Source organism: Vibrio cholerae ATCC 14035, assembly GCF_000621645.1.
Taxonomy (GTDB): domain Bacteria; phylum Pseudomonadota; class Gammaproteobacteria; order Enterobacterales; family Vibrionaceae; genus Vibrio; species Vibrio cholerae.
The window spans coordinates 55,997-113,667 of sequence record NZ_JHXR01000001.1 but is presented as its reverse complement, the minus strand read 5'-3'; the positions used below and the strand labels follow the sequence as shown (position 1 = coordinate 113,667).

Below are 57,671 nucleotides of genomic sequence, written 5' to 3'. Positions count from 1 at the left end.
TCTCAATCGATGGGCCTTTGCCTTTGCCATGCAGTTGATCAAGTAGCTTTTCAAACTCATCGTCCGTGATATCACCGTTGAGATCAGAATTGGTTACTGATGCGGCTTTCGCTGGCGCAGAAGCGGGAGCTTGCGGAGACTGAGCTCCCGGAGCCTTGCCTTTACCATGCAGTTCATCAAGCAACTTTTCGAACTCATCTTCGTTGATATCGTCAATAGAGCCTTTATCAATCACACCACTGGATGCGCTTGCTGTAACCTCCGTCTCGACGTTGGGCACTGCCTCTTCAACAACGTCTTCAACGACTTCTTCGATAATCTCTTCAACCAGTTCTTCTTCTGGCTCATCGAAGTGCGCTTCTGCAGCCTCATCCTCGTCTTCTGAGGCTGGCTTACTTAAACGGTGCAATTCATCGAGTAATTCAGGGTCGGCAGGTTGCAGTGGTTCACGCTCTTGTACAGCACGAAATTGTTCATTAACAGTATCCAATGCTTTAAGCATGGTATCCATCAAGCTAGGAGAAACGTGTCGCTGACCATTTCGTAAAATGTCGAACACGTTTTCTGCACCGTGGCAGGTCTCCACTAGCTCGGATAACGCCAAGAAACCAGCACCGCCTTTTACGGTATGAAAACCACGGAATATGGCGTTCAACAGATCTCGGTCTTCTGGATTGTTTTCCAGTTCAACGAGCTGCTCGGAAAGCAACTCCAATATTTCGCCGGCTTCTACCAGAAAGTCCTGCAGGATGTCTTCGTCTAATTCGTAGCTCATACGTTACCCCTAAAATCCAAGACTCGATAACAGATCGTCAACTTCGTCTTGAGATGAGACAGCATCAATTCGTTCATGAGGATTGAGAATCGGCCCCTCTGGTTCTATTGATGCCACTGTCGCCTTGTCTGCTTTTTGTTCTTTTTGCGCTGCGCCAAAAACCGTCAGTATTTCGACTAAACGTTTTTCAACCTCATTGACCAGATTAATCACACGTTTGATGATTTGTCCTGTCAGGTCTTGAAAGTCTTGAGCCATCAGGATCTCAGTCAATTCACCACGCAATTCACTGCTGTCGCCTTCTACTTGCGAGAGCAAGTCATCAATCCGGTGGCATAGTGACTTGAAGTGCATCAGTTCAATCCGACCATTCATCAAGCCATTCCATTCAGGGCGAATCAGCAGCAAGCTTTCATGTAGTTTGTCGGCTATCGGCATACACCGATCCACTGCATCCATGGTTTTGTTCGCTGCGACTTCCGTTTTCTGTATAACGTAATGCAGTCTTTCCCGTGCGTCTGGAATTTCATCCGTCGCGATTTCACTGAAGCGCTCATCAATCTGAAAGTTTTTCAGCGCTTCGTGTAAGTCTCGCGTCAGCATCCCTATCTCTTTAAACATAGGGTTATTGGCAGACTCGTAGACATAGGTGAAAAGGCGATTAGCGTCGTCTTGACGTCCTTGTTCCAAAAGTTGCACGAGTTCTTTAGCCTGTTCTAATGAAATCATCCTGAATCAGCCTTTTGCGCGTGTGAATAGAGCACCTTTTGCCGCAGCAAAAGCCTTATAAACGCTCAAAAATTTTGTCTAATTTTTCTTTAAGCGTAGCAGCGGTAAATGGTTTTACGATGTAACCATTCACGCCTGCTTGAGCGGCTTCGATGATTTGCTCACGTTTGGCTTCTGCTGTGATCATTAGTACAGGCAGGTGCTTCAGTTCTTCGTCGGCACGGATATTTTTAAGCAAGTCAATACCTTGCATACCGGGCATATTCCAGTCTGTGACTACAAAGTCAAAATCACCTTTCTTGAGCATAGGCAATGCCGTTAGGCCATCGTCCGCTTCCTGCGTGTTATTGAACCCCAGATCTCGAAGTAGGTTTTTAACGATTCGGCGCATTGTTGAAAAGTCATCAACAATAAGGATCTTCATGTTTTTATTCAAAATTGCCTCCACTGAGTTTGAGATCAGTGATATTTAGTCATTCCGAGTCCAAGAACTTAACTTTGTTCTTAGCCGCTGCATAGATTGGCTGAGTATCTGGCTGACGCGAGATTCACTAACTCCAAGTACCTCACCAATTTCTTTTAAGTTTAGCTCTTCATCATAATAGAGCGAAAGTACCAAAGCTTCACGCTCCGGGAGCGATTTTATTGATTCAACGAGTGCTTTACGGAAAGATTCTTCAGCGACACCGTGAAAAGGCGAGTTATCTTCCCCCTCTTCAAACGGTGAAATCGCGTCGTCAGAAACACCGAGATCCTCTATCCCAACAATACGTGAACAGTTAATGTCCATCAGCACGCTGTGATACTGCTCTAGTGACATGTTTAAAAACTTCGCCACTTCAGCATCCGTTGGATCGCGATTGAGTTCTCCCTCGAGCACTGCAATCGCTTGACTGATTTCCCGATTATGTTTGTGCACAGATCGCGGAACCCAGTCACCACGTCGGATATCGTCGAGCATAGCCCCACGAATCCGAATTCCGGCATAGGTTTCAAAGCTCGCGCCTTTACTTCCATCATAATTTTTTTGTGCCTCAAGCAAACCAACCATGCCAGCTTGAATGAGGTCTTCGATCAGAACACTGGGCGGAAGACGACCAATCAAATGATGAGCGATACGCTTAACCAATACAGAGTACTTCTCAAGAAATAGCTGCTGGCTATTAAGATTTCCGTATTGATCGTATGTAAGCGCTTTATTCACCGAAAGGTTCCCCTACTGTTTCTGACCGATTAAGTAAGCGTTCAACGAAAAACTCCAAATGTCCACTTGGTGTTCTCGGTATCGGCCAAGTCAACGCTTTGTTTGCCAATGAGCTTATCGCCAATGCGGCTGGTGAGCGTGGATACGCATCCACCACGATTTTTTGTCGCTTCACCGCTTGGCGTACATTGTCGTCGAGTGGGATGCAGGCGACAAGTTCTAAGCTCACATTTAAAAACCGTTCTGTCACTAATGTTAATTTAGCAAATAATTCACGGCCTTCACGATAACTTCTCACCATATTAGCAACAATTTTAAATCGTTGAACTTGATGTTCTTTGCTCAGTAGCTTGATCAGGGCATACGCATCCGTGATTGAGGTCGGTTCATCACACACCACAACCACTACATCTTGCGCTGCGCGTGAGAAGCTCACCACCATATCTGAGATACCTGCCGCGGTGTCGATGAGCAAAATATCCATCTCATCTTCTAACGTGCCAAATGCACGAATCAGTCCCACGTGCTGAGCATGAGAGAGCTCGGTCATGGATTGCGTTCCGGACGTAGCGGGAATGATGCGAATACCATGTGGGCCTTCCACAATAGCATCTTTGAGCTCGCACTCTCCGGCTAAAACATGGCCTAGGTTACGTTTAGGGCGAATGCCGAGCATTACGTCAACATTAGCGAGGCCCAAGTCGGCGTCAAGTACCATGACTTTTTTGCCCTGTTTTGCCATACAGATAGCCATGCCTAAGGTGACATTCGATTTCCCTACACCACCTTTACCCCCAGTGACCGAAATTACTTTGGTCACTGACGGTTGGGTTAAGCGACGTAGGCCGCTTGCTTGGTCATATATCATTTTGTTTGTCATACCTGTCCGCCGCCTAGAATCTCTCTGAATCACTGGTCCAGTAATGAGGTTCATCTTCAGTCGACTTCTCTAGCAATTCGTTTGCCTTTGCGACCATGTATTTGGGTTGCGCGATTACGATATCTTCGGGCACTCGTTGTCCATTCGCGATGTAAGCGACGGGCAACGCATTTTGTACAACCACACTGACGAATTCGCCTAGGCTCAAACATTCGTCGAGTTTGGTCATAATGCATCCAGAAAGCGGTATCCTTCTGAAATGCTCAATGGTTTCTTGTAATACTTTGCGCTGCGCGGTCGCAGGCAAAACAAGGTAACTATGGATAGTCTCTCCGCTCTCTTGCATCAAGGTATCCAGCTGTTCTGACAACCGAACATCGCGTTGTCCCATCCCTGCGGTATCGACTAAAATCAGGCGACGATTACGCAGCTGATAGATTACATCGGCTAACTCGTTGGAATCTTTAGCAACTCTTACAGGACATCCCATAATTCTGCCATAAATCGACAATTGCTCATGGGCGCCAATACGGTAAGTGTCTGTGGTCACCAATGCGACGTTGTCAGAGCCGTATTCCATCGCTGCACGAGCCGCCAATTTAGCCACGGTTGTGGTTTTCCCTACCCCCGTTGGCCCAAGTAAGGCAACCACGCCACCACGCTTTAGGATGTCGTGTTTGACGACTGGAATTTGGTCGGAGACTAAACCTAACAATGCTTTCCATGCTTTGGGAGGAGGCGTTTCCTCTGGGATATAGCAAGCCAATTGGTCCGCCATTTCCAAAGAGACACCCATGCGCTCTAAGCGTTTGATCAACATGGCACGCAGAGGCTCACGACGCTCGACTTCTTGCCACATTAATCCGGAAACTTGATGCTCAAGCAAACGGCGAATCGAGGTCATCTCTTCACGCATCGATTCTAATTCACTGACGGCGACCATCGGCTCTTCAGGCACTTTTCGATCATAACGAGTCGGATCGAGTCTAGGCTTACGGCGTGCATCGGCATCTTCTTGCAGCAACTTACCGAGCGGAGAGTCAGGACGTTGACGCTCTGAACTACTCTGACTACGTTGTGTCTGATTACGTTGTGGCGCACGATTTTCTGACTGGCGCTTGAGCAGCGCAGAGAGCGAATCTTCGTTTTCCGCACGATGCTCTTGCTCATCTGCCGAGCTGTATTGCTTGAGCATATTAGCAAAGCGTTGAGTCATAGAACGGCCAGAGTCGGCGCTCGATTGCAAACTGACACGGTCATCCGCCAGCTCTCTGCTCTTGGTCGGAGCGACCGAGGGTGAGACTTGGTTATAACCATGTCTAGGCTGCGAGTTGTAACGCTTGGCTGGTGCGGGCGCAGTATCGCCATCAACCGCTGCCACAATTTCGACCCCACCCGCGACTTTTTTATTCGACATGATCACAGCATCCACGCCCAGCTCTTCTTTGACCTGAAGCAGCGCAGTTTTCATATCCTTGGCAAAAAATCGTTTTATTTTCAAAGCAGATTTCCGTCTTTAAAAAACGTGCGGACGATTAATTACCCACGGCCTGCACAATTCGAATTTGTTTCTCATCGGGGATCTCCTGATAGGAGAGCACGCGAAGGTTGGGAATGGTGTTTTTCACAAACTTCGCTAGCGTTGAACGCAATACGCCAGATGTCAGCAATACTGCGGGTTCCCCTTTCAACTCCTGCTCTTGAGTGGCGTGGCTTAGCGCCATTTGCAGTCTTTCCGCCAGTCCCGGCTCAATACCTGCTGATTCACCACCCGAAGCTTGCATAGTTTGATGCAAAATTTGTTCCAGCTCCGGAATTAAGGTAATTACAGGCAATTCAGGCTCTACCCCATTGATTTCTTGGACAATAAGTCGTTTGAGTGAGATGCGCACCGCTGCAGTTAAAATGTCGGGTTCTTGACTCTTACTCGCGTATTCCGAAAGGGTTTGCACTATGGTGCGAATATCGCGGATCGGGATCGCTTCATGCAGCAAATTCTGTAGAACTTTGACCACGACCCCCAGCGAAAGCTGATCTGGTACAAAGTTTTCCACCAGTTTGGGCGCGGAGCGCGAGAGCATTTCCAGCAGATTCTGAACTTCTTCATGGCCAATCAGCTGTGCCGCATTGTTGGTGAGCAGTTGACTAAGATGAGTGGCGAGCACAGTGGAAGAATCGACCACGGTATAGCCCAAAGCCTGCGCATGCTCACGCTGATCTTCCCGTATCCACACTGCATCCAGACCAAAAGCCGGGTCGCGAGTGCGCTCACCATCAATCATGCCGTACACTTGTCCCGGGTTAATCGCCAACTCTTGATCTGGCCGAATTTCTGCTTCACCCACGGCTACGCCCATCAAGGTGATGCGGTAACTATTGGGCGTTAATTCTAGGTTGTCACGAATATGTACCGGTGGAATAAGGAAACCAAAGTCCTGCGACAGTTTTTTACGCACCCCTTTAACGCGTTCAAGCAGCTCGCCACCTTGATCTTTATCCACCAAGGGGATCAAGCGATAACCCACTTCCAAACCAATCACGTCAACCGGCTGTACATCATCCCATGACAGTTCACGTTGGGTCGGGGTTTCCACATCGCTCTTGGCGGGCAGATTTTTATTCTCCGCTTTGGTTTTCTGTTTACGGTGCAGCCAATACGCCGCACCACTGGCCAGTAGCGCTAAAAACAGGAAGGCAAAATGTGGCATCCCGGGGACAATCCCCATAACAAACAGGATACCTGCGGTAATGGTGAGAGCTTTCGGGTTATCAAACAGTTGGAAGATAACCTGCTGTCCCATGTCCTCATCGGTATTTTGACGCGTAACCATAATCGCAGCGCCAATCGATAAGAGCAGTGATGGAATTTGAGCAACTAAGCCATCACCGATGGTCAACAGGGTGTAGATTTCGATCGCTTCTTTGAAACCCAAATCATACTGGATCATTCCGATACTCAGGCCACCGATGATGTTGATAAAAAGAATCAAAATACCGGCGATCGCATCACCCTTTACAAATTTTGACGCACCATCCATCGAACCGTAGAAGTCCGCTTCTTTGGTGACTTCAAAACGGCGCACACGTGCTTGTTCTTGGTCAATCAAGCCCGCGTTTAAGTCAGCATCAATCGCCATCTGCTTGCCGGGCAAGGCATCTAAGGTAAAGCGGGCACTAACTTCGGAAATTCGTCCCGCACCTTTGGTTACCACCATAAAGTTGATGATCATCAGGATAAGGAACACCACCAAACCGACCGCGTAATTCCCACCAATCACCACGTTACCAAACGCTTCGATAACGTTACCCGCCGCACCTGGACCTTCATGACCGTACAGCAAAACGACTCGCGTTGACGCAACGTTCAGTGCCAAGCGTAGCAAGGTCGCGATCAGCAGTACCGTTGGAAACGCCGCAAAATCTAATGGCCTACGGGTATAGACGGTGACTAGAAGCACCACTAACGACAGAGCGATGTTGAAAGTGAAGAACAAGTCGAGCAGAAAGGCTGGCATTGGGAGGACAACCATCGCCAATGCGGCCAATACCATGACCGGAGCACCGATCGCAGGCATGCTACGCTGTGGAATTGAAGGCAATTTGTCCGCAAATGGCAGTGTAAATTTCATAAATTTCTGGCTGTCACTGAAGGGTTAATCGGAACATCAAGGCTGCGCCGTAGCGATGCTATAACCAAACGACTTGGAGTTGCAGTTCGGCCGCCGTAGGAAAAACCCCATGAGTATAGACTCACTCTATGCTTGGGTGAACGAGCGTAACCAGCGCAGTTGCAGCTTCAAGTAGAAAACGTATATCGCGTTGATGCAATTTTCAGTCCATTCCCTACGTCAATTTTATGGCAATTTCAGTTAAGGCATCTTGCCTGAAAAAACAAAGCCTTAAAAACAACGAGAGCTGCTGGAGGCTCTCGATATACACGATAAATGATGGGAAATAGGGTTACGGATGCACATTCCATAAAGGCTGTCCATTCTGCGCTATGGGGTCGTAATCGATACAAATCATTCCTGAAGTCGGGAACATGGGTGGAATCATATCGGCCACAAATTCAGATACCAGATACCCCACTAGCGGTAAATGTGAAACCAGCAACAAGGATTCGAGCTGTTCAACCTCAATCAAGGCCGATAGGTAATCAAATACTCGATCCGACTGGCCGTAGGGCGTGATGCCATCGCAAGTTTCCACTCTTTTGGCGGAAAAATGATCCGTGAGCAGTTCCCACGTCTGTTGAGCCCGTAAGTAAGGACTAACCAACACAAGATCGAAACCCTTCACGCCCCGTTGATTGACGCATGCGCGCGCGACAGCTTCGGATTCATGACGGCCTCGGTCGGTTAATGCTCTTTGTGCATCACTAGGGGCAAACTGCTGCGCTTCACCGTGACGCATAATATAAATCTTCATGTACACTACCTACGCTATGCAGTCTCTGGCTGCTTGGTTTTTTGATTATAACAGCAGTCTGAGCAAAGACTTCGACTTCGTTAACAGTCTATTAAAAAGCCAAGCGACAGACTAAACTGACAGGAATAATAATAGTACGATGTGTCAGTTTGGTGTTCTGTGACTCGTCTTTGACCCTACCAATCCGGAGAAATGCTGTGCATATCAGCCCCAATGATACTCATCAGTACCGATATATTACGCTGAGCAATGGCTTACGGACGTTACTCATCCAAAGCCCTGATGTTCAAAAGTGCGCCGCGGCGTTAGCGGTCAACGTCGGGCACTTTGACGATCCTATCGAACGCCAAGGTTTGGCTCACTATCTCGAACACATGCTGTTTTTGGGCACAGAAAAATACCCGAAAGTTGGCGATTTTCAAACTTTTATCAGTCAGCATGGCGGTTCTAATAATGCATGGACTGGCACAGAACATACCTGTTTCTTCTTTGATGTTTTGCCGAACGCTTTTGCTAAAGCGCTTGACCGTTTCAGTCAGTTTTTTATCGCACCGCTGTTTAATGCCGAGGCTTTGGATAAAGAGCGTCAAGCCGTCGACTCAGAATACAAACTGAAAATTAAAGATGAGTCACGCCGTCTCTACCAAGTACAAAAAGAAACCATTAATCCGCAGCACCCGTTTAGCAAGTTCTCAGTCGGCAATCAGCACACCTTAGGCGATCGCGAAAACAGCTCTATTCGAGATGAAATTATTGAGTTTTATCAGTCCCATTATTCAGCCAAGTTGATGACGTTGTCCCTGATTGGCTCGCAAAGTTTTGACGAACTCGAAGCATGGGCTGAGCGTTATTTTGCCGCGATCCCAAACCCGCAACGCGATATCAAACCGCTCCCTCCTTTTGTTGATCGCGAACATACGGGAATTTTGATTCAGATTGAGCCTCTCAAAGAGATTCGTAAGCTGATCCTCGCTTTTCCTATGCCCAGCACTGAAAGCTACTATCAGAAAAAACCGCTCTCTTATTTTGCGCATTTAATTGGCTATGAGGGTGAAGGCAGCTTGCTGGAAGCGTTGAAAGAGAAAGGTTGGATCACTACTCTTTCTGCTGGCGGAGGGGTAAGTGGCAGTAACTACCGCGAGTTTGCCGTCAGTTGTGTGCTGACTCAGGAAGGATTGGATCATGTTGATGAGATTATTCAAAGTCTATTCCAAACGCTGAATTTGATTGCGACTCAAGGCTTACAGGCGTGGCGTTATCAAGAAAAACGGGCTGTACTTGAGTCGGCTTTCCGCTTTCAAGAAACCCAGCGCCCACTGGATATGGTCAGCCATTTGGTGGTCAACATGCAGCATTATGCCCCCGAAGATACGGCTTACGGGGACTATATGATGTCAGGCTACGATGAAGCCTTGTTGCTGCATATTTTAAGTTATCTCACCCCAGAGAACCTGCGTGCCACCTTGATTGCAAAAGGGGGTGAGTACGATAAAAAAGCGCAATGGTACTTTACCCCTTATTCAGTTCGCCCTTTCACTACTGAACAACTGCACAGATTCCGCCAGCCGTTGGATTTACCCATCTCCCTGCCTGAACCCAACCCATTTATCTGTTATGACCTCGACCCGTCAGAGGTCAAGGAGAGCCACACTCTGCCGCAAGTGTTGCAGGACTTACCCGGATTCAAACTTTGGCATCAGCAAGACACCGAATTCAGAGTACCTAAAGGCGTGATTTATGTTGCGATCGACAGCCCGCATGCCGTGGCTAACTGTCGTAATATCGTGATGACCCGTTTGTGTGTGGAGATGTTTTTGGATGCGTTAGCCAAAGAAACATACCAAGCCGAAATAGCGGGGATGGGCTACAACCTCTATGCCCACCAAGGTGGCGTGACGCTCACGTTGTCAGGTTTTAGCCAAAAATTACCGCAATTGATGGAAGTGATTTTACGTAAATTTGCGCAGCGCGATTTCCAGCCGAAGCGCTTTGCCACCATCAAGCAGCAAATGACTCGTAATTGGCGCAATGCCGCCCACGATAAACCCATTTCTCAACTGTTTAATGCGATGACTGGGTTATTGCAACCCAATAACCCACCTTATGCCGAGTTACTAGCCGCGATTGATGATGTACAAGTGGAAGAGTTAGCCCATTTTGTCGACACAATTCTGTCGCAGTTACACGTCGAAATGTTTGTCTATGGTGACTGGCCTGCCGCCGAAGCCCACAAGATGGCGGAAGTGCTCAAAGACGCGCTACGCGTTCAAGGACAAACTTATGAAGAGTCGCTTCGCCCATTGGTTATGCTCGGAAAGAGTGGAACGTTTCAACGTGAAGTACAGTGCCAACAAGATGATTCCGCGATTGTGGTGTATTACCAATCTCATGAAGTCAGCCCACGCAGTATTGCGCTTTACTCGCTGGCCAATCATCTGATGTCGGCCACCTTCTTCCACGAAATTCGCACCAAACAGCAACTCGGTTATATGGTTGGTACGGGCAATATGCCATTAAACCGCCATCCGGGTTTAATCTTATACGTTCAATCACCATCGGCTCCGCCAAGTGAATTGATCCGCTCTATTGATGAGTTTTTAAATGCCTTGTATATGGTTCTGCTTGAACTCAATGAATATCAATGGCATAGCAGTAAACGGGGATTGTGGAACCAAATTTCCGCGCCCGACCCGACACTCCGGATTCGAGCCCAGCGTTTATGGGTTGCGATTGGCAATAAAGATCTCAGTTTCGATCAGCGAGAAAAAGTGCTGGAAGAGCTTAAAAATCTCAGCCGTGCTGACATGATACGCTTCGTTGTCAATGAACTGAAACCACGTACGGCACATCGCTTAATTATGCATACTCAAGGCCGAGCCCATCACGAGGCTCCTGCCTTACAACTCGGCCAAGAAATTGGCTCAGTGGAAGAGTTCCAACTGCGCCCTAAAGCTTATGATGTGGGTTAGGCCCTTTCGGATTCCACAATGGTTTGCAACGGGTGTGGATGCAGCTTAATACACCCCCCTTGCCACTGGAACGCAATGGTTGGGTTCGCCAAACGCTCCCCTTCACCTTGTGGGCTCGACAGTTTCACTTTGATGCCGAGTTCATTAAGCTGATGCCATTTTTCCGCCAGTGAGGGGTAACCGCCTTTCAACTCCTCACAAAAAGCCTCTGCACTCAGAGCTTGTGAAGGGATCACAAATTCTACATGCTCCCAACTCTGCTCAGGATAGGTTTTCCCTTGCGCAGGATACGGCAGTTCAAGACACTCAATTTGCCAATGGCTCACTTGCAGTGGCTGGTTAAAACGAATCACGATGATCGGGCGGCCATTAATCTGCGCACAAGAGATCTCTTCACCATAAGCGAGCCAAGCTTGATGAGCGACTTGCGCCAATTGCGGATCGTTGATTCGCAGCGCAATATGGTCTAGCTGATTGGCTCGCAGATCTAAGCCTAAAAGATCAAGCAACTGCTCAATTTTGGCAATGAATACGTCGAGTTTTTCGAGCAGTTGTTGTGGAGCAAGCCCTGTCGCATAAAGTTGTTGTTGCATCTGTTCGCCTCAAAATGCCAGTTTGGACGCGATACTACCAAGATTGACGGAAAAAGGTGAAAATTTCCTGTGTTTCACCCTAGGTGGTTAGGCTGAATATTGTTATCATGACCGCCAATTAAACCATATTATTGTGATATGCCTCACTTCAAAAATGATGGCATTCCTCCCCTATTTCCTTGAATTGAAGGGTAAACGTGTGAATATCCAAGCACTGATCAATGATCGAGTTTCTCAGGCTATTGAAGCCGCAGGCGCACCAGCAGGCACTCCGGCACTGGTTCGCCAATCAGCAAAAGCACAATTTGGTGACTACCAAGCCAACGGCATTATGGGCGCTGCCAAGCAGTTAGGTACCAATCCTCGAGAATTTGCACAAAAAGTCTTGGATGTTCTCAATCTTGAAGGTATCGCGAGCAAAACCGAAATCGCAGGTCCGGGTTTTATCAATATTTTCTTAAGCGAAGAGTTTTTGGCTGCGCAAGCCGAAGCGGCTCTGGCGGATGCACGCCTTGGCGTGGCACAAGAAGCCCCAAAAAACATCGTGGCTGACTACTCAGCGCCTAACGTTGCCAAAGAGATGCACGTAGGCCATCTGCGTTCAACCATCATCGGTGATGCAGTCGTACGCACTCTGGAATTCTTAGGCCATAAAGTGATCCGAGCTAACCACATCGGTGACTGGGGCACTCAGTTCGGTATGTTGATTGCTAACCTTGAGCGCGTACAAAAAGCATCGGGTGAGGTTTCGATGGAGCTTTCGGATCTTGAAGCTTTCTATCGTGAATCGAAAAAACTGTATGACGAAGATGAGCAGTTTGCAGAAACAGCACGTAACTACGTCGTGAAACTGCAAGGTGGCGACCCATTCTGTCTAGAGATGTGGAAGAAGTTGGTTGACGTGACCATGATTCAAAACCAACGTAACTACGACCGCCTGAATGTCTCCCTCACTCGCGAAAACGTGATGGGCGAAAGCATGTACAACGACATGCTGCCACAAATTGTCAGCGACCTGAAAGCCAAAGGCTTGGCAGTGGAAGATGATGGCGCGCAAGTGGTGTTCTTGGAGGAATTCAAGAATAAAGACGGCGAGCCTATGGGCGTTATCATTCAAAAGCGTGATGGCGGCTTCCTGTACACAACAACGGATATCGCCTGTGCTAAATACCGCTATGAAACACTGGGCGCAGATCGTGTGTTGTACTTCATCGACTCACGTCAACATCAACACTTGATGCAAGCATGGACTATCGTACGCAAAGCGGGTTATATCCCAGAAAACGTCAGCTTAGAGCACCACGCATTCGGCATGATGCTGGGTAAAGATGGTCGCCCATTCAAGACTCGTGCAGGCGGCACTGTACGTTTGGCGGATTTGCTGGATGAAGCACAAGAGCGTGCCAAGGCCCTGATCGAATCGAAAAATCCAGAGTTATCCGCAGAAGAAAAAGCCAACATCGCCAATACGGTTGCGATGGCGGCCGTGAAGTACGCGGATCTTTCTAAACACCGCACTACAGATTATGTGTTCGATTGGGACAACATGCTGGCATTTGAAGGCAATACCGCGCCTTACATGCAGTATGCTTATACTCGTGTTGCTTCTGTTTTTGCGAAAGCGGGTGTGGATATGAATGAGCTAACAGGCCATATCCAAATTACTGAAGAGAAAGAGAAAGCCTTGATCGCCAAACTGCTGCAGTTTGAAGAAGCGGTACAATCGGTCGCGCGTGAAGGTCAACCGCACATCATGTGTAGCTACCTGTTTGAACTGGCTGGCATTTTCTCTAGCTTCTACGAAGCTTGTCCAATTTTGGTCGCAGAGCAAGAAAGCATTAAGCAGAGTCGTTTGAAACTCGCTGCACTGACAGCGAAAACCATCAAGCAAGGTCTTGCTCTACTGGGTATTGACACTCTAGAGAGAATGTAATTGAAGTAGAGAAAAGGTTGGCCAATCGCCAACCTTTTCTTTATCACTTATCTGGCTTCAACCAGTCTTCAACCAAGAATAAAAATCGATTTGGAGGCGTATCTGATGGCGCATTTTGAACTGCATCCCCAATTGCAAAAAGACACCGATGTGATCGGCCATTTCCCGCTCTGTGTTGCTCTGTTACATAAAGATTCTGCCGTGCCTTGGGTTATTTTAGTCCCGCAAAGAGCGGATTTACGTGAACTACACCATCTGCCAATGGATGAGCAGCAGCAGTTTTTAATCGAATCGCAGCTGGTTTGCCAAACTCTGGAAACTCTATTTTCCCCAGACAAACTCAACTTAGGTGCTCTAGGCAATATGGTGCCACAACTGCACATCCATCATATTGCGCGCTTTACCCATGATATGGCATGGCCGGGCCCGGTTTGGGGCAGAACACAAGGCGTGTTTCGTACTCAGCAAGAGCAAGCGGCATTACTGACCCAGTTAAGAGATGCCCTCGCAAAACATGCCCTGTTTACGGCATAGCGTCTGCGTCATCACCGCCAGCTTAGATGAAGCACTGGGCATCAAGCATCGCTGCTAAAAGCAGAGTGGTTTAGGAATGACCATAAAAAAACCGCATTACGCGGCTTTTTTATGAGTCGGTGATACCACAAGCAACTATACCCAAACTACTTGGCGTTGCAGGTAGGCAGCAAGAGAATTCATCCCCACGAGCATAGATACACTATGCGATTGGGATGAACAAACGTTGCCAACACCGCGGCACCTTCAAGTTGGAAGGTTTTACATAGTCACATTCACAGCAAGCGATCCTACCTGATTCATGACGTAGCGCACTCGCACCACCTCATCCTCAGCGTTGATGTACTGTTGACGCGATAGGACACCTTTTTTAATCCATACCGCGAGCATCGCATCGATGCCATCTTCGCTCAGAGCAAAACGTCGCGCGAGCTCTTGTCTCGTAGCGCCATTTTTTGACTCAATCGCCGCTTTGAGTTCATTTAAAATCACGCGACAGATACCTCTATCATCTTTTGCTTACGCCCTGTCTGTTTAAGTGCCCAGTAGGTAGCGAATCCGATGCCCACAATCACACCAATCCAAATTAAGCTATACATTGGGTGCTCAGCAATATGGGTAGCTTGGTAGTAGAGCACCGCAGAACCGTAGGCCAGCCCCATCGTCCATACCGCAATAAAGCGCGCGTAAGCTGCACCAAATTCGCGCACATAAGCGCCCATCGCGGCTACACAAGGGGTATAAAGCAAAATAAAGATCAGATAAGCAAAAGCTACATGAGCATTGGCAAAATAGGTGTGTAAATTACCAAAGATCGAGCCGTCTACTTCTTGCTCTTGCGCAACAGCCTCGGTATCCGTCAAATCCCCGACTTCAATTCCTAGTGGATCGCTGAAACTGAGCCCTGCAAGGTTGTCAGGAATCGTCATTAAGGCTTCTTGCAAACTCGCCAGCAAATCGTATTCCGCAGCCTCTTCTGCATCAGGTGTGCTGGTGTAAAGACTATTTAAGGTCCCCACAACCGCTTCTTTGGCAAAAATACCTGTAATGATGCCAACCGTTGCAGGCCAGTTTTCCTGAGTAACCCCCATCGGTGAAAAAACAGGAGTGACAAATTGAGCTGCTTTAGAAAGCACGGACTTATCACTGTTTTCGTTACCAAATGAACCATCGGTACCGACTGAGTTTAAAAAGCTCAAAATCGTCACAACAACAACAATGGTTTTACCGGCTCCCAATACAAAACGCTTCAGCTTCTGCCATGTTTTGATCACCACGTTTTGTAAGGTTGGGATTTCATAGTCCGGCATATCCATGATTAAGCTCTCGCTGACACCAGGATAGAGGGTCTTTTTCAGTACCAAACCAGTCAATACCGCAGCAACAATCCCTAATAAGTAGAGGGCAAACACCACATTTTGGCCACTTTGCGGGAAAAATGCCGCCGCAAACAACGCATAAACCGGTAAACGAGCACCACAAGACATAAACGGAGCCATGGAGGCCGCCAGCTTACGTTCACGCTCTTGATCCAGCGTGCGCGTTGCCATAATAGAAGGTACGTTACACCCGAAGCCAAGGACCAGCGGGACAAACGCTTTACCGGGCAAACCGATTTTCTGCATCACTTTATCCAGAACAAATGCAGCACGAGACATGTAACCGGAGCTTTCTAATACCGCTAAGAATAAATACAGGCAAGCAATGACAGGAATAAAGGTTGCAACGGTTTGAATACCGCCACCAACACCATCAGCGATTAAGGTCACTAACCAAACGGGGAGATGGTCATCCAGTAAATGGTGTCCGCCATCAACCAACAATGCACCGACGCCAATATCAAAGAAATCGATAAAAGCACTGCCGATGTTGATTGAAAACATGAACATCAGGTACATCACAGCAAAAAAGAACGGGATGCCAACCCACTTATTGAGGATAACGCGATCGGCTTTTTCGGTGAATTTATGGCTCAGTTTACCCTCGGTGCGTCGCACGTGGGTGCACAGCTCATGTAAATAGGTATAACGTACGTTGGCAACGAGAAGATCAATATCAACCTGGCACTCATGTTGACGTTGCTCTACATTTTGGCGCTCCGCCTCTTTTAATCCGTTAATCACTAAACGATCGTTTTCTAAGGCTCGAATCGCCAGCGCGCGCGCAGAAACCGCTTGCTCAGCAAACATTGGTTCTAGCTCATGAATCAATGACTCAAATTCAGCACCGTAGTGAAGTTCAATCTGCTTTAACGCAATCCCTTGTACCAGCAGCTTATGCAATTTTTCTTTAAAGCGGCGAACTTGCTCTTTATTGTTGGCAGAAAGCGCCAACACAGGGCACCCCAAAAACGCTTCTAGTTGTTTGAGGTCGAGATGAACACGTTCGCGCTTAAGCGCATCCATTTTGTTAAGTACGACAATCATTGGACGGCGCAATTCACGCAGTTGCAGCGTCATATATAAGCTGCGCTCAAGGCACGTCGCATCAACCACATTAATGATCACATCCGCAGGATGCGTCAACACTGCACGCGATGCGATCGATTCATCAATACTGTTACTGTCATTACCGCTGTCTAAAGCATAAATTCCGGGCAGATCGGTGAGTGAAAATTCATCGCCTGCATGCACAAAACTACCCGTTTTTTTCTCAACAGTGACCCCCGCCCAGTTACCGACTTGCTGTTTTGCCCCAGTGAGACCATTGAATAAGGTTGTTTTTCCACTATTCGGGTTGCCTACGGTGAGTACTTGATACTTCATTGTGCTCTCTCCACATCAATATTTGCCGCAATATTTTCGCGCAACGCGATCGACACACCGCGTACTTCAACTTGAAGCGGATCACCCATTGGAGCTCGGCGAATTAATACGACTTCGGTATTGGGGAGAACGCCCATCACCATCAGTTTCTTTCTGACCGTATCAGAAAGTCCATCCAATGCGAGGATGATTCCACGCTCGCCTGCTTGCATTTGTGACAATTTCATAGAGGTAACTTTGAAAAGGAAGTGTTAATAAGAAATATTACTATTAATATTAAACGAACTTACCATACGCAGGGTAAGGTTTTCTTGCGCGAAAACAATGTTTGCTTAGGTAATAGTCAACGTCAATTCTGTCAAAAACTTTTCGTCAAAAACGTCAAAGACCAAGTCAGAAAAGTCTCCTGCATAAAATCAACATGATAGAAAAAACGACAAATTACATTTACATATTTAAAATCAACACCTTAAAAACATGATTAAGCTGCTGTCGTTTTTCTATGTAAAGTTGTCGTTAATTTTATAAGTAAAATAAGTCTATAGGATTATAGTGATTTCGTTGAAAGGACATCCCTCCTAGAGACAAGAATTCCAGAGGTGGTATGACCATGTCATACCACTCCGGCAGCAAGCGAAGGTGTCGTTGACACCCGTGGTATAGTCCCCCCGGCTATACCACGATATTTTTTTCCTACTGTTTTACCTCTATTACCATCACTCACTTCAATAGCATTTGTTTCTTGAGCCGATTCAGCGACAAGCTTGTTAGCTTCTGTTTGTCTGAACAAAATTCATCACATTTGTAGCGCACTGTTATCGACTACCGAGCTAAGTTCTCACGGGTACCTTTGCTATTTATTAAAACTGAAGGAGCATTGGTGGGTTCATTTTCTAATCACACAAATCCGCCTATGCTCACTTTGATCAATACCGTTGCTGGCTTACTGCAATACTAGGCGATTTGAGAACAACAAGATGAAATAGAGATGGGCTCTATTAGTTTTCTTGATCTTCGATGAATTGGCTTGGTGATAATCCAAAATGATGTTTGAAACGCTGACTGAAATAAGAGGGATCATTAAATCCGCAATCAAAGGCAACTTGTGCGATTTTCGCCCCACTCAATAAGCTTTGACACGCTTTTTCTAAGCGAACCTCATTTAACGACTCTTTGAAGGTTTTTCCTGTCGCGGCTTTAAAGCGACGCTGTAAACTGCGTTCAGAGACATAAAGCGCCTGCGCTGCAGTGGATGTGGTGAAATTGGGGTCGCTATAATGCAGCTCAATCAGTTTCTCGACTTTGCTTAGCCACTCCTTCTCCACCTCATCGATCCCAACCTTAGCCGCCTGTTCCCCTTCTTCTGGTTTATGAATGGTTTCTAACTCGGGTAAGGTTGCCAATGGCCAAGCTAACTCAATCACATTACGCTCTTTCAACGCGAGCACATGCAATACACCACCACTGCGAATGACTAACTCTTCAAGCGGATAACTACTACCAGATAACGTCACCATGGTTTTGTCTATGTTTTGGATTGGGGCACCAAAATCAGAAAATACGATAACCGCCTGCGCATTTCTCACTTCAAGTTGTATGGTTAATTCTTGATGCTTATACAAACGTTTGATCGCATCCGTTAATACAGCATTAAATAACACATCAAGGTTGAATTGTCGGACTTCCACAAAGCGAGGCTCACCGCTGTAAGTTAGCTTAATCAAGGCTTTACTGTACTCTTCCTGCCAACTCTTCAATGCAGACTCAATCAAAAGATGCAAATCATGATATTTGCTTTCATCCTCATCGCCGCGATGCATAAAATGCAGTTGAGCCAACTCTTGCTTCACCTTGTTGAACGGTGCTTCAAATTCACTCCATGCTCGTACTTTGGCGTAGGAAGATAAGTGCCGCAATGAAGCATCAATATTGTCTAACACGTTACCAAGAATTGTATGGTGGAGCTGCAGTTGCTTTCGAAGTTGGTGGTTGTTGCTCAGCACAATTTTACTTTGATGACGTAACTGACTGGTTTTGAGCTCCACTTGCGCTTTGAGTTTGCGGTTAGCTGCCAATATCATTCTTGTTCGCCACCATAAAGCGAGTGCTAATAACCCCAACACGCTCAGCACATATCCGACAAGCGCGATGGAGGTCATATACCAAGGCTGTAAGACTTCAAAATCAAACAGGGCCTCAGTTCGGTATCGCTGTGTCGGATTAGCGCTACGGACTTTCAAACGATACTTACCAGGTAAAAGTTGATCAAAATTGAGCAGCGCCCAATCAAAGCGCTGCCACTGCTGTTCATCGTTGAGTTTGTATTCTAAAGATTGGCTGCGTGAAGAGGGTAAAGCGCCAAACTGAAAGCTGATCGAATCACCATAAGCAATTTTCAGTGGCTCGGACATACGATACCCCAAAAGCTTGGTCGTATGATTTACGCTGACTTGGCTAAACGTCACCTGAATATTGGGCAAATTAGACACCGCTAATTCTTCTGTATTGGTTTTCACTACACCAAATTGCGATCCTATGATCAACGATGAGTTATCTTGCTCCTCACCCACCGCACACGATGCAGACAAGAACTCATTACTGATCAGTCCATAAGGAGCCCCAAAATGCTTAGTGAGCTCTTGATTACGGTAATAACTGATCCCTTTGGTGGAGATAAGCCACATCCCCTGCTTAGACTCAGCAATACACAAAGGCTGTATATTCTCTTCAATTAACTCGACAGTGACAGCTTCGGGCTGATCTTTACGCCACTGAAAAACCCCATAAGAGCCAACAAGCCAAATGTGGCCTGAAGAATCTTCAGCAACTTGTAAAATCTCACCATAGCGATGACTCGAAAAATCAAAGCGGATCTGTTTTTCAAGCAGGGAATAAGCGCCATGTTCCGTCCCAATCACTATGCCGTCTTTTACTGCGGCAAGCAGAGTGATCCTTGATGGAGAAAAAGCCTTCACCATCCATTCAGAACCATAATCTCGATAATTTTTTTCAGAGAGTGAGTATGACCATATTTGGTAATCACTTGTCCCCCATAAGTTACCGTCACTATCTAAGCTCAGATGCTGAATAGCCGTTTGTAGCAAAGGGAGCGGTAAATTGGGCGTATCAATACTACGACGACTGAGATTGTAACGAACCAGACCTTTCTCTGTCGCGATCCAGAGATGCTCTTGGGCAATCACAAAATCATTTACTTTACCTGGATAGATAAGATGCTTACGTAGCTCATCTGAAAAATTAAAGTTATACAGGCCTTGTGCGGTTATCGCCAGATAGTCTCCATCCGAGTTAAGAGCGGCTATTTTACCGATCGGTGTTTTACTTCCGTCGTTAGATAATGCTTGCGCCGGATACCGAGTAAACTGCTGACCAAATAGGGAGTAATAAAAAATCCCCTTGTCAGTTCCTATCCACATCCCACCTTGAAAGTCATTCACCATGGCGTAGATTTTCTTGCCCAGTAAGGCATAGCCATCTTGGTTGTTACTCTCAAGTTGCACGATTTTCCCGGTGATAAAAGAGTAAACAAAGAGCCCATCTTCTGTACCGATCCAGTACTCTTTCTCGGTTTCCGCAATAGAGAGGACATGGGAGGAACCAATTCTATCCAGTGGTGGACGTTTATTTTCAATATCAATGACTAACGCGCCACGTTTAGACCCAACTAACAGCTCTCGCCGCTTATGGGAAAAATAGAGCTTTTGGATAAAGTGCTTGCCAGAATTTTTTACATGGGCAAAACCTTGTTCATCAGATAAATACACCCCAACATTAGTCGCTAAAGCCCATTTCGAGACTAAAAACTGCGCATCGTTAATCACGACCTTGCTGGCACTATTGAGCTGATAAAGTTCATGTAACGAGAGGGATTCGACGCGGCCACTTCGGATCTCATAACTATAGAAGTTTTCCCCATCAACCATCCAGATCATGCCATTTGAGGCCCCCATCTGAATAATCTGCGTTCCCGGAGTTAAGCTCAACATCAGCTCTCTTTCTCCCCCGGGATAGGTTCTGAACAACTCGTGTTGCTCAAAAGCCCAAAATGCACTGTTCGCATAAACAATATGACTGGACAACTGCGGCAGAACAGAACCACGACGAGGCAAGACGTTTTGTCCATCAAAGTACATCACTTTGCCATGAACATCATGTACCCAAATCCCCCCATCACTACCGAGGTAGAGATTTTGCGCAACAATAACTTTCCCCTGCTCTTGAATGGGCAAAGGATAGAAAATAGACATAGATTTATCTAATGCCAATACCAAGGATGGGATCAGGATATTGAGCAAGCAGCCATACAACAATGTGCGAAACACGAGTTCCCCTGTCAGCGACAATTCAAGAATTCGTGCTTTATTGGTTTCGGTATTCTAGAGGAGCACAAATTCTCATGCATTCTAACGAATCCCTAGCGGGTATGCAGTTTGAAAGGTTTAGAAAGACCACTTTTTTAGGTTTTGGATACAAAAAAATGCGGCTTAAGCCGCATTTAGAACAATGTTAGAGAAGTTGGTCGACTTAAGATTGGGACAAACACGCGTAGTAACTCTCCGCCAAACTATTTAGGAAGGCGAAATAGCTACCCGCTTGGAGTTCAATAGAGATGCCGAGTGGATCGAGCACACCAATTTTCGCCGACGTGCCTCTAACAACGGTTTCGATAATCGCTGGCTCAAATTGCGGTTCTGAAAATACACACTTGGCGAGTTGATCATTTAGCGTCTTTTTAATGGCGATCAGCGTCTTGGCTCCCGGCTTTCGCTCAGGACTCACCGTGAAGTGGCCTAGATTATTTAATGCAAAGTGCTGTTCGAAATAACCATAAGCATCATGAAAAACGTAATAAGGTACGGTCGTGACAGGTTTGAGCTTTTCACCTATCGTGTTGTCTTGCTCGGCAAGGTTCGCTAAAAAGCGAACAAGATTATCTTGATACTGCTGCTGCTGATCCGCATCGAGCTCAATCAGTTTTGCCGTAATTGCACTTGCAACTTGTCCTACAGGCCCAATCCCTAACCAGAAATGAGGATCATAATGCCCGTGATGGTGCCCATCATGCTCATGCTGCTCCTCCTCGCCATATTCTCGCAGTGCTAAATTAGGGACTTGGCTTAATGTTAGTGCTGACGTACGGCCTTCCAGCAGTTTACTCATGAAGGGTTCAAGATCCTGACCAAACCAAATAACCAAATCTGCTTGTTGAATCCGCTTTACATCTGAAGGGCGTAGCGCATAATCGTGCGGCGATGCTCCAGAAGGTAAAAGTACATCGGGAGTCCCCGTCCCCAGCATCAACTCGTAAGTGATCATCTGTATCGGCTTGATGCTGGTCAGAACTTCGATTGCGCTGGCTGATTGAGCAAACAGTGCTGCGACAGTAAGTAAAAAATATCTCGATAACATGGTCGCCAAACTCCAGTTAGTGGCTTTTATTGGGCATGAATGTTACTTTATAACATAACCATTTTGCAAATGAGTTCTATTCCATGGCTATTCTGATTGAATTGCAAGACATATGCGTCGACTTTGAACAAAGACGTGTGCTTGACAATATCCGGTTAACTCTCACCAAAGGCAATATTACAACGCTTATCGGCCCCAACGGTGCAGGAAAATCAACCTTAGTGAAAGTCATTTTAGGATTACAATCATTGAGTTCAGGAAAAATCATTCGCCAATCGGGAATTCGTATCGGCTATGTTCCACAAAAACTCAAACTCAATGACACATTACCGCTGACGGTGAACCGCTTTTTAAAACTGGCTGGCCGTTTTAGTACCCAAGAGCTATCGGAAGCCTTACGCCTAGTGGGAGGTGAGCATCTTCAAAGTAGTGATATGCATAAACTCTCCGGCGGTGAAACACAGCGTGTATTGCTCGCCAGAGCTTTATTACAAAGACCCGACTTGCTTGTGCTCGATGAGCCTGCTCAAGGGGTTGATGTACAAGGACAAATTGACTTATACGACCTGATCCACACCTTGCGTAACCGCTTTGGCTGCGCTGTGTTGATGGTTTCTCACGATTTACATTTGGTGATGGCCAAAACCGACGAAGTGATCTGCTTACAACACCATGTCTGTTGCTCTGGCTCGCCGGAGAGCATCGCCAAACACCCGAGTTATTTAGCGATGTTTGGCCATCGAAGCCGAGACACGCTGGCTTTTTATCAACACCACCACGAGCACCACCACCACGATTTATCTGGCTTACCAGTCAAAGGAAAAGCGAGTGTTTGCTCACATCATTCACATGGTCACCACAAACATGATTGAACTTCTTCTACCTTCTCTTCTTGCTGGCCTCGGAATTGCCATTATTGCTGGCCCTCTCGGATCTTTCGTGGTTTGGCGCAGAATGGCTTATTTTGGTGATACCCTTGCTCACGCCTCACTACTGGGTCTGGCGCTCGGTTTTTTACTCGACATCAATCTGTATCTGGCACTATTGGTCTGCTGTTTGGGGATGGCGGCCATTTTAGTGGCGATGCAAAAGCAAAAACTCATCGCGACCGATACCCTACTTGGGATTATGGCGCACAGCGCGCTATCGCTCGGTATGATTGCGGTGAGCTTTCTTGATAATGTCCGCATCGATTTGATGAGCTATCTGTTTGGTGATTTGCTCGCGATTAGCCCATCCGATCTTACCTTTATCTGGTTCGGTGTCGTCACTGTCAGTTTGATTGTCTATCTCCTCTGGCAACCCCTTCTCTCGACTAGCGTGAATGAAGAGTTGGCCTTTGTTGAAGGAACCAACACTGACCTGATGCGTTTAATCTTGATGCTACTTATCGGTTTGGTGATTGCCGTCGGGATGAAATTTGTCGGGGCTTTGATTATGGGCTCGCTGTTAATCATCCCCGCGGCTACTGCTCGCCGTCTTTCACGCACCCCAGAAGCCATGGCGTTTTGGGCAATTGGACTGGGTGTATTAAGTGTGATCGGTGGGTTGGCGCTATCTTGGCACTTTGACACACCTGCAGGTCCGTCGGTGGTGGTTTCTGCTGCGGTATTGTTTGTACTCACCCAGTTTAAACGGGTCGCTTAACGCTGTATCAGATTAGCTTTTAGTAAAAAGAAATGGCATTTAGTAAAAAGAAACCCCGAAGCTGTGTTCGGGGTTTCTTATTATCTGAGTAAGTAATCGCGGTAGATTACCAGCCAGTCACTTCACGCAGCGCTTTGCCAATATCGGCAAGACTTTTTACTGTCTTCACGCCCGCAGACTCAAGTGCTGCAAATTTCTCTTCAGCGGTACCTTTACCACCAGAGATGATCGCACCAGCATGACCCATGCGTTTGCCCGGAGGAGCCGTTACACCTGCGATATAAGAAACGACAGGTTTTGTGACGTTGGCTTTGATGAAAGCAGCTGCTTCTTCTTCCGCGGTACCGCCGATTTCACCGATCATCACAATCGCTTCAGTCGCTGGATCTTCTTGGAACATCTTCAGGATGTCGATGAAGTTTGACCCCGGAATTGGGTCGCCACCGATGCCCACACAGGTAGACTGGCCGAAACCTTCGTCTGTGGTTTGTTTAACCGCTTCATAAGTCAAAGTACCAGAGCGAGAAACGATACCCACTTTACCTTTCTTGTGAATGTGTCCTGGCATGATGCCAATCTTACACTCATCCGGTGTAATCACACCTGGGCAGTTAGGGCCAATCATACGAACGCCAGTCTGTTCCAGTTTCACTTTGACATCAATCATGTCAGTGGTAGGAATGCCTTCAGTGATGGTCACAATAAGCTTGATGCCAGCATCGATCGCTTCCAGAATCGCATCTTTACAAAATGGTGCTGGTACGTAGATAACAGTTGCGGTTGCGCCAGTCACTTCAACGGCTTCACGAACGGTATTAAATACCGGTAGACCTAGATGCGTGGTACCGCCTTTACCTGGCGATACACCACCAACCATTTGTGTGCCATAAGTAATCGCCTGTTCAGAGTGGAAAGTACCTTGACCACCGGTGAAACCCTGACAAATGACTTTAGTGTCTTTATTGATAAGAATCGACATTATTTGCCCTCCGCCGCGGCAACTACTTTTTGCGCTGCGTCTGTCAAAGATACAGCTGCAATAATATCTAGACCTGATTCTGCCAGTACTTTACGTCCAAGTTCTGCGTTTGTACCTTCAAGACGCACAACCACTGGAACGCTTACACCAACTTCCTTCACTGCACCGATAATGCCTTCTGCAATCATGTCGCAGCGCACAATGCCACCAAAGATGTTCACCAGTACGGCTTTTACATTGGTATCAGACAAGATGATTTTGAAGGCTTCTGCAACACGCTCTTTGGTCGCGCCGCCACCAACATCAAGGAAGTTTGCGGGTTTTCCGCCGTGCAAGTTAACAATGTCCATCGTACCCATCGCAAGGCCAGCACCGTTAACCATACAGCCTACGTTACCATCCAGCGCAACGTAGTTAAGCTCCCATTTCGCTGCGTGTGCTTCGCGCGCATCTTCTTGAGAAGCATCGTGCATTTGACGCAGTTTGGGTTGACGGTACATAGCATTGGAGTCGATGTTGATTTTGCCATCAAGGCACAGCAAGTTACCTTCCGCAGTAATCACCAGCGGGTTGATTTCCAGCAGTGCGAGATCATATTGAGCAAACATTTCACCCAAGCCCATGAAGATTTTCACGAACTGTTTGATTTGATCACCTTGCAGGCCTAGCTTGAACGCCAATTCACGACCTTGGTAGGCTTGTGGGCCAACCAGTGGATCAATCGCCGCTTTGTGGATCAGTTCTGGAGTTTCTTCTGCCACTTTCTCAATTTCCACGCCACCTTCAGTCGATGCCATGAAAACGATACGACGTGTAGAACGGTCAACTACCGCACCAAGATAAAGCTCATTAGCGATATTTGATGCTTCTTCAACCAAAATTTTTGAAACCGGTTGGCCATTTGCATCCGTTTGATAAGTTACTAGGTTCTTACCTAGCCATTTTTGTGCAAACGCTTTTACGCCTTCTTTAGTGTCATGCAGTTCAACGCCACCTGCTTTACCACGTCCACCTGCGTGAACTTGGCATTTTACGACTTTCTTGGCTGTGCTGATGCGTCCTGCAGCTTCAAACGCTTCTTGTGGCGTATCACAAGCATAACCTTCCGGTACAGGCAAACCGAATTCTGCAAACAGCTGTTTAGCTTGATATTCATGCAAATTCATTGTGTTGTTCCATTTGTTTATTGTTCTTCCATAGAGTCCATTGAGCTGAACTTTACGTTTGTAGGGTCACTCTTGAGCGAGTAGCCAATCTTTGGCCAAAGCCAGGTCGGACGTTGAGCATGTCCGACCCTTTTCTCCATTACTCAGAAATCTGAGCAAAAGACAGTTTAAACATCGAGCAGCAGACGGGCTGGATCTTCTAGCAACTCTTTAACGGTCACTAGGAAACCAACCGACTCACGACCATCGATTGAACGGTGGTCATAAGACAGCGCTAGATACATCATTGGCAGGATTTCAATCTTGCCATCCACCACCATGGCGCGGTCTTGGATCTTATGCATACCCAGAATCGCCGCTTGTGGCGGGTTAATGATAGGCGTTGACATCAGTGAACCAAACACACCACCGTTGGTGATGGTAAAGTTACCGCCAGTCAGTTCGTCTACGGTCAATTTACCGTCACGACCTTTTTCTGCTAGCTCTTTGATGCCTTTTTCAATTTGCGCCAAACTCAAGGTATCGCAGTTTTTCAGTACTGGAGTAACCAGACCACGTGGGGTTGATACGGCAATGCTCACATCAAAGTAGTTGTGGTAAACCAGATCATCACCATCGATAGACGCGTTCACTTCTGGGTAACGCTTCAGCGCTTCAGTGACAGCTTTCACGTAGAACGACATAAAGCCCAGACGAATGCCATGACGTTTTTCGAACACATCTTGGTATTGCTTACGCATGTCCATGATAGGTTTCATGTTCACTTCATTAAACGTCGTCAGCATAGCCGTGTTATTTTTCGCTTCCAACAGACGCTCAGCGATACGCTTACGCAGACGTGTCATTGGCACGCGCTTTTCACTGCGGCCGACGACAGGAGCCAGCGCTGCGATAGGGGCTTCAGCTTTCGCAGCTGGTTTGGCTTTGTTCGCGGCTAAGTGAGCTTCGATGTCTTCGCGGGTAATACGACCACCCACACCAGAACCTTTAACTTGGTTTGCTTCCAAGTTATGTTCAGCAAGCAGGCGACGAACCGCAGGGCTTAGCGCATCATTGCTTTCTTCAGTTAGTGATGCTTTATGGCGTTTATCTGGTGATGGCTCAGTAGCATCTGGAGTATCTTGGGTTGGTTCACCCGCTACAGCGCCTGGCTTCAAACGTGCCAGCAGTTGTTTAGAAAGCACTGTCGCACCTTCTTGTTCCAAAATAGCTTCCAGAACACCGGCATCGGGTGCTGGAACTTCCAGCACCACTTTGTCAGTTTCAATTTCAACGATCACTTCATCGCGAGCAACCATGTCACCCGGCTTTTTATGCCACGTCGCAACCGTGGCATCCGCAACTGATTCAGGCAAATCTGGAACCAGAATTTCAATGGTCATAATGGTATCTTCCTTATACTTCTCGTTCTTACGCTAGGGTCAGAGCGTCTTCAATCAACGCTTTTTGTTGTTTCATGTGCACCGACATATAGCCGACCGCAGGAGATGCCGAAGCGGGACGACCTGCGTATTTCAGATCAGCACCCGCTGGAATCGCAGCGCGGAAGTTATGTTGGCTACTGTACCAAGCACCTTGGTTTTGCGGTTCTTCCTGACACCAGACGTAATCCACCACATTGGTGTAATTTGCAATGGCCGCTTGTACTTCTTCCAGAGGGAATGGGTACAACTGTTCGATACGAACAATCGCCACGTCTTGCTGTTCATTGGCTCGGCGCTGTTCAAGGAGATCGTAATAAACCTTACCAGAACAGAACACAACGCGTTTTACTTGCGACGGATTCAGCGCATCAATTTCACCAATCGCCGGCTGGAAAGTACCGTGGGCAAGATCTTCCATACTGGAGACACACAGTGGATGACGCAGCAGCGATTTAGGAGACATCACCACCAGAGGGCGGCGCATTGGGCGAACCACTTGACGACGAATCATGTGGTAAACCTGAGCAGGGGTAGACGGAACAACCACCTGCATGTTTTGCTCAGCACACAGCTGCAAGTAACGCTCTAAACGTGCAGAGGAGTGCTCAGGGCCTTGGCCTTCATAACCGTGTGGCAGCAACATAGTCAGGCCACATAGACGACCCCACTTCTGTTCACCAGAGGAGATAAACTGGTCAATAACCACCTGCGCACCGTTAGCAAAATCACCAAACTGTGCTTCCCACAACGTCAAACCGCTAGGCTCCGCTGTCGCATAGCCGTATTCGAATGCCAATACCGCCTCTTCTGACAATACTGAGTCAAAGACTTCAAACGGGCCTTGGCCAGCATGGATCTGTGAGAGTGGAATATAAGTACTCGCATCGTTTTGGTTATGCAGAACGGCGTGACGGTGGAAGAAGGTTCCACGACCAGAGTCCTGACCCGAGATACGGATGCGCTTACCGTCATCAAGCAATGTGGCATACGCAAGCGTTTCAGCCATACCCCAATCCAGCATCTTCTCGCCAGAGATCATAGAGAGACGATCTTGATAGATTTTTTCTACACGGCTATGCAACACATGGCTTTCCGGATATTGGCAAACACGACGACCAAGATCTTGCAATCGCTCCATCGCATATTCGCTATTCCAAGGGATATGCCAGTCGTGACCTAAATACGGTGACCAGTCCACAGAGTGCATCGCCATTGGACGCCATTCTTTGACCACCACTTCACCGTGATCTAGGGCATCGCGATATTCATTCACCAGTTGAGTCGCGGTTTCGAGATCGCACTCACCACGCTCAGTTAACACATCTGCATACAGCTTGCGAGGTGTTGGATGCTTCTTGATTTTTTGGTACATCAATGGCTGAGTTGCGTTTGGCTCATCCGCTTCGTTATGACCATGACGGCGATAACACACCAGATCAATCACCACATCGCGTTTGAATTCATTACGGTAATCAAGCGCTAGACGAGTGACAAAGGCTACAGCTTCAGGATCGTCTGAATTCACGTGGAAAATCGGTGCCTGTACCATCTTGGCAATATCGGTACAGTACATGGTTGAGCGAGTATCGCGTGGGTTTGATGTCGTGAAGCCCACTTGGTTATTGACCACGATACGTACTGTACCACCGACGCAGAAACCACGCGCTTGAGACATGTTGAAGGTTTCAGCCACCACACCTTGTCCTGCAATCGCAGAGTCACCATGGATAGTGATAGGTAGCACTTTACTGCCATCTTCATCACCTAGGCGGTCTTGACGCGCGCGCACTGAACCCATCACAACAGGGTTCACAATCTCAAGATGCGATGGGTTGAAAGCCAGTGCTAAGTGAACATCACCGCCCGGTGTCGCAAAGTCAGCGGAGAAACCTTGGTGATATTTCACATCACCTGTGCCCCAGCCTTCGCCATGTTTACCGGCAAACTCATCAAACAGATCTTGCGGTTTTTTACCCAGAACGTTGACCAGCATGTTCAAGCGACCGCGGTGCGCCATCCCAATCACCACTTCACGCATGCCACTGGCACCCGCGTGACGGATCATCTCTTTGGTCATCGGAACTAAGGCATCCCCCCCTTCGAGAGAGAAACGTTTAGCACCAGGGAATTTCGCACCAAGATAGCGCTCTAAACCTTCAGCTGCAGTCAGCTCTTCAAGGAAAGTACGCTTTTCTTCTTTACTGAATACAGGGGTACCCACAACTGGTTCGAGACGCTGTTGAATCCAACGCTTCTGCTCAGTGTCGGTGATGTGCATGTATTCTGCACCGACAGAGCCACAGTAGATTTTTTGTAGGGATTGATAGATATCTTTCAGCTTCATCGTGTCTTTGCCAATCGCAAAGGAGCCCACGTTGAAGGTCTCTTCCATATCTTCTTGGGTCAAATTATGGAATGAGGGATTCAGTTCCGCCACTTCAGGGCGGTTCCATAAACCGAGAGGGTCAAGCTTGGCAGCTTCATGACCGCGGAAACGGTATGCGTTAATTAGCTGCAGTACTTTTACTTGTTTTGCATCGACTTCAGGATCACTAACTTGGACATTGTAATGCTTAGTCTCTTGAGCGAGTCGTCGGAAGTAGTCACGGACGCGTGAGTGCGGTTGTTCAACCACATTCGTTGGGTGCGCAGGCAACCCATCAAAAACACGTTTCCACTCCTCACTTACCAGATCGGGATCACTTAGATACAGTTCGTAGAGATCTTCTACGTAAGTTGCATTGGCGCCAGCCAAGTGTGAAGACTCGAGCCATGCCTTCATCACGCCGTTGTGCATTTTTTTCCCTTAACCAGTAGTTTTCACGTTTGCTGCGGTCTTATCGCCGAGCTATAAAAGGCAGGCCCGAAGGCCTGCAATTTTCAATTTAAACTGAACGATTGATCAACATGGACTTAATATGTCCAATGGCTTTCGTTGGGTTTAATCCTTTCGGACAAACACTGACACAGTTCATGATGCCGTGGCAACGAAAAACGCTAAACGCATCATCAAGATTCGATAAGCGTTCATCTGTCGCGGTATCACGGCTATCAATCAACCAACGATAAGCAGCCAACAAACCTGCAGGTCCGATAAATTTATCCGGATTCCACCAGAATGAAGGGCAGGAAGTGGTACAGCAAGCGCACATAATACACTCGTACAGACCATCCAAATGCGCCCGTTCTTCTGGGGATTGCAAGTTCTCTCTTGAAGGGGGTAATGCATCATCTGCAATCAAGAAAGGCTTAACTTTCGCATAGTTATCGTAAAACTGAGTCATGTCGACAATCAAGTCACGAACCACAGGTAATCCTGGCAGCGGACGAATCACAATTTTGTCACCTTTTAACGCAGACAAAGGTGTGATACATGCTAAGCCATTCTTACCATTCATATTCAGACCGTCCGAGCCACAAACCCCTTCACGGCATGAGCGGCGGAAAGCAATACTTGGATCTTGCTCTTTAAGCAGAATCAAAGCATCCAACACCATCATGTCAGACCCTTCCTCTACCTCAAGAATGTAGTCTTTCATGTAGGGTTTGTTATCGACATCCGGATTATAGCGATATAAGGAGAAGTTGAGTTTCATATTGAGTACCTCCCTTAATATGTACGCACTTTAGGCGGGAACGGGTCACGGTAAACCGGTGTCATATTGACCTCACGCTTACTCATCTGTTCCGTTTCCGGATTGTAGATTGAGTGGCACAACCAGTTCTCATCATCACGCTCTGGATAGTCAAAACGCGCATGTGCACCACGGCTTTCAGTACGGTAGTTTGCCGCTACTGCAGTCGAAAATGCCGTTTCCATCAGGTTGTCCAACTCTAAACACTCAATACGTTGAGTGTTAAATTCGGTTGATTTGTCCGCCAGATGGGCATTTTTCAAACGTTCGCGGATGACTTTGAGCTCTTCCAGCCCCTCAGCCATCGCCTTACCTTCACGGAATACCGAGAAGTTGTTTTGCATGCAGCGCTGCAGATCTTTACGAATCACGACAGGATCTTCGCCACCTTTGCTGTTTTCCCAACGCATAGTACGAGCCAGAGAAGCTTCGATATCCGATGCAGTCGCAGGGCGAGCCTCAGCTTGAGCACGCAGAGTTTCACCAAGATGTAGACCCGTTGCGCGGCCAAATACCACCAGATCAAGCAGTGAGTTGCCGCCTAAACGGTTGGCACCATGTACCGATACAGAAGCGATTTCACCACAAGCAAACAAGCCTTGGACTTCAACATCTTTACCATGGCTGTCTTGTTTGATCGCTTGACCAGACACTTGTGTTGGTACGCCACCCATCATGTAGTGACAGGTTGGGATAACAGGAATAGGTTCTTTCACTGGGTCCACGTGAGCAAAGGTACGTGATAGTTCACAGATACCCGGTAGGCGAGATTCCAATACATCACGACCTAAATGATCCAGTTTCAGTTTGATGTGTGGACCCCATGGGCCATCACAACCACGACCTTCACGGATTTCGATCATCATTGAACGTGCAACCACGTCGCGACCTGCTAGATCTTTAGCGTTAGGCGCGTAACGTTCCATGAAACGCTCACCATCTTTATTCAGCAGATAGCCACCTTCGCCACGACAGCCTTCTGTAACCAGAACGCCAGCACCCGCGATACCCGTTGGGTGGAATTGCCACATTTCCATATCTTGCATTGGTACGCCAGCACGCAAAGCCATACCGACACCATCGCCCGTGTTAATGTGTGCATTGGTGGTTGAAGCGTAAATACGACCTGCACCGCCTGTCGCAAGCACTGTTGCTTTGGCTTTGAAGTAGCAAATTTCGCCTGTTTCCATGCAGATTGCAGTACAACCGAGCACAGCACCATCTTGGTTTTTCACCAGATCCAGTGCATACCATTCCGAGAAAATGGTGGTTTTATGTTTAACGTTTTGTTGGTAAAGCGTGTGCAGTAGAGCATGACCAGTACGGTCTGCTGCTGCTGCCGTACGAGCAGCTTGTTCACCACCGAACTCTTTTGACTGACCGCCAAAAGGACGCTGATAAATCGTGCCGTTCTCAAAACGAGAAAAAGGTAGCCCCATGCGCTCAAGTTCAATCACGGATTCCGGGCCGTTTTTACACATGTATTCGATGGCATTTTGGTCGCCGATATAGTCGGAACCTTTTACCGTGTCATACATATGCCACTGCCAATCATCTTTATGTGAGTTACCCAAAGCCACGGTAATGCCGCCTTGAGCGGATACCGTATGAGAACGAGTTGGAAACACTTTTGAAAGCAGTGCGCAAGTTAGGCCTTGCTCAGAAATTTGTAGTGCAGCACGCATACCTGCACCACCTGCGCCGATTACTACGGCGTCAAAAGAACGAACTGGAATAGTCACTTAGGCACCCCACAATACAAATAGGCCAGAGAAGAAGTATCCAAGTAGAACGGCGATGACCACAAGTTGCAGTCCTGCACGCAATTTGGAGCACTTAATGTAATCCGTCAGTACTTGCCATAGGCCAATCCAGCCATGAATCAATACTGAAACTAATGCCAACATTGTGAAGACTTTGGTGAACGTGCTACCAAAGAATTGAGTCCACGCGACATAAGAGATGTCCGTGAACGCGCAAAAACTCACGATATAAATAGTGTACAAAACTAAGATGATCGCTGAAGCGCGGATCAATAAGTAATCGTGAACACCATTACGACCAAAGGAAGAGACATGCTTTACCATACCAGAACCCCCGCCAGTAGAGACAATACAACCGTAGCGGCAAAAGCTACTTTGGCGCTCGCGGCACCGGATTCCAGCTCTTCAAAGTGACCAAGATCCATCAATAAATGACGAATCCCACCAGCAATGTGGTAGGCCAGAGCAGTTAGAATTCCCCACAACACGAATTTCACGAAAAAGCTGTCAACAATGTTGCTCGCTTCCATAAATCCGACAGGTGAGGAGAGAGAGAGGGATAACAACCAAAGCAAAATCCCAACCGCAACAAACGTAATCACCCCCGACACACGGTGGAGGATGGATGCGATTGCTGAGATCGGAAAGCTAATGGTCTGCAAATCTAAATTAACAGGTCTTGACTTTCTTTCTTTCACGGGCTTGCTCACTCAGCTCCATTGAGCATTTATAGTTATGGATGAATTCTGGTCGAAAATGCGCATAATTTAACATTTATTCAACATTTCAACCGCCAAATCGGCGACTTAATTGTAGTTTAAATGTTACACCCAAGTCTAAAATCTATAAGTTAAATTTCTTTCTAGCCTTGAATTTATAAGGTCTCTCACAGAATTTTCTGTGTCACTATACGGACTGCAACATTCTAATACAATTGCTGTAACAATTTTTGCTACACAGAACAGATTTTTAACTTTATACGTATAAAAAATCAAAGTGAGTGCACACATCAGAGGAGAATAATTGACTTTGATTAAGATCGGACGTACAAGAATCACACACAAAACATCCTGGACGGATTAAATAATAAACAAAGGAGATGGTTATGGCGGATAAGAAAGCGACCCTTCACATCGAAGGTAAAGCGCCAATCGAATTACCAATTATGGATGGATCGCTTGGTCCACAAGTGATTGACGTTCGTACTTTAGGCTCAAACGGTTACTTTACTTTTGACCCGGGTTTTCTTGCCACTGCATCCTGTGAATCTCAAATTACTTATATCGATGGCGCTAAGGGCATTCTGTTGCACCGCGGCTACCCTATCGATCAGTTAGCCAATAACGCTGATTACTTGGAAGTGTGTTACATCCTTCTTTACGGTGAAGCCCCTAATCGTAAGCAATATGAAGAGTTCAAGAAAATCGTTACTCGTCACACTATGGTTCATGAACAGATCGCGAGCTTTTTCCACGGTTTCCGCCGTGATGCTCACCCGATGGCTGTGATGTGTGGTGTGGTGGGTGCGTTAGCTGCTTTCTATCATGATTCACTCGATATCAATAACGACACCCACCGAGAAATTGCGGCTTATCGTCTGCTTTCCAAAATGCCGACCTTGGCTGCGATGTGTTACAAATACTCAGTTGGTCAACCGTTTATCTACCCACGTAACGATTTGAGCTATGCAGAAAACTTCCTGCACATGATGTTTGCCACACCTTGTGAGGAGTATGAAGTGAATCCTATCGTGGCTCGTGCCATGGACAAGATTTTCACTCTACATGCGGATCATGAACAAAACGCATCGACATCGACTGTACGTCTGGCAGGTTCATCGGGTGCTAACCCATTTGCGTGTATCGCAGCAGGTATCGCTTCTCTTTGGGGCCCTGCACATGGTGGCGCAAACGAAGCTTGTCTACGTATGCTTGAAGAGATCGGCTCTGTTGATAAGATTCCTGAATACGTAAGACGTGCAAAAGACAAAGATGACCCATTCCGTCTAATGGGCTTTGGTCACCGAGTGTACAAAAACTACGATCCACGTGCCACTGTAATGCGTGAAGCGTGTCATGAAGTGCTGAAAGAGCTAAGCATTCAAGATCCACTGCTCGACGTCGCGATGGAACTTGAGCGTATTGCGCTGTCTGATGAGTACTTTATTGAGAAGAAACTCTATCCTAACGTCGATTTCTACTCAGGCATCATTCTCAAAGCCATTGGTATTCCTGTGTCTATGTTCACGGTGATCTTTGCGATGTCTCGTACTATCGGTTGGATTGCTCACTGGAATGAAATGCACAGCGATCCGGACAACCGTATCGGTCGTCCACGTCAGTTGTACACAGGTCAAAAACTGCGCGATTTCACACCCTTGCATGAACGCAGTTAATCATTGATTCAAAAGCAAAAGAGCGAGATTTTCTCGCTCTTTTTTATTGTTCTAAACTGGATTATCAATATCAATGAAGGTCACATCAAAGCCGTGATTTTCCGCGAGCCATTCCCCTAGTGCTTTAATTCCGTAGCGCTCGGTAGCATGGTGACCTGCGGAAAAGTAATGGATCGACTGTTCACGTGCCGAATAGGTTGTACGCTCCGAGATTTCTCCAGAAATAAAGGCATCTAAACCTCGGCTAGCCGCGAGTTCAATATAGTCTTGCCCACCACCCGTACACCAACCGACAGTTTCAATCAGCTTATCGGCTTGATCGGGAGCAATATGCAAAGGAGTACGATTCAGGACTTGGCCAATCCGATGAGCTAATTCTTCTCCGGTTAACGGTTGTAAAAAGTGCCCAAACATCGCAACTGATTGAGGATGCCCTTCCAACCCACCATCAACGCAAATCCCGAGTCGCTGCGCAAGCTGAGCATTGTTGCCCAACTGTGGATGAATATCCAAAGGTAGATGGTAGGCATACAGATTAAGATCATTTTGGATAAGCGTACGTATCCGGCGACCTTTCATACCTCGAATGGCCTCGGGTTCATTTTTCCAAAAATAGCCGTGGTGAACCAGAAGAGCATCAGCTTTCAACTCAATCGCAGCTTCAATTAAAGCCATGCTAGCGGTCACACCGGTGACAATTCGTTTGACTTCCACTTTACCTTCGACTTGTAAACCATTAGGACAATAATCTTTAATTAACTGTGGGGACAATGTCTCATTTAGCAACGCTTCTAGCTGTAAATTGTTCATCTTGTAATCCATTGAGCAACAGAGGTGGCGTGGTTATAACAATTTCAGGCTAGAATGTCGAAATATGTCAAAAAGTGGTGGTGATCAGATGGAGTTAAAACACTTAATGGATTGGGTGATTCGCACCCCTGCCCTATTTCAAGCCAAAGCGCCTTTGGTCAGCAAAGCGCCATTTAGCAAAACAACACGAGAGCAGTGGCCAGACTATCAGGGCAATCCACGATTAGGCTTTCTCTATCAACATCTTTGCGCTCAATTATTCACCGAAACGCCATTTTACAATGCGGTTTCAGAAGAAATTCAGCTCATTAATGAAGGAAAAACCGTCGGTTCATTGGATTTTTTAGCTAAAAACCGTAAAACTGAACACTATGAACATTGGGAAGTGGCAGTCAAATTTTATCTGCTCCACCAAGGATGTTGGTACGGCCCCAATGCCGAAGATCGTTTGGATATCAAACTTGACCATATGCTCAACCACCAACTGCCGCTATCACAACATCCGCTTTTTATTGAACAACATCCACTCTGGGCTGGTGCATCACAACATTTATTAATGCAGGGTCGTCTTTATACCAATCCATTTTCTGATGAGCCAATCCCGACCGATTGTCTTGGCTACCCGCTCAATACTAGCCAGATTCAAGGCTATTGGTGTTTCCAGCGTGAGCAGCACTTAATCGATGAACCTTTATATCAGCTTGAAAAGTCAGATTGGTTGACGGGACGGAAAGCAGACTCTGAACCTTATACAGAACACGCAGATGGGTTTGTGCATTGCCAATCTGAATCTGGGAAATTCTGGTTTATTGTGCCAAACCAGTGGCCACAGCGTTAAGAGACATAAAAAAGGGGCGATCTCATCGCCCCTGATTCATTTCATCACATTATAAACCCGCGTCTTTAAACACTTGGTTTACGATCTGCTGCGCTTCAGATTCAATTTGTTTTAAGTGCTCAGCCCCTTTGAAGCTCTCACAATAAATCTTATAGATATCTTCTGTGCCAGATGGACGAGCCGCAAACCAACCATAATCCGTAGTCACTTTGAGGCCGCCAATGGCTGCGCCATTACCCGGAGCATGAGTCAAGCGAGCCGTAATTGCATCTCCCGCTAGCGTTTGAGCCGACACCATTTCAGGAGACAGTTTCTTTAGCACATTCTTCTGTGGACCATTCGCCACGGCTTGAATACGGCTGTAATAAGAATCACCGTGTTTAGCTGCCAATTCATCATAATACTGTTGCGGATTTTTGCCGGTCACAGCGGTAATTTCCGCTGCCAGTAAGCACAAAATGATCCCATCTTTGTCGGTAGACCAAGGCGTGCCATCTTGACGCAGGAAAGAAGCCCCCGCACTCTCTTCACCGCCAAAACCAAAGCGACCAGAGTAGAGCCCATCAACAAACCATTTGAAGCCTACTGGAACTTCACACAGTTCGCGGCCAAGATCGGCAACCACTTTATCAATCATCGCACTGGAAACCAGCGTTTTACCGACGGCAACATGGCCCGCCCAACCTTGACGATGACGGTACAGATAATCAATGCACACCGCGAGGAAGTGATTCGGATTCATCAAGCCTTTAGGGGTCACAATGCCGTGACGGTCGTAGTCAGGATCGTTACCAAAAGCCAAGTCGTATTCATCTTTCAGGGCCAGCAAACCCGCCATGGCATATGGAGAAGAGCAATCCATACGGATCACGCCATCTTTATCTAATGACATGAATTGGAAGCTTGGATCAATGGCTTCGCTGACCAGCGTTAAATCGAGTTGGTAAGCGTTGCCAATTTGACGCCAGTAATCAATGCCACTGCCACCCAGAGGATCGACCCCAATTTTGAGCTTGGCCTTTTGGATTGCCGCCATATCAACCACATTGACCAGATCATCAACGTAAGGCTTAACCAAATCGACTTGCTTGAGCAACTCGGATTGTTTAGCCAACGCAATCGGCATGCGTTTTACACCAGCAAGCTGCTGACTGATGTAAGCATTGGCACGATCTTCAATCGCTTGGGTTAACTCCCCTTCCGCCGGGCCACCGTGTGGTGGGTTGTATTTGATGCCACCATCTTGTGGCGGGTTGTGCGAAGGGGTAATCACAATGCCGTCCGCTTTATCTGCATGCTTCAGGTTGTACGTTAAAATAGCGTGTGAAATGCCCGGCGTTGGTGTGTAACCGTTGTTTTCTTGCACAATCACTTCAATGCCATTGGCAATCAACACTTCCAGAACACTACTGAATGCAGGTTCAGACAGCGCATGAGTATCTTTGCCAATAAAGATTGGGCCAGTCACACCATGTTCATGGCGCACATCCGCTACCGCTTGCGCAATCGCAAGAATATGATGCTCATTAAAGGTAGTTTTATCGGCCGTACCTCGGTGTCCCGACGTACCAAATTCAACTTTATGCGCCGTATTGCCAGCTTCAGGCTGGAGTAGGTAGTAATTTGCAACTAGCGCAGGGATATTATGGAGATCCTCTTGTCGCGCCTTTTGTCCAGCACGAGGGTGCATAGCCATAGTGACATCCTTTCTTTAAATTTCACATAAAATAAAACCTCATAATAGCGGTGTAGCACTACGCATTATGAGGCTTGAATCAGAATTTTGGGCTGTAATCAGCAAAATTCAAATGGAATGGGTAACTTTCTCAATAATGTCGCTTGGGAAGCCCATGCGCACCATCACCTGTTCAACCATCTGTTGCTTGCGGCTAGTGTTGTTGTTGGTGATCACCCAAAACGGCGTATTTGGGATCGCCTTAGGTTTGGTTGTTTGCCCGCTGGCAAGCAACGTCTGTTCGTTATCAGCAAAGTAAACGCGCTTGCGACCTTTGAACATAGTCGCTTCAGAAAAGCTCGCAGAGTCGATGCGATGAAGAGTAGACAGAATCAGCATGAAGCGATCGATCGCATTTTTTAGCCCGGCAAATTCATCGGAAATCAGCAGTGAACGCATCGCTTTAACACCATCAATTTTGGTATCGAAAGCGGCATCTTTGCTTACGACTATCCCTTTCGGCTCAGCAGCAGGCGCAGCAGTGGCTAATTCACCATCTACATTGAGAAGACGACGCAAAATATCGGAGGCACTTTCACCAATATGCAAAGTCTGACTCGCAATGTAACGGTATAGATCCTCATCAACCTCAATTGTTTTCATTCGCTTTTCACAATCTCTATGTTTAAACTTTCGGGGATTATAGCGAGATCTTGACTGAGACTCTACGTTAAACCAATCACTAATAAGATAAAATGTCAGCACTTCTTAACTACAAACTTGAAGGCAGCGGTGAGACCGTTGTTTTGATCCATGGCTTATTTGGTAGCTTGGATAATCTTGGCTTGCTTGCGCGCGATCTGAAAAACGATCACCAAGTACTGAGCTTGGATCTGCGTAACCACGGGCTATCCTTCCACAGTGATGAGCACAATTACGCGTTGATGGCACAAGACGTAAACCAGTTGCTTGAACACCTCAACCTCACTTCGGTAGTGGTGATCGGTCACTCGATGGGCGGAAAAGTGGCCATGAAATTAGCCGATATTGCCGCAGAAAAAGTCCGTCAATTAGTGGTGCTGGACATGTCACCTGTCGCGTATAGCCAACGGCGTCACGACAATGTGTTTGCTGGACTCGAAGCGGTGTTAGTGCAAAAGCCCACGTCACGCAGTGAAGTGATGGCAATTTTAGCGCAACATATTGAGCAAGAAGGCGTTAGACAATTTCTCGGCAAATCTTTAATGTCGGAACAGAACGTGATGACATGGCGCTTCAATGTTGCGGCACTCAAAGCACATTATGCAGAGATTTTAGGCTGGGATATCATCGCCAAATGCCGGATTCCAACCTTATTTATTAAAGGGGCAGATTCGGATTATCTGACCACACAACATCAGCCCATGGTGCAAGCCCAGTTTAGCCAAGCCAAAGCTCATGTGATCGCAAACACGGGACACTGGCTGCACGCGGAAAAACCCGCTGAAGTTATACGTGCAATCCGTAAATTTATTGATGTGCCCGTTTAAGGCAATCAAGTGTGAATTGAGAAACACTACGCGCATTAACTTTGTCAGATAACAGTGGTATAGTGCGCGCAAGCAATTTGGCATAAAGGAATATCATGCTTTACGACTACATGAACATGTTGGAGTCTGTAGGACTCGATCTGCTGTTTGCCTCAATCTTCTTCTTGATTGGCATGGCGATTAAAGATGTGTTGAAACAAGGTAATGTTCCCCCTTTCGGGCGTCGTATTGTGTGGTTGGTTCTCTTTTTAGGGTGCGCAGGCTTTGTCGCCAAAGGCATAATTCAATTGACTTGGGAAGGCAGCGGACTAGGTTAAGCTCCGCAAGGCTTCGCGACTCTTTAACATTCTAAAGGTAATGATTCTATGGCAAGTGTAGGTATCTTCTTTGGCAGCGACACCGGCAACACCGAAGCTATTGCAAAGATGATTCAAAAACAACTCGGTAAAAAACTGGTTCACGTACAAGATATTGCCAAAAGCAGCAAAGAAGACATCAATAACTTCGACCTGCTGTTGCTGGGTATCCCGACTTGGTACTACGGTGAAGCACAGTGCGACTGGGACGACTTTTTCCCTGAGCTAGAAGCCATTGATTTTTCAACTAAGCTTGTTGCCATTTTTGGTTGTGGTGACCAAGAAGATTACGCAGAGTACTTCTGCGATGCGATGGGCACCGTACGTGACATCATTCAAGCGAAAGGCGCAACCATTGTCGGCCACTGGCCAACGGAAGGTTACGAATTTGAAGCTTCTAAAGCCCTAGTGGATGAAAATCACTTCGTCGGTCTGTGTATCGATGAAGATCGCCAGCCAGAGCTAACTGAGCAACGCGTGACCAAATGGGTTAACCAAGTTTATGAAGAGATGTGTCTCGCTGAACTTGAAGACTAATTTGCAGAGTCAAAATAAAAAATCCCCTGCCCAGCAGGGGATTTTTTATTAGGGGAGTTTCAATCTCTGCCTATCACCAAAACCAGCGCCCAATCCAAGGAGCGATCACCACAGTTACCATGCCCGCCAACATCATCACTACGCTGGACACCACACCCTCTGAATTACCGATTTGATAGGCTTTAGCCGTGCCGGCACCATGAGCTGAAGCCCCTAAACTTGCTCCTTTCCCTAAGCGAGAGCGAATAGAAAGCACGGTGAGGATTATCTCACCAACAGCCATGCCAATGACCCCTGTCAGTACCACAAACAGCGCGGTTAGATCACTTTGTCCACCAATCGATTTCGTCGCTTCTACCGCAAAAGGAGTGGTAATAGAACGCATAGCAAGGCTGCGTTGCAGCAAGTCAGGAAGGTTGAGCCAACGCGCCAACAACACCGTACTTGAAATAGCCACCAGCACCGATACCACGACACCAACGGATAAGGATAACCAGTGCTGACGCAATAACGCCCGGTTATCGTAAACCGGAACGGCAAAAGCGACGGTTGCTGGGCCCAGTAACCACAGTAGCCAATGGGCATCGGCCATGTAAGCTTGGTAAGGAATATGAAACATCATCACCACGATGACGAGCAGCAATGGCGCGAGTAACAGCGGCATCAGCAACAAACTGCGTTTACGTCGATAAAGAAATTTACTCGCATAGTAAAACAGTAACGTGAGCAGAAAACAGAAAAGGCTGAGTAATGAAGTCGACATATGTTCTACTTCTCCACACTGCGCGCCAGCGCTATCTGGCGACGTTTACGTCTCGCTAAAACCAGCTCAACTCGATGCATTTTATCGACGACCCAAGCCGTCGATGCGATCACCAAGATGGTGCTGGCCACTAAAACCACAGCAATTTTAATCCCCTCTTGGCGCATTAAGTCTTGGTAATTCACTACCGCCACGACAGCCGGAACAAAAAACAGCAACATTTCAGCCAGCAACCAGCTCGCCCCGCGCCGAAACCACTCAACATTCACTACTTTGAGCATAACCAGTAACAACAAAATCAGCATTCCCGTTAAATTGGCGGGTAACGGCAGTTGAAACTGATTGACCAACCAATCGGAGAAAAACCAAATCAGTGAAAGTGCCGCCACTTGAACGACAATCAGTAGGCTATGCTTGAACTGAAAAGTACGCGTAACGTTTTGCATTAAGGTTGCCTAGATAAAATGGGAACTGGGTCACATTGTATTCCGGGCGATTACCAGCATAAAATGACTTAAATTTATTTAATTCATGCCATTTAGGCATACAAAGAGACTTTTGATGGATATCCGCGCCCTACGCTACTTCGTTGAACTGGTTAACCAGCAGAGTTTTACCAAAGCCTCTGAGCGCCTGTTTGTGACTCAGCCAACCATCAGTAAGATGATCCGTAATTTGGAGCAGGAGTTAGAACAACCCCTTCTACATCGTGAAGGACGACGCTTCTGGCTGACTGAAGCCGGAGAGATTGTCTATCAAAGAGCGCAGCAGATCTTAACTCAAATGCAGCAACTGGACGCGGAACTCACGGATTTAAACCAACTGCATCGCGGCCATTTGCGTTTAGGCATCCCGCCCATGGTGGGGCATGTTTACGCACGGTTATTTCGTCAATATCGTCAAACGTACCCTAACGTCGAATTAACGGTGGTGGAGTATGGCGGACGTAAGATAGAACAAGCGATCTTAGACGGTGATATTGATGTGGCCGTGACCATGCTTTCCCCTAATCAGCATCCCGATCTCAATACGGTTGCCCTCGATCATTACCCTATTTTTGCCGTGGTCCCCGATATTCCTCTCTGGCGATCACTCACCACACTCACTTGGGCGCAGATCAGCCAAGAGCCTTTCTATCTGTTTACCCATGAATTTACTCTAAGTGACCACATTCATACCTGCTGCCAAGCAGCGGGCTATACGCCACAAGTCGCCGCGCGCAGTAGCCAGTGGGATTTTTTGGTGGCATTAGTCAAAAGCGGGGTTGGCGTGTGCTTTCTTCCAGCGCCGCTTTGTCAAAGGATTCAAGGGGATGGCGTATTAATCTACCCCATCACACCGGCTATAGATTGGCGTTTGGGCGTGGTTTGGCATCGCGAACGTTATGTTTCAAAAACCGCCGAAGCTTGGATTGCTTTGTGCCGACGCCAAAACCGATGACGGTTACTCAATACACTCGCTGACACTTTCGCGATATTGCGGTTTTTTACGCACGTAAAGCTTGCGCTGCACCTCCGAAACCACTTCGCCACGAGCGTTTTTGACATGCACAATAAATTCAGGGAAGCATTTATCGCCTTCCGCTGTGGACGCCAAGATCCAATCCAACATCTCTTGGGTGATACGAAATTCGGCGAAGAGATCCGTATCACCCGGTTTAATGAAGTTAATGCTCGCTTCTTTGTCCCATACGTAATAACGCTCCCCCAATATGCCCATCAGCATCAAGGCATAAACGGGATCCGTCAGTGAGAAAATGCTGCCGCCGTATTGAGTCCGGTTGGCGTTTTTATTCCACCAGCGTAATTTCAAGCGGATGCGAACTTCGCGAAAATCCGCACTGATCGATTCGATATGGATCCCAGCGCCCCAAAATGGAGGCCAAGAGTTTAGTGCCCACTTCACAATATTCGGTTGATAAAGCTTAGAGAGTGTTTTATTCATACCCTGAGTGCCCTAGACTTCGTGTAAGGCAGCAGTAATCAATGCATCATGGTTGCTGCCTAATAATGATGCTATCGTTGTTAAATTATTGTAACTGGTAAGAGCACTTTGTTCAGTGATTTGCCTCGACTTTGCAGGTTTCCCATTAACCTCTTGAAGTTCGTGGTTTATTGTTCGCGGTGACTCACCTATAATGCAAAGCAACATTGACTTCTGTTATACCCAAACGAATTGAGATGCAGGTAGACGGCAAGTGAGTGATCCCCACTACAGCAACGGTTGAGGTGGGTTTGACAACGCAGCCAATACGATTGCCATTTCATGTAGAACGGATGTATCACTGCAGAACATCAACAGGAAAGTATATGTCAGACAATAACCAAGCGCTAAAGGATGCTGGTCTTAAAGTTACCCTCCCACGGCTTAAGATTTTAGAAGTTTTACAACAGCCAGAGTGCCAACATATTAGTGCTGAAGAGCTGTACAAAAAGTTGATTGATCTCAGCGAAGAGATTGGTCTTGCCACAGTGTACCGTGTTCTCAACCAATTTGATGATGCTGGTATCGTCACTCGTCACCATTTTGAAGGCGGCAAGTCAGTATTTGAGCTTTCAACTCAGCATCACCATGACCACCTAGTCTGTTTAGATTGTGGCGAAGTCATCGAGTTTTCTGACGATGTGATTGAACAACGTCAAAAAGAGATCGCGGCGAAATACAATGTGCAACTGACTAACCACAGCCTCTATTTGTACGGCAAATGTGGCAGTGATGGTAGCTGCAAAGACAATCCTAACGCTCACAAGCCGAAGAAATAACCATAGGCTTTACGCTCTGTAAACCGAACCAGATAGTAAAAACCCACCGAATGGTGGGTTTTTTATAACTTGATGAAAAGCTTAGAAGTAATCGCGTACGAGCAGCTCTGCAATTTGCACCGCATTGGTGGCAGCACCTTTACGCACGTTATCCGCCACTACCCACAAGTTGATTCCACTATGGTGGCTAATGTCATTTCTTACACGCCCAACCAACACATGGTCTTTACCGCCAGCATCACGCACTTGCGTTGGAAAATCCGCACCGCGGAACAGCTCAATACCATCGGTTTGCTCTAGCATATCCATCACTTGCTCAGCATCAATTGGCGCGCGAGTTTCCACATGTACGGCTTCCGCATGACCGTAGAATACCGGTACACGTACGCACGTTGGGTTGACCATGATTGAAGGATCATTGAAGATTTTCTGGGTTTCCCACACCATCTTCATCTCTTCTTTGGTATAACCGTTGTCCATAAACTGATCGATTTGTGGAATACAGTTAAACGCGATCTGCTGACTAAATGCTTGTGTTTCCGCTGGATAGCCATTGAGCAGTTTAGCGGTTTGTCCTGCTAACTCATCAATCCCAGCTTTCCCAGCACCTGAGACCGATTGGTAAGTCGTCACGTTAATACGTTCAATCCCCACCGCATCGTAAATCGGCTTTAGCGCGACAAGCATCTGAATGGTTGAGCAGTTTGGGTTAGCAATAATATTGCGGTTACGAAATTCGGCAATCGCCTCTGGGTTCACTTCAGGTACTACAAGAGGAATGTCGTAGTCGTAACGGAAATGTGAAGTGTTGTCGATCACCACGACACCCGCTTCTGCGGCAATCGGAGCCCACTTGGCAGAAAGCTCACCACCGGCAGAAAACAGCGCAATATGCACTTGCGACCAGTCAAATTCTTCGACATTTTGCACACGCACGGTTTTACCGTTGAAGCGATAGGTTTTTCCCTCACTGCGCTCACTGGCCAGCAGGAAAAGTTCATCCACAGGAAACTCACGCTCCTGCAGTACTTCCAACATGGTTTCGCCTACAGCGCCGGTTGCGCCAAAAATGGCAACATTAAATTGTTGGCTCATCACATACCTCTACTTGAAAACCGAGTTTAGCCAAAGGAGCCAAATGACAATCAGCGCCTCCAGCTAGTGTCACCGCGCTGTATTCACGTCTATCCCAATAGTGTTTGCGCATTAAGTCAAACGCTCCGGGTTGGTGAATCTCGCGGCGAAACTGTGCGTCATCTTTACGCACATCATAAATAATTTGAGTTAGCGTACGCAGTGTTTCCTCGTCCCATGCTCGGTCTAGATAAACTTTGGGCACAGGCGCTTTGGGTAACAAGCTTGCTGGGTTTGCACAGTGTGCACTGCCAAGAAACTCGCAGTAGCTATTGAAAATCATGGTGGTACCACGCGCCTTACCTTCAAGGCCATAACCGGCAATATGCGGAGTGGCAAATGCGAGCAGCGGTAGCAATTCCATATCCACTTGCGGTTCAAACTCAAACACGTCTAATACAGCGGTAAAACCATCGCCTTTCTGTAAACGCGCTTTCAGCGCCGCGTTATCCACTACAGGGCCACGCGCCGCATTAATTAAAATCTGGTCACTGCGCAGTTGCTCAAGAATTGCCGCATCAATCAGATGATGGGTTGGCCACTCACCGTCGCGGGTAATCGGCGTATGCAGGGTGATCACATCTGCTTGTTTAAGTAAGGTTTCCAGCTCGGTAAATTCTCGCTCATCCCCTTGCGCTTGCTTAGGCGGATCATTGAGCAGCACTTTCATGCCAATGCCAGAGAGACACTTCGCAAGATAGCTACCCACTTGGCCAGCACCGATGATGCCTACCGTTTTATCGAAAACCGAGAACCCTTGCTGCTGCGCAAGCACCATGAGCACGCTGAACACGTATTCCGCAACACCGACTTTGTTACAGCCAGGAGCCGCCGTGAAGAAGATGCCACGCTCTCTTAACAGAGCTTGGTCAACATGGTCCATACCCGCGGTCGCGGTACCCACGAACTTCAAGCGATTCGCTTTAGCAAGGAGAGCTTCATTGACTTTGGTGACTGAGCGAATCATTAAGGCATCGACATCAATCAGATCATCGGCGGTTAAGGTACGGCCGGGTTTTAAGATCACTTCGCCAAGCTGACTAAACAGCGCTTGAGCGTAAGGCATGTTCTCATCAATCAGAATTTTCATAGTGGGAATTTGCGGCAATCAAAGTTGCAGGCATTGTGCAGAAAAGCACGGAGGCTGTCGAGAATAAAAATACCCGACGACCTAGGCCGCCGGGCAAACATCCAGAACAAAAGGATCCTATCCCGCTCTCCATGGGACAGAGTCTGCGTCTGTTCGATTAGCGAAACTAATCTGTTCTGGAAACTGTGTTGGATCTGGTGCGCTTAACCTTGGTATTTTTTGATAACCAAAGTTGCGTTTGTACCACCAAAACCAAAGCTGTTAGACATCACAGTAGTCAGCTCTTGCTCACGCAGTTCCGTCACAATATCCAGACCTTGCGCCGCTTCATCCAAGGTATCAATGTTAATACTTGGAGCGATAAAGCCGTGGTGCAGCATCAGTGTTGAGTAGATGGCTTCATGCACACCCGCAGCGCCCAATGCGTGACCGGTCATCGCTTTGGTTGCAGAAATCGCTGGGCTATTGCCGCCAAACACTTCTTGGATTGCACCCAGTTCTTTCACATCACCGACTGGGGTTGATGTGCCGTGGGTGTTGATGTAATCAATCTTATCCACGCCTTGCATCGCCATTTTCATACAACGGATAGCGCCTTCACCCGATGGAGCAACCATGTCGTAGCCATCGGAAGTCGCGCCGTAACCGACGATTTCACCGTAAATTTTTGCGCCGCGCGCCAGAGCGTGTTCCAACTCTTCAACCACCACCATGCCGCCGCCGCCAGAGATCACGAAACCATCACGATCGGCATCGTAAGTGCGCGACGCTTTTTCTGGTGTTTCGTTGTATTTGGTGGATAGTGCGCCCATCGCATCAAACATCATGGTTTGTGACCAGTACAGCTCTTCACCACCACCAGCAAACACGATGTCTTGCTTGCCCAGTTGGATAAGCTCAACCGCGTTACCAATACAGTGCGCCGAAGTCGCGCAAGCTGAGCTGATTGAGTAGTTCACACCGCGAATTTTGAATGGCGTAGCCAAACACGCAGAAACGGTAGAAGACATGGTACGAGGCACCATGTAAGGACCCACGCGTTTTACGCCTTTTTCACGCTGAGTATCGACTGCGATAACTTGGTTTTCAGAAGATGCGCCACCAGAGCCAGCAACGATACCAGTACGGTCGTTCGACACTTGCTCAGGGGTTAAACCCGCATCAGCAATCGCTTGTTCAAGAGATAGGTATGCATACGCAGCCGCATCACCCATAAAGCGCATTTGCTTACGATCGATATGTTCTTCTGGGTTGATTTTTAAATCGCCCCAAACCTGTGAACGCAAACCATGCTCTTTAAACTGTTCAGAGGCGGTGATGCCTGACTTGCCAGCTTTTAGTGAGGCCAAAACTTCTTCGACGTTGTTACCGATACTCGAAATAATACCCATACCGGTGATGACGACTCGTTTCATGTAACATTCCTATTATGTAAATTTGGCTAGATGATATCGAAGAAGGATAACAGAAGTGGTCAGCTTTCCCATAAATTCGTACAATCTCGAGCCATATTCAGCCTGATTTCATAGAATTTGTTCATTATGTCATCCATTTCACACGCCCAGCTTGGCTGGAACGACGCAGGAACCCCCGTCTCCGATCAATTTGACGATGTTTATTTCTCTAACGTCAATGGTCTGGCTGAGACGCGCTATGTGTTCCTTGAGCAGAATCATCTCCCACAAAGATGGCACAACGATGACCAAAGACGATTTGTGATTGCAGAAACTGGCTTCGGTACTGGCCTGAATTTTCTGGCGGTGTGGCAAGCGTTTGTCGCGTTTCGTGAAGCCAATCCCGATGCCAAACTCAAAGAGCTGCATTTCATCAGTTTTGAAAAATACCCGCTCAGTAAAAGCGATTTAATTCAAGCGCATCAAGCGTGGCCGGAGCTGGCGCAATTCGCACAAAAACTGCATAAGCACTACCCGTTAGCCATTCCAGAATGCCAACGGATTGTGTTGGATGATGGGCTCATCACGCTCGATCTCTGGTTTGGCGATATCAAAGACTGCCTGCCGAAAGTCGCAACACAAGAGCAAGGCTTAGTGGATGCATGGTTCCTCGATGGTTTTGCTCCCAGCAAAAACCCCGAGATGTGGAATCAAGGCCTGTTTGCAGGTATGGCGAAACTGGCGAAACATGGCTGTACCTGCGCCACCTTTACTTCGGCTGGCTTTGTCCGCCGCGGCTTGATTGACGCGGGTTTTGCGATGAAAAAGGTCAAAGGCTTTGGCACTAAGCGTGAAATGATCGCCGGCAGCCTGAGTGAAAAAGTACCTTACACCAATATCGCACCCGAATTTCGTTTTGAGGCCACTCACGGCCTACAAGAGGTGGCCATCATCGGCGGTGGTATCGCCAGTGCCACGCTAGCGACAACCTTAGCCAGACGCGGTGTTGCCGTCACGCTTTACTGCGCCGATGAGAAACCAGCGCAAGGTGCATCCGGTAACCGACAAGGCGCGGTCTATCCGCTACTCAGTGGCGATCACAACGCGGTTTCACGAGTGTTTGCGCCTGCCTTTCTGTTTGCCCGCCAATGGATTGAACAAGCGGCGGAGCAGATAAACTTTGACCACGATTGGTGCGGCGTGACTCAATTAATGTGGGATGAAAAAGCAACGGACAAACTCAAGAGCATGCTTGAGGGGGATTTCCCAACACAATTAGTGCGTGGTTTATCCGCAGAGCAAACCAATCAACAAGTCGGCGTGCCAGTGGATAAAGCCAGTGTGCATTATCCGCTCGGAGGCTGGCTCTGCCCAGCAGAGCTGACTCAAGGCTTAATCCATCTTTTAGCGCAGCAGGGCAAGCTCACTGCGCATTATCAGACTCCGATTGATGAATTGACTTGGCAGCCAGAGACTCAACTGTGGCAACTGCGCAGTGGCGACACACTCATGTCACATCAGTGTGTGGTGATTGCCAGTGGCCATCAATTTGACAGCCTGTCACAAACCGCAGAGTTACCACTTGGCAAAGTGAAAGGCCAAGTGAGCCACATCCCGACCACAGAGACGCTGAGCAAAATCAACAGCGTGCTCTGTTACGATGGTTATATGACTCCGGTCAGCCAACAAAATGGGTATCACTGTATTGGCGCAAGTTATGATCGCCAGCACCTTGATGCGACTTTTGATCCGCAAGCACAACGCGAAAATGCACAAAAGCTAATTCACTGCTTGCCTGAGCAAACTTGGCCATTGGAAGTGGATGTCGGCGGCAATCAATCACGCCAAGGCGTGCGCTGTGTGAGTCGCGATCATCTGCCTTTTGTCGGCAATGTCGGCGAATTTTCGAAAATCACCGAGCAATATCGCGATTTAGCTCAGCAGCAAGAAGCCGAGCCAATCGCGCTCTATCCGCAACTTTATGCGTTGGTCGGGCTTGGCTCACGCGGTTTAAGTAGCGCGCCGCTGATGGCAGAACTTCTTGCTTCGCAAATGTGTGGCGACCCCATGCCACTAGGCGTAGATTTGCTCGAACAGTTACACCCTAGTCGGATGTGGGTTCGAAAGCTGCGTAAAGGCAAAGCGCTCACACAAAAAGTCTGATAAAGGCAATCACCGCCGATCAAAAAAGCCTCGCAGTGCGAGGCTTTCGACATTTAGGACTTAATGGACAATTTTTCTTAGGCAGAGAGCTTAGCCACCGCCGCTTTCAGCTCAGCAACAATCTCAGGCTTGGTCACAACCCCTTGCTCGAGATCGAAGTTATCGTAGAAGCTAGGCACTGAAACCGATGCTTTTACGTTCCCCCCAAAGAAAGGCGCTGAAGCGGTAGCGGCAGCAAGCACGGACTTCGCACCACCAGGGCCTGGAGAAGTAGACAGGTACACCGCTGGCTTATCACCAAACAGAGCGCGATTGATACGAGTTGCCCAATCGAACAGGTTTTTGTACGCCGCAGGGTAGTGACCATTGTGTTCAGCAAACGAAATCACGAAAGCATCTGCTTGTGCAAGGTCGCGTAAAAAGGCTTGGGCTCCTTCCGCTTGACCGATCTCTTTTTCCAGATCTTCGCTGAACATAGGTACAGAATAATCGTTAATATTCAGCACTTGTACCTGTGCGCCATCGACAAGATTGGCGGTAAAAGTGGCAAGCGCTTTATTAATAGATGTTGAGCTGGTGCTGGCACCGAAGGCAATAATTTTCATGGTGGTTTCCCCTGACTAGTGTTAAAGCAAGATTAGTCGGGAAATGGATGCGCAACAATCCTGATTTTTTTACTTAGTTGTTCAGAAAGTTTGAACAACTCACTTTTAGCACTGGAGAGTGGAGCGAAAACGTGGGAAATCGCGAAAGCCTTGCCCTACTGCTTGCCCTAATGATAGTGGCTTTCGCGATCAAACTGGATGGTTTGGTTACGCCTGCGCGGCCAGCTGTTGCCAAAGCTCAGCCACAATCGCGCGGTCGGCAGGGCTCAACTCTGAGCGTGCCGCCTCTAAACTTTGCTCAATGCGTTGCTTGAGCACATCAAGTTCGGTGATCCCTTCCTCTTCACACTGCGCCGCAGAAAGTGAAATGTGTCCACGTAAATAGCCACCCGCAAACAGCTCATCACTGGACGCGTTAACGACTTGTGCATCAATCAGATCCAGCAGTTTCTCTTCAAATTCAATAATCATCAGCTTCTCGTTAATGGATAAATGGTTTTCACCTAGGGTTATTTAACCGCAAAGTGTTCAGGCAGTAAGGCGGGCGTTTGGTAAAAAGCGCGTAACGCCTCCGACAACATCTTCACTCGCTGCGGTAAACCTTGTTCAAGAATCTTGAGCACTTCACTGTGTACCTTGCTCATAAAAGCCAAACGGTCTGGCTCAAAATCACCGTTGAGGTTGTCACAACTTACGGTAAAGGGAAAGCCTGCGCTTATGGCTAAAATCCACTCATAAGCTTGCGGACGAATTTCCACTTTTTCAAATTCCGCCTGCACTTGTGCAGTACGACCATCCGGCTCATACCAGTAACCAAAATCTTCAAGCAGACGCCGTTGCGGCCCAGCCACACACCAGTGAGCGATTTCATGCAAAGCGGAAGCATAAAAGCCACGAGCAAAAATAATCCGGTGGTAACTGACTCGTTCATCCGCCGGTAAATAAATGGGCTCATCGCCGCCCAACTCCAGCTTGGTGTTGTAATCGGCGTAAAACGTCTGATTGAAAATATCAATGAGGTCTTGGTATTGATGGTTCATAGTACATAGTCAATATGGGTGACGGCGTGCATTCTGGAGATTTTTTCTCATCGGGTAAAGAGCTAAACCGCAAACCATCGGCTTCTATTAGGAATCAATTGGAATGAGAACTATCAGCAAGACATTAGTTTTACTAATTAAAGTCACCTTCACCTTATAAAAAATCATTGTTTATTGCCTAAGATAAAACCTAGAATTTCGCCTTAATTTTTCTATACCAAACTACTTGGCGTTGTAGGTAGACGGCCCATAAGTTCATCCCTAGGAACATAGATAAGCGATTAGGGAAAGTGAACGCCGCCAACACCGCTGCAGCTTCAAGTAGGAAGGGTATATATCCTCTGCTGTTGAATGAGGTGATGCATGCTGCTGAGTGTTTTGTATATCATTGGGATCACGGCGGAAGCCATGACCGGAGCCTTGAGTGCCGGCCGTCGCAAAATGGACTGGTTTGGCGTCATGCTGGTTGCCAGCGCTACTGCGATTGGCGGTGGTACAGTGCGCGATATTTTGCTGGGCCACTACCCACTCGGCTGGGTAAAGAATCCTGAATATCTGGCGATTACTTGTGTCGCGGGCGTACTGACCACTTGGGTCTATAAGTGGGTCATCAAGCTCAAAGGCCTGTTTATTCGTCTTGATGCGCTGGGGCTGATTGTGTTTTCGATCATCGGTACGCAAGTGGCGATGCGCATGGGACTGCACCCCGGCATCTGTTTAGTTTCTGCGGTAGTCACTGGCGTGTTTGGTGGTTTGCTGCGCGATTTAATTTGCCGTCAACCACCTTTGGTATTGCATGAAGAGTTGTACGCCTCGATTGCTCTGTTGGCATCGGGACTGTATCTCGCCTTGCTTGAATTTGGTGTCAGTGATGTGGTAAGCACAGTGGTCACTCTGGTGGTCGGTTACACTTTGCGGATGGCTGCGGTGCGTTTTAAATGGCGTCTGCCCTCTTTCCATTTAGAAACCGAGAACTCCATTCACTAGCCTGCCCCGGCGGTAAATTAAGCGGATATGACAACGCCCTCAATCGAGGGCGTTGGGCTCTTTACAGGGGTTAGCGCATCACTAAATTTTCGGTGTTGTCGTTACGACACCTTGGTTCTGACCACGATGACGCAGCAGATGATCCATCAGCACAATCGCCAACATGGCTTCTGCAATCGGTACAGCGCGAATCCCCACACAAGGGTCATGACGACCTTTGGTGATAAGCTCGGTTGGCTCACCGTTAACATCAATTGTTTCACCCGGCACGGTAATGCTGGACGTTGGCTTCAACGCAATATTAGCAACAATATCTTGCCCGCTAGAGATACCGCCTAAAATGCCACCGGAATGGTTAGAGCGGAAACCTTGTGGAGTGAGCGGGTCACGATGTTGGCTGCCTTTTTGGCGCACTACATCAAAGCCATCACCAATCTCGACTCCTTTCACGGCGTTGATGCTCATCAAGGCATGGGCAATATCCGCATCTAAGCGATCAAACACAGGCTCACCCAAGCCAACTGGAACGCCAGTAGCAACCACTTGGATTTTGGCGCCGATCGAATCGCCTTCTTTTTTCAGCTCGCGGATCAGCTCGTCAAACGCAGCCACTTTATCGACATCAGGGCAGAAGAAATCGTTGTTTTCAATCTCATTCCAATCCACTTTATCAATCGCGACCTCCCCCATTTGCGACAAGTAAGCACGCACTTCAATGCCAAACTCTTGCTGCAGGTATTTTTTGGCAATCGCTCCCGCCGCAACACGCATGGCGGTTTCACGTGCCGATGAACGGCCGCCGCCACGGTAATCTCGCACACCGTACTTTTGATGATAGGTGTAGTCCGCATGTCCGGGACGGAATTTGTCTTTAATATCCGAATAATCTTTAGAGCGTTGGTCAGTGTTTTCGATCAATAGCCCAATCGATGTGCCTGTGGTTTTGCCCTCAAACACACCAGAGAGAATTTTGACTTCATCCGGCTCGCGACGCTGGGTGGTATAACGCGATGTGCCGGGGCGACGACGGTCAAGATCCACTTGTAAATCCGCTTCGCTGATGGTGAGCCCCGGTGGGCAACCATCGACAATACATCCCAGTGCGATACCGTGACTTTCTCCGAATGTGGTGACTCGGAAATGTTGTCCGATACTGTTTCCTGCCATGACTTCCTCAATGCACAGTGAAACTCCAGTTTCACTGATTAACTGTTCTTCGTGGCTTCATAGTGGCGTTAATGCTTTGTGATGTAAAGTCCTAAAAATGACCAGATTCGACCGTTTTCATCGCCTAATGGTGCTATTCACCACCTTGTCCAAGGTCTTTCGGCTGTTTATATGCCATAAAAAACGCCGACTCAAAGGTCGGCGTTGGCATCCATTCAGCGTGTCATCATTAATCTTTGTACAGCGCAAAATCCGCCGCACAGTCGATAAGCTGTTCACGAGTCAGCAAAAATACGCCGTGACCGCCATTTTCAAACTCTAACCACGTAAATGGGATGTGCGGGTACTGTTCCATCATATGCACCATGGAGTTACCAACCTCACACACCAAAATCCCGTTCTCTTTTAGATACAGTGGGGCATTAGCCAGAATACGGCGAGCCAGTTTCAAGCCATCACTGCCCGCAGCAAGACCGAGCTCAGGTTCATGACGGAACTCACTTGGTAAGCTATCCATATCTTCCTGATCCACATAAGGTGGATTGGTCACAATCAGGTCATACTGCTCTTGTGGCAAATCACGGAAAAGATCGGAACGGATAGGGAAAACTTGCTGTTCTAGACCGTGATCTTGAATGTTTTGCTCGGCGACGTTCAGCGCATCGACTGAAATATCAATCGCATCGACTTCTGCTTCTGGGAAAGCATTGGCACAAGCAATCGCGATACAACCGCTGCCGGTACACAGATCCATGATGCGGGTTGGCTCTTCTGTCAACCAAGGTTCAAAGCGGTTTTGGATCAGCTCTCCGATCGGCGAACGCGGAACCAGTACTCGCGAGTCAACGAAAAACTCAAGGCCACAAAACCACGCTTTGTTGGTCAGATACGCCACGGGGGTACGATCGTTAATGCGTTTGATCACGCGTTCTACCACACGTAAACGCTCGCTGCTGGTTAAGCGCGAACTCAGCACATGCGGAGGCACATCAATCGGCAGATAGAGCGTTGGCAGAATGAGTTGTACCGCTTCATCCCAAGCGTTGTCCGTGCCTTGACCATAAAACAGGTTCGCAGCGTTAAATCGACTCACAGTCCAACGAATCATGTCTTGCAAGGTATGCAGTTCAGAAACCGCTTCCTCAACGAAAATCTTATCCAAAATTGCCTCCAAAAAGCGCTACAATACCGCGTCATCCATTTACAGTAACAAAAACACGTCACCCTAATGAGCAAAAACGATCACCGAATTACCCATAACAAGAGCGATAAAGATAATCTTGACGACGATTTCTCACTGTTTCGTGACGAAGTAAAGGGCGTAAAAAAGTTGCGTCAGGATACCATACTCCACGCACCAAACAGAAATCCCAAGCAAAAAGAAATCCGCCGTACCGAGCGTGAAGCCTCCGACAATGATTTCTATTTTTCTGACGAGTTTATGCCTCATCTGACCGATGAAGGGCCGACCCGCTATGCGCGCAGTGATGTCTCCAAGTACGAAGTGAAAAGGCTCCGCCGCGGTGTGTATGTGCCCGATGTGTTTTTGGATATGCACGGCATGACTCAGCAAGAAGCAAAACGCGAATTGGGAGCGATGATCGCCTACTGCCTAAAGGAGAATGTGCACTGTGCTTGTGTGCAGCACGGTATTGGCAAGCACATCTTGAAACAGAACGTCCCACTCTGGTTGGCGCAGCACCCCGATGTGCTGGCGTTCCACCAAGCCCCACTTGAGTTTGGCGGTGATGGCGCGCTACTGGTACTGCTGTCGATTCCTGAAAAATAGCGCATCTTTAGTAACGCATATCCGGTGGGATCGGCATATTCTCCTCATTGAGTTTCGGTCGCTGACCACCTTTGCGGCGATACTGTTTAAGCTGGAACACAAATGCCAACACTTGAGCGACGGCCACGAATAGGCCATCCGGAATTTGCTGCTCCAGCTCGGTCGTGTGGTACAAGGCGCGTGCTAAGGGCGGTGCAGGAACAATCGCAATGTCATATTCCCGCGCGATTTCACGGATCTTGAGTGCCATATGATCGACACCTTTAGCTATCACCACCGGCGCTTTATCGGTGTTTTGCTTATAACGCAGTGCTACCGAAAAGTGCTCAGGGTTAGTGATGATGACATCGGCCTGTGGCAGTGCAGCCATCATACGTCGCTGCGCCGCTTCACGTTGCAACATACGAATGCGCCCTTTCACCTCTGGTTTACCTTCGGTGTCTTTGTACTCGTCTTTGACTTCCTGTTTGGTCATTTTCAGTTGTTCAGCGTGCTGCCAAATCTGGAATGGAATATCAATCGCCACCACCACCAGTAACGAACAACTGATCAGCAACACAAAGTTGAGCAGAATATCCAGCGCATGAAAGATGTTTTGCGGATACACATCAAGACTGAGCTGGAACAGATCCTTTTGCGAAGCTTCAATCAGATAAAAAGCGACGCCAGACACCAGCAACACTTTCAAGATGGATTTGAGCAGCTCGACCCAGCTTTGCATACCAAACATTCGCTTTAAGCCACTGAGCGGATTCATTTTCGACAGCTTAGGCATCGCCGCTTCAGCGGAAAAACTGATCCCACCGACCCCCGCCGCACCGATTAAGGCAGCGATAAACAAGGTGCTCAGGATCATGAGCAAGGGCAACAGCAGGTTGACTAGTGAGCCACCAATGATGTCAAACAGCTTACCAAGATCGAAAATCTCTTCACGGCTTAGCTCAAAAAGGCGCTGCATGGCCACCATCAATCCTTTGGCCAAGATCTCGCCAAACCACATCAAGGAAACCGCACCTACTACCAATACCGAGACAGAAGCCAACTCCTTCGAACGCGCAACTTGGCCTTTTTCCTTGGCCTGCTGCAACCTTCGGGGCGTGGCTTCTTCAGTCCTTTCTTGTCCGTCGGATTCTGCCAAATCAGCCTCCTAACAGTTTAAGCGAATGAGACGGCAAACTTGCTCTTCCGCCTCTTGCCAATAAATATCGTAATGGGTGTACAAACCGTGGACGATGTACCAACAGAGCAATAACCCCACCAAGAGCGCAAACGAAAAACCGAGCGAGAAAATGTTGAGCTGAGGCGCCGCACGTGTCATTACCCCAAAGGAGAGGTTCACGGTTAACAGTGCAATAATGCCCGACAGTGAGACGGCCAATGATGCTTTAAACATGATACCGAGCCACAGCGCTAACTCACGAAAATCCACCGTCGTCAGTGAGCCGCTGCCAATCGGTAAACTTTTAAAACTGAAGACCACCAGTTGGATCATTTTCAAATGGCCATCACTGACAAGGAAAAACAGCGTGGCCAGTAACATAAAAAGCTGACCGAGCAGCGGAGTATTTTGTCCGTTAGCGGGGTCGACCATGGAGGCAAAACCTAAGCTCGATTGCATACCGAGGATTTGACCGAGCATGACAAAGATTTGCACCAAAAACTGGGTGACCATGCCCATCGCCACACCGATCACAATCTGTTCGAAGGTGATCATGAATCCTTGTAGCGAGAGCAAGGCAATATCGGAAGGAACCGCAGGAATTGCGGGCATCACCGCAAAAGT

General features: G+C 47.6%; 53 protein-coding genes (2 of these 53 running past the window's edge). 15 read left to right on the top strand and 38 right to left on the bottom strand.

Going from position 1 to position 57,671, the window contains the following annotated elements:
• From T411_RS0100625 to sixA, 8 genes are all read right to left on the bottom strand, one after another.
• Positions 1 to 775: the beginning of a chemotaxis protein CheA gene (locus tag T411_RS0100625; protein ID WP_000119661.1), read on the bottom strand. It extends 1,583 nt beyond the left edge of the window; the window shows 775 of its 2,358 coding nt (coding positions 1–775); its start codon is at positions 773 to 775; its stop codon lies beyond the left edge, outside the window.
• 9 nt (positions 776 to 784) lie between these two features.
• Entirely contained in the window at positions 785 to 1,504 is a 720-nt protein-coding gene (locus tag T411_RS0100620) for a protein phosphatase CheZ (RefSeq protein ID WP_000624259.1), read from the bottom strand.
• Between the two features lie 55 nt (positions 1,505 to 1,559).
• On the bottom strand, positions 1,560 to 1,928 hold the full coding sequence (cheY, locus tag T411_RS0100615) for a chemotaxis response regulator CheY (RefSeq protein ID WP_000697869.1): 369 nt from the start codon (positions 1,926 to 1,928) through the stop codon (positions 1,560 to 1,562).
• A gap of 45 nt (positions 1,929 to 1,973) precedes the next feature.
• A complete protein-coding gene (locus tag T411_RS0100610) occupies positions 1,974 to 2,708 on the bottom strand; it encodes an RNA polymerase sigma factor FliA (RefSeq protein WP_001030417.1) in 735 nt (244 codons plus the stop codon).
• Positions 2,701 to 3,588, bottom strand: coding sequence for a MinD/ParA family protein (locus T411_RS0100605; RefSeq protein WP_000182546.1), 888 nt, complete (start codon positions 3,586 to 3,588; stop codon positions 2,701 to 2,703). Before T411_RS0100605 ends, T411_RS0100610 begins: the two co-directional genes overlap by 8 nt.
• Before the next feature lie 13 nt (positions 3,589 to 3,601).
• Positions 3,602 to 5,089 (bottom strand): flagellar biosynthesis GTPase FlhF, encoded by a 1,488-nt coding sequence (gene flhF / locus T411_RS0100600; protein WP_001881782.1) that lies wholly within the window; start codon positions 5,087 to 5,089, stop codon positions 3,602 to 3,604.
• A gap of 34 nt (positions 5,090 to 5,123) precedes the next feature.
• Positions 5,124 to 7,217, bottom strand: coding sequence for a flagellar biosynthesis protein FlhA (flhA, locus tag T411_RS0100595; protein ID WP_000673273.1), 2,094 nt, complete (start codon positions 7,215 to 7,217; stop codon positions 5,124 to 5,126).
• Positions 7,218 to 7,548: 331 nt separating this feature from the next.
• The gene (gene sixA, locus T411_RS0100590; protein WP_000708357.1) at positions 7,549 to 8,016 is read right to left on the bottom strand and encodes a phosphohistidine phosphatase SixA; all 468 of its coding nucleotides are present in this window, start codon (positions 8,014 to 8,016) and stop codon (positions 7,549 to 7,551) included.
• 197 nt (positions 8,017 to 8,213) lie between these two features.
• Between sixA and T411_RS0100585 the strand changes: the two genes are divergently transcribed.
• Positions 8,214 to 10,985, top strand: a complete 2,772-nt coding sequence (locus T411_RS0100585; RefSeq protein ID WP_000548234.1) for an insulinase family protein — start codon at positions 8,214 to 8,216, stop codon at positions 10,983 to 10,985.
• Here T411_RS0100585 and T411_RS0100580 read toward each other — a convergent pair.
• The gene (locus T411_RS0100580; protein WP_001187322.1) at positions 10,982 to 11,578 is read right to left on the bottom strand and encodes a VOC family protein; all 597 of its coding nucleotides are present in this window, start codon (positions 11,576 to 11,578) and stop codon (positions 10,982 to 10,984) included. The genes T411_RS0100585 and T411_RS0100580 overlap by 4 nt on opposite strands.
• A gap of 199 nt (positions 11,579 to 11,777) precedes the next feature.
• Between T411_RS0100580 and argS the strand changes: the two genes are divergently transcribed.
• Positions 11,778 to 13,511, top strand: a complete 1,734-nt coding sequence (argS, locus tag T411_RS0100575) for an arginine--tRNA ligase (protein ID WP_001025288.1) — start codon at positions 11,778 to 11,780, stop codon at positions 13,509 to 13,511.
• Positions 13,512 to 13,616: 105 nt separating this feature from the next.
• Positions 13,617 to 14,045, top strand: a complete 429-nt coding sequence (locus T411_RS0100570) for an HIT family protein (RefSeq protein WP_027694884.1) — start codon at positions 13,617 to 13,619, stop codon at positions 14,043 to 14,045.
• 261 nt (positions 14,046 to 14,306) lie between these two features.
• Here the strand turns inward: T411_RS0100570 and T411_RS0100565 are convergent, their stop codons facing one another.
• From T411_RS0100565 to znuA, 5 genes are all read right to left on the bottom strand, one after another.
• A complete protein-coding gene (locus tag T411_RS0100565) occupies positions 14,307 to 14,537 on the bottom strand; it encodes a FeoC-like transcriptional regulator (RefSeq protein ID WP_000602538.1) in 231 nt (76 codons plus the stop codon).
• On the bottom strand, positions 14,534 to 16,810 hold the full coding sequence (feoB, locus tag T411_RS0100560; protein WP_000877243.1) for a Fe(2+) transporter permease subunit FeoB: 2,277 nt from the start codon (positions 16,808 to 16,810) through the stop codon (positions 14,534 to 14,536). Before feoB ends, T411_RS0100565 begins: the two co-directional genes overlap by 4 nt.
• Entirely contained in the window at positions 16,807 to 17,037 is a 231-nt protein-coding gene (locus T411_RS0100555) for a FeoA family protein (protein WP_000777870.1), read from the bottom strand. The genes feoB and T411_RS0100555 overlap by 4 nt, the downstream gene beginning before the upstream one ends.
• Positions 17,038 to 17,808: 771 nt before the next feature.
• Positions 17,809 to 21,153: an AraC family transcriptional regulator gene (locus T411_RS0100550; RefSeq protein WP_001911421.1), complete on the bottom strand. Its 3,345-nt coding sequence runs from the start codon at positions 21,151 to 21,153 to the stop codon at positions 17,809 to 17,811.
• A gap of 202 nt (positions 21,154 to 21,355) precedes the next feature.
• Positions 21,356 to 22,240, bottom strand: coding sequence for a zinc ABC transporter substrate-binding protein ZnuA (gene znuA / locus T411_RS0100545; protein ID WP_000952849.1), 885 nt, complete (start codon positions 22,238 to 22,240; stop codon positions 21,356 to 21,358).
• 83 nt (positions 22,241 to 22,323) lie between these two features.
• Between znuA and znuC the strand changes: the two genes are divergently transcribed.
• Complete coding sequence (gene znuC / locus T411_RS0100540) at positions 22,324 to 23,112, top strand: zinc ABC transporter ATP-binding protein ZnuC (protein WP_000996146.1); 789 nt, start codon at positions 22,324 to 22,326, stop codon at positions 23,110 to 23,112.
• The gene (gene znuB / locus T411_RS0100535) at positions 23,105 to 23,887 is read left to right on the top strand and encodes a zinc ABC transporter permease subunit ZnuB (RefSeq protein ID WP_000571528.1); all 783 of its coding nucleotides are present in this window, start codon (positions 23,105 to 23,107) and stop codon (positions 23,885 to 23,887) included. The genes znuC and znuB overlap by 8 nt, the downstream gene beginning before the upstream one ends.
• 106 nt (positions 23,888 to 23,993) lie before the next feature.
• Here the strand turns inward: znuB and sucD are convergent, their stop codons facing one another.
• The 8 genes from sucD to sdhC all read right to left on the bottom strand — a co-directional run bounded on the left by sucD (position 23,994) and on the right by sdhC (position 33,564).
• Positions 23,994 to 24,866: a succinate--CoA ligase subunit alpha gene (gene sucD, locus T411_RS0100530; RefSeq protein WP_000025476.1), complete on the bottom strand. Its 873-nt coding sequence runs from the start codon at positions 24,864 to 24,866 to the stop codon at positions 23,994 to 23,996.
• Positions 24,866 to 26,032: an ADP-forming succinate--CoA ligase subunit beta gene (gene sucC / locus T411_RS0100525; RefSeq protein WP_001048578.1), complete on the bottom strand. Its 1,167-nt coding sequence runs from the start codon at positions 26,030 to 26,032 to the stop codon at positions 24,866 to 24,868. Before sucC ends, sucD begins: the two co-directional genes overlap by 1 nt.
• Positions 26,033 to 26,199: 167 nt before the next feature.
• Positions 26,200 to 27,414: a 2-oxoglutarate dehydrogenase complex dihydrolipoyllysine-residue succinyltransferase gene (gene odhB / locus T411_RS0100520; RefSeq protein ID WP_000151221.1), complete on the bottom strand. Its 1,215-nt coding sequence runs from the start codon at positions 27,412 to 27,414 to the stop codon at positions 26,200 to 26,202.
• A gap of 28 nt (positions 27,415 to 27,442) precedes the next feature.
• The gene (gene sucA / locus T411_RS0100515; protein WP_000551472.1) at positions 27,443 to 30,253 is read right to left on the bottom strand and encodes a 2-oxoglutarate dehydrogenase E1 component; all 2,811 of its coding nucleotides are present in this window, start codon (positions 30,251 to 30,253) and stop codon (positions 27,443 to 27,445) included.
• 88 nt (positions 30,254 to 30,341) lie between these two features.
• On the bottom strand, positions 30,342 to 31,052 hold the full coding sequence (locus tag T411_RS0100510; RefSeq protein ID WP_000772966.1) for a succinate dehydrogenase iron-sulfur subunit: 711 nt from the start codon (positions 31,050 to 31,052) through the stop codon (positions 30,342 to 30,344).
• Between the two features lie 14 nt (positions 31,053 to 31,066).
• Positions 31,067 to 32,833, bottom strand: coding sequence for a succinate dehydrogenase flavoprotein subunit (gene sdhA / locus T411_RS0100505; protein ID WP_000155078.1), 1,767 nt, complete (start codon positions 32,831 to 32,833; stop codon positions 31,067 to 31,069).
• Positions 32,834 to 33,178 (bottom strand): succinate dehydrogenase, hydrophobic membrane anchor protein, encoded by a 345-nt coding sequence (gene sdhD / locus T411_RS0100500; protein ID WP_000238620.1) that lies wholly within the window; start codon positions 33,176 to 33,178, stop codon positions 32,834 to 32,836. It abuts the gene before it with no gap.
• Positions 33,172 to 33,564: a succinate dehydrogenase cytochrome b556 subunit gene (gene sdhC, locus T411_RS0100495; protein ID WP_000043021.1), complete on the bottom strand. Its 393-nt coding sequence runs from the start codon at positions 33,562 to 33,564 to the stop codon at positions 33,172 to 33,174. Before sdhC ends, sdhD begins: the two co-directional genes overlap by 7 nt.
• Before the next feature lie 395 nt (positions 33,565 to 33,959).
• Between sdhC and T411_RS0100490 the strand changes: the two genes are divergently transcribed.
• Positions 33,960 to 35,249 (top strand): citrate synthase, encoded by a 1,290-nt coding sequence (locus T411_RS0100490; protein ID WP_000763930.1) that lies wholly within the window; start codon positions 33,960 to 33,962, stop codon positions 35,247 to 35,249.
• Between the two features lie 51 nt (positions 35,250 to 35,300).
• Here the strand turns inward: T411_RS0100490 and T411_RS0100485 are convergent, their stop codons facing one another.
• Entirely contained in the window at positions 35,301 to 36,059 is a 759-nt protein-coding gene (locus tag T411_RS0100485) for a Nif3-like dinuclear metal center hexameric protein (protein WP_001061710.1), read from the bottom strand.
• Between the two features lie 64 nt (positions 36,060 to 36,123).
• Between T411_RS0100485 and T411_RS0100480 the strand changes: the two genes are divergently transcribed.
• Positions 36,124 to 36,897: a DUF1853 family protein gene (locus T411_RS0100480; RefSeq protein ID WP_000045419.1), complete on the top strand. Its 774-nt coding sequence runs from the start codon at positions 36,124 to 36,126 to the stop codon at positions 36,895 to 36,897.
• A gap of 49 nt (positions 36,898 to 36,946) precedes the next feature.
• Here the strand turns inward: T411_RS0100480 and pgm are convergent, their stop codons facing one another.
• Complete coding sequence (gene pgm, locus T411_RS0100475; protein ID WP_001240728.1) at positions 36,947 to 38,593, bottom strand: phosphoglucomutase (alpha-D-glucose-1,6-bisphosphate-dependent); 1,647 nt, start codon at positions 38,591 to 38,593, stop codon at positions 36,947 to 36,949.
• 108 nt (positions 38,594 to 38,701) lie between these two features.
• On the bottom strand, positions 38,702 to 39,235 hold the full coding sequence (gene seqA, locus T411_RS0100470; RefSeq protein WP_000848401.1) for a replication initiation negative regulator SeqA: 534 nt from the start codon (positions 39,233 to 39,235) through the stop codon (positions 38,702 to 38,704).
• A 92-nt stretch (positions 39,236 to 39,327) separates the two neighbouring features.
• On the opposite strand from seqA, the gene T411_RS0100465 reads away from it, so the two are divergent.
• From T411_RS0100465 to fldA, 3 genes are all read left to right on the top strand, one after another.
• Positions 39,328 to 40,101, top strand: a complete 774-nt coding sequence (locus T411_RS0100465; RefSeq protein WP_001275057.1) for an alpha/beta fold hydrolase — start codon at positions 39,328 to 39,330, stop codon at positions 40,099 to 40,101.
• A gap of 95 nt (positions 40,102 to 40,196) precedes the next feature.
• Positions 40,197 to 40,418: a DUF2788 domain-containing protein gene (locus tag T411_RS0100460; RefSeq protein WP_000965050.1), complete on the top strand. Its 222-nt coding sequence runs from the start codon at positions 40,197 to 40,199 to the stop codon at positions 40,416 to 40,418.
• A gap of 48 nt (positions 40,419 to 40,466) precedes the next feature.
• Positions 40,467 to 40,994 carry a flavodoxin FldA gene (gene fldA, locus T411_RS0100455; protein WP_000179037.1) on the top strand — a complete coding sequence of 176 codons (528 nt, stop codon included), beginning with the start codon at positions 40,467 to 40,469 and terminating at the stop codon, positions 40,992 to 40,994.
• A 73-nt stretch (positions 40,995 to 41,067) separates the two neighbouring features.
• Here the strand turns inward: fldA and T411_RS0100450 are convergent, their stop codons facing one another.
• Together T411_RS0100450 and T411_RS0100445 are read right to left on the bottom strand one after the other, a co-directional pair.
• Positions 41,068 to 41,757: an LrgB family protein gene (locus tag T411_RS0100450; protein WP_000107912.1), complete on the bottom strand. Its 690-nt coding sequence runs from the start codon at positions 41,755 to 41,757 to the stop codon at positions 41,068 to 41,070.
• A gap of 5 nt (positions 41,758 to 41,762) precedes the next feature.
• Complete coding sequence (locus T411_RS0100445; RefSeq protein WP_001181838.1) at positions 41,763 to 42,203, bottom strand: CidA/LrgA family protein; 441 nt, start codon at positions 42,201 to 42,203, stop codon at positions 41,763 to 41,765.
• A 115-nt stretch (positions 42,204 to 42,318) separates the two neighbouring features.
• Between T411_RS0100445 and T411_RS0100440 the strand changes: the two genes are divergently transcribed.
• Positions 42,319 to 43,197: a LysR family transcriptional regulator gene (locus T411_RS0100440; RefSeq protein ID WP_000354569.1), complete on the top strand. Its 879-nt coding sequence runs from the start codon at positions 42,319 to 42,321 to the stop codon at positions 43,195 to 43,197.
• A 3-nt stretch (positions 43,198 to 43,200) separates the two neighbouring features.
• On the opposite strand, the gene T411_RS0100435 is transcribed toward T411_RS0100440, so the two are convergent.
• Positions 43,201 to 43,701, bottom strand: coding sequence for a DUF4442 domain-containing protein (locus T411_RS0100435; RefSeq protein WP_001044400.1), 501 nt, complete (start codon positions 43,699 to 43,701; stop codon positions 43,201 to 43,203).
• A 365-nt stretch (positions 43,702 to 44,066) separates the two neighbouring features.
• Here T411_RS0100435 and fcrX point away from each other — a divergent pair, with 365 nt between their 5' ends.
• Positions 44,067 to 44,519: a ferric iron uptake transcriptional regulator FcrX gene (gene fcrX / locus T411_RS0100430; protein WP_001282830.1), complete on the top strand. Its 453-nt coding sequence runs from the start codon at positions 44,067 to 44,069 to the stop codon at positions 44,517 to 44,519.
• Between the two features lie 81 nt (positions 44,520 to 44,600).
• On the opposite strand, the gene T411_RS0100425 is transcribed toward fcrX, so the two are convergent.
• The 3 genes from T411_RS0100425 to fabB form a co-directional block, all read right to left on the bottom strand.
• Positions 44,601 to 45,614 carry an aspartate-semialdehyde dehydrogenase gene (locus tag T411_RS0100425; protein ID WP_000082626.1) on the bottom strand — a complete coding sequence of 338 codons (1,014 nt, stop codon included), beginning with the start codon at positions 45,612 to 45,614 and terminating at the stop codon, positions 44,601 to 44,603.
• Positions 45,598 to 46,743 carry a 4-phosphoerythronate dehydrogenase gene (locus T411_RS0100420; protein ID WP_000697487.1) on the bottom strand — a complete coding sequence of 382 codons (1,146 nt, stop codon included), beginning with the start codon at positions 46,741 to 46,743 and terminating at the stop codon, positions 45,598 to 45,600. Before T411_RS0100420 ends, T411_RS0100425 begins: the two co-directional genes overlap by 17 nt.
• A gap of 203 nt (positions 46,744 to 46,946) precedes the next feature.
• Positions 46,947 to 48,158, bottom strand: coding sequence for a beta-ketoacyl-ACP synthase I (fabB, locus tag T411_RS0100415; RefSeq protein WP_000832701.1), 1,212 nt, complete (start codon positions 48,156 to 48,158; stop codon positions 46,947 to 46,949).
• A 126-nt stretch (positions 48,159 to 48,284) separates the two neighbouring features.
• On the opposite strand from fabB, the gene mnmC reads away from it, so the two are divergent.
• Entirely contained in the window at positions 48,285 to 50,300 is a 2,016-nt protein-coding gene (gene mnmC / locus T411_RS0100410; RefSeq protein ID WP_000095118.1) for a bifunctional tRNA (5-methylaminomethyl-2-thiouridine)(34)-methyltransferase MnmC2/FAD-dependent 5-carboxymethylaminomethyl-2-thiouridine(34) oxidoreductase MnmC1, read from the top strand.
• A gap of 77 nt (positions 50,301 to 50,377) precedes the next feature.
• Here mnmC and T411_RS0100405 read toward each other — a convergent pair whose 3' ends face one another.
• From T411_RS0100405 to T411_RS0100395, 3 genes are all read right to left on the bottom strand, one after another.
• Positions 50,378 to 50,905 carry an NADPH-dependent FMN reductase gene (locus tag T411_RS0100405; RefSeq protein WP_000690957.1) on the bottom strand — a complete coding sequence of 176 codons (528 nt, stop codon included), beginning with the start codon at positions 50,903 to 50,905 and terminating at the stop codon, positions 50,378 to 50,380.
• Between the two features lie 207 nt (positions 50,906 to 51,112).
• Entirely contained in the window at positions 51,113 to 51,376 is a 264-nt protein-coding gene (locus T411_RS0100400) for a YfcL family protein (RefSeq protein WP_000582706.1), read from the bottom strand.
• A gap of 38 nt (positions 51,377 to 51,414) precedes the next feature.
• A complete protein-coding gene (locus tag T411_RS0100395; RefSeq protein WP_001016499.1) occupies positions 51,415 to 51,945 on the bottom strand; it encodes an elongation factor P hydroxylase in 531 nt (176 codons plus the stop codon).
• Positions 51,946 to 52,308: 363 nt separating this feature from the next.
• Here T411_RS0100395 and T411_RS0100390 point away from each other — a divergent pair, with 363 nt between their 5' ends.
• Positions 52,309 to 52,932, top strand: coding sequence for a trimeric intracellular cation channel family protein (locus tag T411_RS0100390; protein WP_000927463.1), 624 nt, complete (start codon positions 52,309 to 52,311; stop codon positions 52,930 to 52,932).
• 81 nt (positions 52,933 to 53,013) lie between these two features.
• Here T411_RS0100390 and aroC read toward each other — a convergent pair whose 3' ends face one another.
• Both aroC and prmB read right to left on the bottom strand, forming a co-directional pair.
• A complete protein-coding gene (gene aroC / locus T411_RS0100385) occupies positions 53,014 to 54,099 on the bottom strand; it encodes a chorismate synthase (RefSeq protein ID WP_000918437.1) in 1,086 nt (361 codons plus the stop codon).
• A gap of 229 nt (positions 54,100 to 54,328) precedes the next feature.
• The gene (gene prmB / locus T411_RS0100380) at positions 54,329 to 55,261 is read right to left on the bottom strand and encodes a 50S ribosomal protein L3 N(5)-glutamine methyltransferase (protein ID WP_000357782.1); all 933 of its coding nucleotides are present in this window, start codon (positions 55,259 to 55,261) and stop codon (positions 54,329 to 54,331) included.
• A gap of 66 nt (positions 55,262 to 55,327) precedes the next feature.
• On the opposite strand from prmB, the gene smrB reads away from it, so the two are divergent.
• A complete protein-coding gene (smrB, locus tag T411_RS0100375) occupies positions 55,328 to 55,888 on the top strand; it encodes an endonuclease SmrB (RefSeq protein ID WP_000041521.1) in 561 nt (186 codons plus the stop codon).
• Between the two features lie 7 nt (positions 55,889 to 55,895).
• Here the strand turns inward: smrB and flhB are convergent, their stop codons facing one another.
• Positions 55,896 to 57,026 carry a flagellar biosynthesis protein FlhB gene (gene flhB / locus T411_RS0100370; RefSeq protein ID WP_000840982.1) on the bottom strand — a complete coding sequence of 377 codons (1,131 nt, stop codon included), beginning with the start codon at positions 57,024 to 57,026 and terminating at the stop codon, positions 55,896 to 55,898.
• Between the two features lie 9 nt (positions 57,027 to 57,035).
• A protein-coding gene (gene fliR / locus T411_RS0100365) for a flagellar biosynthetic protein FliR (protein ID WP_000456297.1) crosses the window boundary here: on the bottom strand, positions 57,036 to 57,671 show its 3' portion. The gene runs 147 nt beyond the window's last position; the window shows 636 of its 783 coding nt (coding positions 148–783); the start codon falls outside the window, past its right edge; the stop codon is at positions 57,036 to 57,038.

What these genes read in the sequence shown, in the direction of transcription:
- T411_RS0100620 (WP_000624259.1), bottom strand. Translation starts at nt 1,504, where the DNA reads ATGATTTCATTAGAACAGGCTAAAGAACTCGTGCAACTTTTGGAACAA.
- cheY (WP_000697869.1), bottom strand. Translation starts at nt 1,928, where the DNA reads ATGAAGATCCTTATTGTTGATGACTTTTCAACAATGCGCCGAATCGTT.
- T411_RS0100605 (WP_000182546.1), bottom strand. Translation starts at nt 3,588, where the DNA reads ATGACAAACAAAATGATATATGACCAAGCAAGCGGCCTACGTCGCTTA.
- flhA (WP_000673273.1), bottom strand. Translation starts at nt 7,217, where the DNA reads ATGAAATTTACACTGCCATTTGCGGACAAATTGCCTTCAATTCCACAG.
- sixA (WP_000708357.1), bottom strand. Translation starts at nt 8,016, where the DNA reads ATGAAGATTTATATTATGCGTCACGGTGAAGCGCAGCAGTTTGCCCCT.
- T411_RS0100580 (WP_001187322.1), bottom strand. Translation starts at nt 11,578, where the DNA reads ATGCAACAACAACTTTATGCGACAGGGCTTGCTCCACAACAACTGCTC.
- T411_RS0100570 (WP_027694884.1), top strand. Translation starts at nt 13,617, where the DNA reads ATGGCGCATTTTGAACTGCATCCCCAATTGCAAAAAGACACCGATGTG.
- feoB (WP_000877243.1), bottom strand. Translation starts at nt 16,810, where the DNA reads ATGAAGTATCAAGTACTCACCGTAGGCAACCCGAATAGTGGAAAAACA.
- T411_RS0100555 (WP_000777870.1), bottom strand. Translation starts at nt 17,037, where the DNA reads ATGAAATTGTCACAAATGCAAGCAGGCGAGCGTGGAATCATCCTCGCA.
- znuA (WP_000952849.1), bottom strand. Translation starts at nt 22,240, where the DNA reads ATGTTATCGAGATATTTTTTACTTACTGTCGCAGCACTGTTTGCTCAA.
- znuC (WP_000996146.1), top strand. Translation starts at nt 22,324, where the DNA reads ATGGCTATTCTGATTGAATTGCAAGACATATGCGTCGACTTTGAACAA.
- znuB (WP_000571528.1), top strand. Translation starts at nt 23,105, where the DNA reads ATGATTGAACTTCTTCTACCTTCTCTTCTTGCTGGCCTCGGAATTGCC.
- sucD (WP_000025476.1), bottom strand. Translation starts at nt 24,866, where the DNA reads ATGTCGATTCTTATCAATAAAGACACTAAAGTCATTTGTCAGGGTTTC.
- sucC (WP_001048578.1), bottom strand. Translation starts at nt 26,032, where the DNA reads ATGAATTTGCATGAATATCAAGCTAAACAGCTGTTTGCAGAATTCGGT.
- odhB (WP_000151221.1), bottom strand. Translation starts at nt 27,414, where the DNA reads ATGACCATTGAAATTCTGGTTCCAGATTTGCCTGAATCAGTTGCGGAT.
- sucA (WP_000551472.1), bottom strand. Translation starts at nt 30,253, where the DNA reads ATGCACAACGGCGTGATGAAGGCATGGCTCGAGTCTTCACACTTGGCT.
- T411_RS0100510 (WP_000772966.1), bottom strand. Translation starts at nt 31,052, where the DNA reads ATGAAACTCAACTTCTCCTTATATCGCTATAATCCGGATGTCGATAAC.
- sdhD (WP_000238620.1), bottom strand. Translation starts at nt 33,178, where the DNA reads ATGGTAAAGCATGTCTCTTCCTTTGGTCGTAATGGTGTTCACGATTAC.
- T411_RS0100490 (WP_000763930.1), top strand. Translation starts at nt 33,960, where the DNA reads ATGGCGGATAAGAAAGCGACCCTTCACATCGAAGGTAAAGCGCCAATC.
- T411_RS0100485 (WP_001061710.1), bottom strand. Translation starts at nt 36,059, where the DNA reads ATGAACAATTTACAGCTAGAAGCGTTGCTAAATGAGACATTGTCCCCA.
- T411_RS0100480 (WP_000045419.1), top strand. Translation starts at nt 36,124, where the DNA reads ATGTCAAAAAGTGGTGGTGATCAGATGGAGTTAAAACACTTAATGGAT.
- pgm (WP_001240728.1), bottom strand. Translation starts at nt 38,593, where the DNA reads ATGGCTATGCACCCTCGTGCTGGACAAAAGGCGCGACAAGAGGATCTC.
- seqA (WP_000848401.1), bottom strand. Translation starts at nt 39,235, where the DNA reads ATGAAAACAATTGAGGTTGATGAGGATCTATACCGTTACATTGCGAGT.
- T411_RS0100465 (WP_001275057.1), top strand. Translation starts at nt 39,328, where the DNA reads ATGTCAGCACTTCTTAACTACAAACTTGAAGGCAGCGGTGAGACCGTT.
- T411_RS0100460 (WP_000965050.1), top strand. Translation starts at nt 40,197, where the DNA reads ATGCTTTACGACTACATGAACATGTTGGAGTCTGTAGGACTCGATCTG.
- fldA (WP_000179037.1), top strand. Translation starts at nt 40,467, where the DNA reads ATGGCAAGTGTAGGTATCTTCTTTGGCAGCGACACCGGCAACACCGAA.
- T411_RS0100450 (WP_000107912.1), bottom strand. Translation starts at nt 41,757, where the DNA reads ATGTCGACTTCATTACTCAGCCTTTTCTGTTTTCTGCTCACGTTACTG.
- T411_RS0100445 (WP_001181838.1), bottom strand. Translation starts at nt 42,203, where the DNA reads ATGCAAAACGTTACGCGTACTTTTCAGTTCAAGCATAGCCTACTGATT.
- T411_RS0100440 (WP_000354569.1), top strand. Translation starts at nt 42,319, where the DNA reads ATGGATATCCGCGCCCTACGCTACTTCGTTGAACTGGTTAACCAGCAG.
- T411_RS0100435 (WP_001044400.1), bottom strand. Translation starts at nt 43,701, where the DNA reads ATGAATAAAACACTCTCTAAGCTTTATCAACCGAATATTGTGAAGTGG.
- fcrX (WP_001282830.1), top strand. Translation starts at nt 44,067, where the DNA reads ATGTCAGACAATAACCAAGCGCTAAAGGATGCTGGTCTTAAAGTTACC.
- T411_RS0100425 (WP_000082626.1), bottom strand. Translation starts at nt 45,614, where the DNA reads ATGAGCCAACAATTTAATGTTGCCATTTTTGGCGCAACCGGCGCTGTA.
- T411_RS0100420 (WP_000697487.1), bottom strand. Translation starts at nt 46,743, where the DNA reads ATGAAAATTCTGATTGATGAGAACATGCCTTACGCTCAAGCGCTGTTT.
- fabB (WP_000832701.1), bottom strand. Translation starts at nt 48,158, where the DNA reads ATGAAACGAGTCGTCATCACCGGTATGGGTATTATTTCGAGTATCGGT.
- mnmC (WP_000095118.1), top strand. Translation starts at nt 48,285, where the DNA reads ATGTCATCCATTTCACACGCCCAGCTTGGCTGGAACGACGCAGGAACC.
- T411_RS0100405 (WP_000690957.1), bottom strand. Translation starts at nt 50,905, where the DNA reads ATGAAAATTATTGCCTTCGGTGCCAGCACCAGCTCAACATCTATTAAT.
- T411_RS0100400 (WP_000582706.1), bottom strand. Translation starts at nt 51,376, where the DNA reads ATGATTATTGAATTTGAAGAGAAACTGCTGGATCTGATTGATGCACAA.
- T411_RS0100395 (WP_001016499.1), bottom strand. Translation starts at nt 51,945, where the DNA reads ATGAACCATCAATACCAAGACCTCATTGATATTTTCAATCAGACGTTT.
- T411_RS0100390 (WP_000927463.1), top strand. Translation starts at nt 52,309, where the DNA reads ATGCTGCTGAGTGTTTTGTATATCATTGGGATCACGGCGGAAGCCATG.
- aroC (WP_000918437.1), bottom strand. Translation starts at nt 54,099, where the DNA reads ATGGCAGGAAACAGTATCGGACAACATTTCCGAGTCACCACATTCGGA.
- smrB (WP_000041521.1), top strand. Translation starts at nt 55,328, where the DNA reads ATGAGCAAAAACGATCACCGAATTACCCATAACAAGAGCGATAAAGAT.